Genomic DNA, 57,671 nt, shown 5'->3' on the forward strand with positions numbered 1-57,671 from the left:
CACGGTGGTTCGATTCCATCCCCGACCTCAATCATTTTTCTTTTTCTTGGTAAGAATAAATCCAAGCTTCTGAGAAAATAGTTTGTGGTGGATAATGTCCTAAAAAAAATAGCAGCAGTATCCAAAAAAGCAGATTAAAAGGTCGGGTGGCCGAGTGTCAGGCAAGGGTCCGCAAGATTCTATACGGTGGTTCGAATCCATCCCCGACCTCAGAAATTTCAAAGAAATTCTTATTTTTGTAAACCTTAGTCTCCAAGATTGGGTTAAATTATAAGTCGAAACTGAAAGCGGTACCTCATAAAATCCGGTTGTAAAACGAATCGAGATTGAAGAATTCAGCTATCAAGGTCGGGTGGCCGAGTGCGAGGCGAGGGTCCGCAAGACTCTTTACGGTGGTTCGAATCCATCCCCGACCTCATAGAGCCCTCATGAAATGGGGGCTTTTTCTTGTCACCCGTGTTGGCATGATTTTCAACTATTCTTTCTGGGTGCAAGGGAAATACCACCACAGGTTTTGCAATCAAGGACGAATTGCCTACATTTGCATTCCGAAAAACAAAGGGTCGCGTGGCCGAGTGGCTAGGCAGAGGTCTGCAAAACCTTGTACAGCGGTTCGAATCCGCTCGTGACCTCAAAAAAGCATCCGCGAAAGTGGGTGCTTTTTGCATTTTATAGTGATTAGTCTGGGTTTGGGGATCTAATTCTTTTCTGCGCAAAATCGAACCTTTTCTTTTTTCGATGACGTGGAAGAAATTCCAATGAGTAAGATTATTTGTAAAACTTATCAATAAAATATAAGTCAATCTTGTCCCTTCTCTTTGGAATCCGTTGGTATAGATTTTTCATCGTCAGGGTAGAGAAAATTCGTTTTTCGCCCAATTGAATGCCGTCTTTCGAGATATGCCGGTGGCTGATGAGTTCAAATTGCTTCAGCTTAGACTTGCCATCCACCTTGAAATAGTCAATCCTACCATTTAAACTACCATGGGTATACCTTTCCATGTCATTTTGGAAGTTTCTATCTGAATCAGAAATATTAAACCAAATGGTATGAATCGAATAATCTTTGATACTAATTAAAAAAGATGCCTTTGACCCTGTTTTTGAATAGGTCACTTTTGCATAGCTCTCATCTCCAATTTCCAAAATATCCTCAAAATACCATTGATCGCCGTCCTTCAGGTTAGGAATTAGAAAAGTCTGCCTTTCGATACTACTTTTATATTCTAGAAAGAATAAAGTCAAGTTGTTATCCTGATCGAATTTCGGAGGGTCATATTTGAATCGATAATCCAACATTTCCGCCACCTTCAACAAGGTGTAGTGCTGGGCCCCTTTAAAATAATTCATCTCAACAAAATAGGCATCATCATTGGATATATAGATGTTCTTGCCTTTTGCTGCGGAAAACCCATTTGAGACGAGGACGATATCCATGTTGTAGCTAAATGTTTCCCTCCCATCCTCCATAACCCGCTCCTCGTACTCACATAATCCACTATAGTTCTTTGAATAAAAAGTATCATTCACCAAATTGACCGCTCTTGAATAAAACTCGTAAGGACTCAAATCTAAATCAACAATTGAAAATTCAGCAATCTCCAAATCACTTACCTGCAAAAAAACCTCATTGACTTTGCTGGTCTCAAGGTGGCGCAAATCGATCGACACCTTCCCGTAACCAATATGTGACACATAAATGATCGAATCTTTTTGATTCCCAGGTAGGGTGAAGTTTGCGTAACCATTAATCTCGGTAACGGCACCAAAGTGGGAATTCCCAAGCTGGATATGGGCATACTCCAAAGCCTTTTTTTCATTCAAATTTTTGACTAAGAAAGAATAAGTCTGAGCAGAAATCTCATCGGCTATTAAATACATTGCGCAGAGGAAAATGAAAAAAGGTTTCACGGGAGTTTGAATCGATAAATAACAATCTTTTCGTTGTTCAGATTTCCTACCGAGCCGTCAGCGTAATAATCATCTCCGATTTTGCCAATAACTTTGAACGTGTTGGGAACCGCAACGTCTCCGATAAGCTTTCGATCTTGAAAAATCTGCATCCTTTGCGGGTTGTCTTCATACTCGAATTTCGTATGGTCCTGACTGCCAACGGTGTACGTTCTAAATAAAACCTTGTCCTTCGGAAAATACTTGATGTATCGATAAAACCCTTTATGCACCCTATTATTCCTCCAGTATGCCTCCCAATCATCAATTGTGTTTACCTCGATGTAATCAGTATCCATTTGGCTACCACCCGCTCCAAAAGCTTCCTTGATTTTGAAATCCAAATCGGCAACGTAGATAAGGGAGTCTGGCTCGAAGCTCAGATAAACCTCCTTTTCTTGGATATCGTGATAGAAATAATCAAAGTGTGGGATAAAGCGGTAGTTTAAGTAAACGTTGGGCCTGTTTCCCATTACTTTCAAGACTTTCCCCGTCTTCAAATCAATTTGTGCATACAAAGCAGCCTCTCGATAATAGGCCTCGTGCATCACAAAATTGAATTTGGGATTCGATGATTCCACCTTTGTATAAAGGTATCCATTAATCATCCCCAGTTCATTTGCCCAATATTTGATTTCATATACACCCGGATCCTTTGTATTTGGATCGTTTTCGACAGATTCCATAGAGCTGTTATGGTAAAAATCGATCAATCTTTTATTAATCAGATTATTAGTTGAATCGTAGGTAAAAATCGTATAACCGTCCAAGAAATACTTATTCCCACCAGCTTCCAAGTAAGATTGAAACCGTGGTACTTCGTTTGGCCCTTCTCCCGAAGAAATCAAAACACCTAAAAAATTTCCTTCTCTGTCAAACTCAATCAACTCCATTTTAAGCTGATTTAAAAAATGAATTTTTTCCCCCGAAATCACAGTGAATCCTTTCCCTACAAATCCGTCATAGTTGATTTCCAAAGTGTCCAATTCAAGTTGATGAATTCGAATTTCTGGTAAAACTTTATGAACCAAAAATTGTGACTCGCCTTGGTCACGTTTACTCTGGCAACTAATGAACAAACCCAAAAATAGGGTAAGCAAGTATGACGTGAACTTCTCCATAAAAAACCCCTAAATGAAAATCAAAACTGTCCGCCAATACTGAAACAGGCGGACAGCATCAGTTCAAATCCACAAATTTAAATTTAAAACTGTGGCTGCCAACTGCAATTTCTAAGTTCACAACCCAATGGGTGGCAAGACTGCCTGAATGAAATTTGGTTCCCCGGCAAGCAATACCCCTCGCCAACACTATGACAGCGTGGATGTTCACAGGATGCGCTATTTGATGGATTCGAGTAGAACATCACGCCCAAAATAACAATGGTAGTCATCACAAACTTTTTCATAGCATCAACTCATTGGGCTTGAACCACAGAAAGTAGCAATTAGGCATTCATCAAAGCCACATGAGCTTCTAAAGGATATCTGATGACCTGGAAGACAGTATCCCTCTCCAACGGAATGGCACCTCGGATGCATGCAACTTGCTCCGGCAAAAGACTGAATGCTATGCAGATTGCTGAATAGCATCAAACCGACGAAAATCAAAATTTTTTTTCCCATAATGTTTACACTTAAGGTTAGTTCATGAAAACTAAAAAAAAAAAAACAACTGCAAAGCAAGTTTCATTTCAAATATTTTTCACAGCCTTCTATAAAGTCAAAAAAAAATGCCGGCCTCTCAGCCGGCATTTTTAAATGTTGGTCAGAACCATAGATTATTTTAGTCCTTCCCGTTTATTTCTAGAAGTTACTTCTTGCCTTCCATTTTCTCCTTCAACTCTGCCAAAGCATCGATGTCTCCGAAAGTGGATTTCTCGGCAGGAGCAGGAGCCTCTACTTTGCCTTCCTCGCCTTTCTTCTTCACAACTTTCTTGGCACCGGCCGACTTGGCTTCTTCCTTAAACGTTGCAGTGTGGGAAAGCACGATTCTCTTATCGTCTTTTGAGAACTCGGTTACTTTGAAATCAAGAGATTCGCCAACTTCTACGGTTGAGCCATCTTCTTTCTCCAAGTTTTTGGAGGTTGCAAAACCTTCAAGACCATAAGGAAGCTCAAGAACTGCGCCTTTGTCATTCTTGGAATTCACAGTGCACTTGTGGACAGAACCAATCGGAAACACTGTTTCAAATGTATCCCAAGGGTTTTCCTCCAATTGCTTGTGGCCCAAGGCAAGTCTTCTGTTCTCAACGTCCAATTCCAATACAGCTACTTCGAGCTCATCGCCCACTTTCACGAATTCGGAAGGATGCTTGATTTTCTTGGTCCAGGAAAGATCAGATACGTGAACCAATCCGTCGATTCCTTCTTCCAATTCCAGGAACAGGCCGAAGTTGGTCAAGTTTCTAACGACACCTTTGTGCTTGGTACCAACAGCGTATTTGGTCACCATGTCGCCTTTGGTCCATGGATCTTCGGTCAATTGCTTAATGCCCAGAGACATTTTCCTTTCGTCTTTGTCCAAAGTCAAGACAACCGCTTCGATTTCGTCACCAACTTTCACAAAATCAGCTGGGTTTCTCAAGTGCTGAGACCAGCTCATTTCGGATACGTGGATCAAACCTTCTACTCCAGGCGCCAATTCGAGGAACGCACCATAATCGGCCACGTTCACGATTTTGCCTTTCACCCTAGAACCAATTTCGAGTTCAGCTGACAAGGCATCCCATGGATGAGCCGTCAATTGCTTCATGCCGAGAGAGATACGCTTCTTGTCATCATCGAAGTCAAGTACAACGACTTGAACTTTGTCATCCAAGCTAAGCACTTCCTCTGGGTGGTTGATTCTGCCCCAAGAGATATCGGTGATGTGCAAGAGACCGTCTACACCACCCAAATCGATGAACACACCGAAGTTGGTCATGTTTTTGATCACACCTTCCAATACCTGACCTTTTTCGAGGTTATTGAGGATTTCTGCTTTTTGTTTTTCGAGGTCTTTTTCTATCAACACTTTGTGCGATACGACCACGTTATCGTTGGTGTGGTTGATCTTCACCACTTTCACTTCCATTTTCTTACCGACGTAAATATCGAAATCCCTGATAGGTTTCACGTCGATCTGGGAACCTGGCAAGAAGGCTTCTACACCGTAGATATCCACGATCAAGCCACCTTTGGTTCTTCTCTTCACCAAGCCTTCGATTACGGAATCGTTGGCCAAGGCGTCTTCGATATCGGTCCAAGCCCTTACCATTCTGGCTTTCTTTCTGGAAAGCACCAATTGGCCCAAGGCATTTTCCTGCTCTTCGATAAACAGTTCGACTTCATCACCGATCTTGAGGTTAGGAAGGTCACGGAATTCGGACACTGGCACCAAACCATCAGACTTGAAGCCGATGTTGACGATGACGTCCTTGTCATTGATACCAACGACGGTACCTTTGATGACTTCATGCTCGGTGATTTCCTTCAAAGTACCGGAATAGAGTGCTTCCATTTCGGCTCTTTTTTCCTTGGAGTACCCTTCACCAAAGCCTTTGGTGCTGAAATCGTCCCAGTTAAAATCTTTCTGTTTAGACATAATGTGCAATGACCCTGAATGGCGACGGCCCTCGGGTCAGGGGACAGCCGTTTTTTTGTTGGACATAAAGCCCCTGAAAATCAATCCAAGAGCCCCGTTCACCCGAACGGACTGCAAATGTAGGATTTTTTAACAAAGACTTGAACCCTGACTAAGAAAAAACTCGATCATCCATTAAAATTGCGAAAAAACGAAAACCCCCGAAATGGCTTCCGGGGGTTGTTTGCAAGCGAAGAGTTAGTAAATTGTTAAACGATTGCCCAAAATTAACCAAAGGTTTGCTGTTATGAAAATTGTCTGGTGGATTTATACCATCTACGCGGCTATCTGCTTCGTGTTTTGGATGCTCGTATTCGGCTTGGGAATTGTGATTCCGCTATTGGTCAGTCCTCGGGGCGGAAAGGTATCCTTTGTCTTTATCCGACTTTGGGCCCGGATTTGGTCTGCCATGGTCGGCATCCGCTATGAAGTGCACGGAAGGGAACATATTGAGCCACACAAACCCTATATCTATATTTTCAACCACCGTTCCTTTATCGATGCACCCGTAATCCCCATGGCGATCCATCAGGAAGTGCGCGCGATTGGCAAAAAGGAGCTGTCGAAAATCCCCTTGTTCGGATTCATCGTGTCCCGCGTCGCGGTGTGGGTGGATAGGCAAAACTCCGAATCCAGAAAAGCCTCTGTCGAAAAACTCCTCCACATCCTCAACCAGGGCATTTCTATCGTAGTCGCTCCGGAAGGTACCCGAAACGACACCAATCAGACCTTGCTTCCCTTCCAAAAAGGGGCATTTCGCATCTCGGTCGAAACTGGAGTGCCGATCCTCGCCATGGCAGTAATCGGCGCAGACCATATCATGCGACGGGGTTCCATGATGATGCGGCCCGGAAAAGTACGGGTCTATCTTTCGGCGCCTATCGATCCGAAACCCTATCAAGCCAACAATGACTTTGAGAGCTTGGCGGAAAAATGCTACAACCGATTGGAGTCTATGATCATGGTGAATGAGTAAGCCTAGGCAAAGTCTTAGGACAATTGTTAGAAAAGGCGTATAGCACAAATTCAAAAATTGGAATTGGATTAAAAAAGTCCGAGGGCTTGACCCTCGGACTTTTGTTTTTATTTCTCCGCCATCACCTTCTTGATATAGGCGACGCTCTGTGGGATCTGCTGAACAGAGCGGGAAGACTCGTCCTCGATGATCAGGTATTCGGTGCCCATTTTTTGGGCTTGCTTGATAATGCCACGGATATCTATATCTCCTGTGCCCAAGATGACGTTTGTTTCTACATCGCCCCGACCATCAGAACTGCCGGGGGTTCCTTTGGCACGATCCTTCAAGTGAAGCAATGGGAATTCCTTTGGATACTTTTTCATGATCGCGAGGGGATCGCCACCACCCATCTGCACCCAATACACATCCATGTTGAAATCGTAATTCTTGGCGTTTTTGATCAATTCATCAAACAACACCCCTTTGCCATGCGGCTTGAACTCGTACCCGTGTGGGTGATAACAAAGCGTGATGCCGGCGTCTTTGAGGATTTTTCCGGCCTTATTAAAAACTTCAATGGCCTCTTGGGTTTCCTTGATGCTGAATTGACCTTGGGTATGCGGAATCCAAAAGCAGGTCGCATACTTGGCTCCGTACGCTTTGGCATTGTCGATAATCGCTTGGGGATTTTCCTGCAGCTGCTTGAAATCCGCGCCAACCGCAATCATACTTAATCCAAGACCGGAAAGAAACTGCTTGTACTCGTCCAGCGACATACCGTAAGTGCCTCCCCCTTCGAGGTAGTTGATGCCCATTTTTGGTATCAACGCATGCGTGCCTTTGACGTCCGTCTTCATTTCGTTTCGAAGACTGTACAATTGAAGGGCGATTTGTTGAGCCTGTGTATAGCCGGCAAATAGCAACAATGCCACCAACAATAGAATTGGGAATTTTTTCATAGGTTCTAATGGGTTTTATGGTTATAAGTTAAGCATAAGGCAGCGAGATACATCATTTATTTTGACCAATGGAAAAATCGCCATATGATATTGTTTGTAGAACTTGTTTTTTAACTTCGAAGAAATTAAAATCCATGAAAACCAGCCGCCGTCAATTTATCCAACAAACCGCCCTTACGGGATTCTTTATGAGCATTGCACCATCATTTTCCTTTTCTGAAAACAACGATTTGATATTGGGTCATGGCGACTTCAGGTACAAGCTTGATCCCAATTGGGGAAACCTCGACCCTGCCAAATATCCAGTCGTCAACTGCCACGAAATGGTAATGGACAAAAACAAAAGGATGCTGATGCTTACCGACGAACCCAAAAACAACATGCTGATCTACGATCAATCTGGAAAACTGCTGGATTCCTGGACGCTCAACCTGCCTGCGGCGCACGGTTTGAGTATTTGTGAAGAAGGTGGAGAGGAATTCCTTTGGATCGTAGACAATGGCGGCAGGGTCATCAAGACTGACCTCAAGGGAAAGATCATCACGGAGATTCCTTCCCCCGTCAGCGCAGGAATCTACACAGACAAAATGCGCTGGGTGCCCACAGAAACCTGCGTAGCGCCCAACGGCGACTTGTACATCACCGACGGTTACGGCTCCCAATTTGTATTGCAATATGATGCCAAGGGTAAATTCGTCCGGAAATTCGGCGGAGACGGGCATGGCGATGCCCAGTTCAAAACTGTTCATGGGATTGCCGTGGATACCAGGAAAGGAGGGAAACCAACGTTACTCTGCACCTCCCGAGGACACAATTCCTTCAAGCGTTTCAGCTTGGAGGGAGAATATATAGAGACGATTTTCCTGCCTGGGGCATTCGTCTGCAGGCCAGTCATCCACGGCAAAAACCTCTACGCCGGCGTCTGCTGGTCCAGGGCAAAATACCTCGAGCAAATGGACAATTCAGGTTTTGTGACGATTTTGGATGAAAACAACAAAGTAGTATCCAACCCAGGCGGCACTGCCCCAAAATATATCGACGGCGAATTGCAGCTGATGATCCAAAAGGAACCGGTTTTCAAGCATTGCCACGATGTCTGCATCGATCAGGACGAAAACATCTACGTCTGCCAATGGAATGCCAGCCGGAGTTATCCGATGAAGTTGGTGAGGGTGTAGTGAGAGGGCAGTGGGCAGTCGCAGTGGGCAGCATGTCTGTAACTGCCCACTGATCTCTGTGTACTACCTACCCAATCCCCTCCAATTCACTCAATTCGAGCCAACGCATTTCGAGGTTCTCAACCTCATGATCGATCGCTACAATGCGCTTTGACCAGTTGGTCATATCAGCGGGGCCACCGCTGCCAGCCTGAATTTTCTCTACCAGTTGATCTTTTTCGCGCTGAAGGGATTCTATTTTGCTGCTGGTTTCCTCAAATTCCTTTTTGTCTTTGAAAGTCGCCTTTGGTTTTGACACGGATGCAGCTTCAACCTTCTTAGGTTCAGGCGCCTTCACTTCCGGCTTTTCAAGCTTTGGGGCTAGTTTTTGTTCTTTTTCCCACTCCCTGAAATCGGTATAGTTCCCCGGAAAATCCTTGATCTTGCCCTCTCCTTCAAAAACAAACAAATGGTCCACCAAACGGTCCATAAAGTATCTGTCGTGGGAAACAATCAGCAAACATCCGGGAAAATCATCCAAAAACTCCTCCAAGGTATTGAGCGTCATGATGTCCAGGTCATTGGTAGGCTCATCGAGGATCAGGAAGTTGGGATTTTTGATCAAAACCATCAGTAGCTGTAAACGTCTGCGCTCTCCACCGCTCAGCTTCTCGATTGGGGTGAACTGCTGCTTGGGCGGAAAACCAAACTTCGTCAGGAACTGCGAAACAGAAATCGTGCTTCCTCCCGCGATGGTAACGACCTCGGCGACGTCTTTTACAATGTCGATCAGCCGCTTAGACTCGTCAAACCTGTCCTCTTCCTGTCGGTAATAGCCGATGGCCGTGGTCTGCCCGATGGTCACTTTGCCCCGGTCCGGCTCCAACAAGCCCGTAATCATATTCAGAAAAGTAGTCTTTCCGGCGCCATTTGGTCCGACAATCCCGATTTTGTCGCCTTTTTTAAAAATGTATGAAAAATCCTTGATGACAGGCTTGCCGTCGAATGACTTTCCCAATTCGTCGATTTCGATGATTTTATTACCCAACCGCTGGGTGGTCAGTTTCAGCTCAATCTCGCGCTCCTCGCGCTTTTGGAAGGCCTTCTCTTTGGTTTCCTCAAAAGCATCGACTCTGTATTTCGCCTTTGTCCCGCGGGCTTTTGGCTGCCGCCTTATCCATTCGAGTTCCTTTTTGTAGAGGCTCTTGGCTTTGTCGATTTCCGTAGCTTCAATCTCCCGGCGCTCGGCTTTTTTCTCCAAGAAATAGCCATAGTTGCCCATGTAGCGATAGATCTGACCGTTGTCTAGTTCGAGGATTTGGTTGGTGACCTTCTCCAAGAAGTACCGGTCGTGGGTGACCATCAGCAGGGAGAGATTCGCGCGGGAAAGGTAATCTTCCAGCCACTCAATCGTCTCCAAATCAAGGTGGTTGGTCGGCTCGTCAAGCAGTAGCAAATCGGGCTTTTCCAAAATAGCCTTTGCCAAAGCTACCCGCTTGCGCTGACCGCCTGAAAGGTTTCCGACAGGCTGTTCGGTGTCCTTCAGTCCCAATTTCCCCAAGACCTCCTTGACCTCGTATTCATAATCCCAAGCCTGCATGGCGTCCATTTTGATGAGGAACTGTTGCAGCAGATCGCCATTGTCTTTGCCCATTTCGGCATCGAGCATGACCTTATGGTAGGATTCGATCAGGCCCAAGATTTCATTGGTACTGCCTTCGAAAATGGTTTGGTAAATGCTCAAATCAGCAGCAAAAACCGGGTTTTGGTGGACGTAAGAGACTTTGATCTGTTGGTTGATGCTGAATGTGCCGGAGTCCGCGACTTCAAGGCCCATGATGATTTTCATCAGCGTAGACTTGCCGGCTCCGTTGATGCCGACGAGGGCGATTTTTTGGCCTTGATCGATGCCAAAGGATATATTCTGGAACAACTTCCGCTCCCCAAAAGACTTACTGAGATTTTCTACCGATAAATAATTCATGCCGCAAAGATAGACGGATAAGTATTGGAAGATCGAAAGATTGGAAAATTGATAATTGGAAGATTGGGGATGGGTGAAAGGGTTGGAAAGTTGAAAGGTTGAAATGTTAGAAGCCAAGTTTGCTTTCAGGTGATTTTACTCAAATCTCATTTCCCAAATCTCAGATCTAGCCCCTCACTTCTTCCGCAAGATATCCTTCACAATCTGCTCCGCATGGACGATAGAGTTTTCGATAAAAAATTCCCGGGTATTCAATCCCCCGCAGACAACACCCGCAAGGTATACGCCGGGCACATTTGATTCCTGATTAGCCTGGTCGTAGCAGGGTTGACGCCTTTCATCCAGACTCAGTTCGACACCCAATTGGTCCAAAAGCGCAAAATTGGGCACATACCCGGTCATAGCAAGCACAAAGTCATTTTCGATGGCAACCACACCCTCGGGCGTTTGGATCAAAACTTCCTTTTCCCGGATTTCAACTACCTTCGAATTGGTGAAGGCCTTGATGGAACCTTCCTTGATGCGGTTTTCGATATCGGGCCTGACCCAATATTTGACGTTGGTATCGACACTATCTCCCAACAGGACCATGGTCACTTCTGCGCCTTTTCGCCAAGTCTCCAATGCCACATCGACTGCGGAATTTGCCCCGCCGACGACCAACACTTTCTGACCGATATAGGGCCATGGTTCCTTATAGTAATGTGTGACCTTGGGCAAATCCTCGCCCGGCACATGCATCAGGTTGGGCAGGTCATAAAATCCCGTCGCAAGAATCAAGTTGCGGGAAAGGTAGCTGCCTTTGGAAGTGATGATTTCAAAGAGGTCGGCTTTTTTGGAAAGGGTTTTGACTTCCTCGTACAGGTTTACGCGCAGTTTCCAAGTCGTGTACACACGGCGGTAATACTCCAAGGCCTCGTTGCGGGTGGGTTTGTGGGAAATGGACATGAAAGGAATTCCGCCCATTTCGAGCTTGTCGGAGGTAGAGAAAAAAGTCATGTTCAGGGGATAGTTGAAAAGTGAATTGGTCAAGACACCCTTCTCAACGATCAGATAATCCAAGCCTGCCTTTTTACATTCGATCCCGCAGGCAAGCCCAATCGGTCCGCCCCCGACGATCAATACATCCAAAACCTTTTCCTGAACCTCTGTTTCCATAGACAGCAAACACTCCTAAACCTGTTTGTGTTCGAGCATTTGGAAGTGCAGCGCTTTCTCCTCAGATCTGTTTTCCGCTTGGAAATACCGGATTTCGTTCATTTCTACTGTCCCGTCATGGTGCCAAAGCAGCACAGTGGTATTGATGGTGCCGTAGTAGTTGCCGACGTTGATAAACTGTGCCGAAAGCAAGCGCTCCTGCTCCAAAGTGGCACCGGTGCTTGGCAATTTATCATCCGATTCGAAATCCCGAGACAGGACAACCTCACGCAATCCAATCGGGTCAAACTGCCGGTGTTCAATTTTCTGGGCCAATTTTTCTTTCGCTTCCAACAGTTTGCGCCAGGGAGTCTCCAAGAGTGCATTGCTGAGGCCATACAGGCCAAAGTCCAGGCGGTGGATTCCCTCCTGTTTGTTCGAAAAATAGAAAAGCTCATCCCCATCCGCTACGAGGAGGTTGAATCCATCGTACTCGCCTTTTTCGGACTGGATTTTTTCCAAGTAATCCTTTGGATGATCCTTGCCCTCGAGGAAGTTTTTCACCAAATCGCCACGTGATTTTTCGTATTTGTTCTTGTTGCGCAGGTCGCGGAAATTGGTCAAGGTAGCAAAACGTCCACCGGGATGGATACCTAGCCAAGTCCCGCCCGCGCGGATATCCTTGCCGGCGTAGAATCCAGCCTCCCATTTGTGCAGGGATTCGGTGGGTCTTTCGAAAAACTCGTCCCGGTTGGCGACCAAGATGAGTTTGTACTTTGGATGATTATTCCAGTTAAATGCTAATAGACACATGGGGCGCAAGATACGAAAAGAGGCTTTAGATTCGAGATACGAGACAGGAGATTTGAGACATGATACTTTAGGTTTGGGACCCGGAATTGGTGGGGACAAGAGCGCACTGTTTTTGTTCTTTGGGTTTCAAAGTCCGCATTTATCTTTAACTTTTGGATTGGAAACCCTTTTCTGCGAACATGGACACAAAACCAAAGCCGATTTTTGACAAACGTATTTTCTGGGATGTGGCATTTGACCTAATCGACTATGACGAGAAATCTGCTTTCGTTATCACCCGTGTATTTGAACGGGGAGATGTGGAAGATATCAGAAATTGCAGGCGATATTATGGCGATGACCGGATTAGGGAGGTACTTCTTAACGCAAAATTCCTACCTGAAACACGCATGTACCTCGCCGCGGCTGTAATCGATCGAGAGATAACTGAATTCCGATGCTACAAACTCAGACAGTCGAACCCGGAACTTTTTCCATACTAGTCGAACTAAATGAAATTCCTGCGCTGAAGGAATTTGCATTGGTTGGCGGTACTGCATTATCCCTTATTTTTGGCCATCGGATTTCCGTGGACCTAGACTTTTTCTCCACTTCAAGTTTTTCAAATGAGGATGTCATTATTGCCTTGGAAAAAAGATACGGACCTGCCTTTGCAATGGAAAAAAAGCCTCCGCATTTCGGAATATTTTGTTTTATCCAACATACAAAGGTAGATATCGTCAGGCATCCACACCCTTTGATCAGACCGATTCATACAATCGAGGGCCTCCGCTTCTTCTCCTTAGAAGATATTGTAGCGATGAAAGTGCAAGCAATATTGGGAAGGGGAAAAAAGAAGGATTTTTGGGATATCGCCGCGCTGTTGGAACGTTTTTCGGTACGGGATTTTGTGGAATTCCATCGCCAAAAATATCCCAACCAATATCTGTTGATTTCGGTACCCCAGGCTATGATCTATTTTGCGGAAGCCGAAGAAGACCAAGATCCCATCAGCCTCAAAGGGCAGACTTGGGAGTCGGTAAAGGATTTTATCCGGGGAAAAGTAAGAGAGTATCTTCTTTGAGCCAACTATTGCTTTATCATTATTTTAACATCTTTTTACGAAAAAAATCGTACCCAATATTTGCATTACGATGCACTTCGTATAACTTTGTACGAAACGAATCGTATTAACCACTATGCAAGCCAAACCAACAGAATCCGAACTGGAAATCCTCTCCATTCTTTGGGAGTTGAAAACTGCCACGGTGCGGGATATCCACGAACGCCTCGCCCTCACCAAGGACACAGGCTACACCACCACGCTCAAGATCATGCAGATCATGCATGCCAAGGGACTCCTCCTCCGCGACGAGCAAAACAGGACCCATGTGTACCGTCCGGCCGTGGACGAACAGGTTACCCGAAAAGGTCTCGTGAGCGATTTCGTGGCCACGGCTTTTGGCGGAAGCGCAAAAAACCTTGTGATGCAGGCCTTGGGACAAGCCAAACCTTCCCTGGAAGAACTCGATGAAATCCGCGCATTTCTCAACCAACTCGAAAAGGATCAATGATGGAAACGCTCCAAAATCTCGTCCCTGAGAGATATCTATTTGCCTTGGGTTGGATGATCGTCCATGCCATCTGGCAGGTCGCAGGTGTTGGCCTGCTGCTTTGGGTTACTTTGCTTGCTTCCCGACAAAAATCAGCGGCGTTCAAGTACCGACTGAGCATTTCAGCACTTGTGTTGATCTCTATGGTGGCTTTGGGAACTTTCTTCTATTCTATCCCCGAAGCCGCGCCTACCACTGCGGATATGAATGTGCCATCTGTCGCAATCGACAAATCGACTGAAACCAAGGCCGAATACCTCCTTGCAGCGCCATCCGACTGGATGATCGTTTCCAAACGAATCGAAAACTGGATCCCAACATTGGTGCAAGTCTGGTTTTTGGGGGCCATGCTGTTTTTGGTAAAGCTCGGCACCTCCCTTGCCGATATCAGAAATCTACGGCACAAAAGGCATGAACCTGCCGATCATATATGGCAGGAAATTCTCGAAAACCAATTGCGCTCCCTGCGTTTGGGAAGTACCGTAAAGCTGCTGAAAAGCATCCATATCGACATGCCTATGACTTACGGCGTATGGAAATCAGTCATCCTGATTCCTGCAGGGCTATTCTTCCAGCTTTCCCCCCAGCAACTCGAAGCGATCATTGCACACGAACTCGCCCATATCAAGCGGCATGACTACCTCGTCAACCTGTTGCAATCCTTTTTGGAAATCGTGTTCTTTTTCCACCCGATCTTCTGGTGGATCAACAAAATCGCGAAAGAACAAAGGGAAAATGCCTGCGACGACCTGGCCATCAAGATGGGCATAGCGCCCAAAGATCTGGCTTATGGCCTGGCCAACGTCCTGAACCATGCGAAAAAACAAAGTCCCGAAATGGCGATGGCCGCTGCAGGGAGACCCAAAAACCCGACGCTTAACAGGATCAAGAGGATCATGGGTATCAAACCAACTACTTCACAACCAACTACTTTAACCACGATGACGATGATGACAACGCTGATGCTTGGCGCCACCCTACTGGTGGGCGCAAGCGACAAGACATCCAAGGAATCTTTCGATGACCTGATGGCTACCGAATTGAACCTGACCACAATAGAGGGAGACTGGACCAGCCAATATGCATTGGCAAAAAGTGACACCATCCCGCCAAAAGACTCAGTGAGGGTCTATTTGGATTGGGACAAAATGAGCCCCGAACAGCAGGAGAAGTTCAAAAAGGAAATGGAAGCATTCAAGGACATGGGTATCTTTTTCAAAGATATGAAGCCTTTATTCGAAGGGATGGCTGATGTGGGAGGTTTCTTTAAGGAATTTCCAATTGCTCCATTTGGCATTGAAGGTGCCCCGATTCCCCCGTTTGAGTTTTCGATGCCTCAAATGGAATTTGAAGCGCCACCGGTTCCCCTATTCGATATGAGTGATATGCCGCAAATGGATTTTGCGCTTGCACCAGCAATTGAATTCCCCGCAGAAATCTACTTTTTCCCCGATACTGCCAATGGCTTCGGGTACTCTTTCCAGTACAAGTTTGACACGACCAAAATGTCCAAGGCCGAAATCGAAAAGAAACGGGCTGAAAGGCAGGCGAAATATGAGGAATATCAAGAAAAGGTAGCCGAAGCCATGGAAAAATGGAACGAGGCCAACAAGGAAAGGATCGAAGAATGGCAAAAAAAGAACGAAGCTTGGGAGAAAGAACTTGCTCCCAGGGTCGAGGAATTCCAAGCGAAAATGAAGGCATGGGAGCAAGAGAATCAGCCCCGCATCGAAGAGTTCCAAAAGAAAATGGAGGAATGGCAAAAAGCAAACCAACCCAAAATGGAGGAATTCCAGCGAAGAATGGAAGCTTGGCAGCAAGAAAACCAAGTCAAAATGGAGCAGTTTCAGCGCAAGATGGAAGCTTGGCAGCGTGAACACCAGCAGCAGTTGCAGGAACTCCAAAGGACACTACAGGAATCAACCAAAAAAGGGGGCAATTGAGCCCCCTTTTTTGTTCGCTTTAGTGTAGAATACCATCCGGTAATTTTTAGCGCTTTACCGATTCCTACATTTCCCAACCGCTTCTGACCGGCTCCTTGATATACTGGTCGGCATCCGGAATTCCTTTCGCTTTCATATTGTCATAATCCCATTCGATGAGCTTTCCTCCCAACCTGAGCGACAACACACCCAAGAGCGTAATCTCGGTCAATCTGGAACCATATTCGAAATTGGCAGAAGACTGTTCTTTGTTTCTAATCGCATCAATCCAATCCTGAAAATGACCCTTTGACCTTGTCAGGCTGGGTTTCGGAACTTTGATATTGTTGCGGAAAGACTCCGGAAACACTTGGGGCTTGCGATTGCTTCCGTCATTGATGATAATCCCTTTGGTACCCACAAACATAGACGCCCTTGCGGGATAAACATAGCCTTTTGGTAAAGCGGGATGCAGGTCTGGCCTCAATCCACCAGAATACCAGGTGATTTTCATTGCCTTCTGCTGGCCTTTCTGGGAAAAATTGAAATAGCCAATTTCTCCATAAGGGGCAATTTTCCGGTCAGAATAGCCAGCCGGAAAAACCTGAACAGTATCGGGGCTTTTCAGATCAAATGCCCAAGTCACAGCGTCGAGGTCATGACAACCAAAATCCCCCAAAGCACCGCAGCCATAATCCCAAAAATCCCTCCAGGTAACCGGTACATAATCCCGATGAAAAGGCACCATTTCCCTTGGACCTATCCATTGATCCCAATCAAAACCAATGGGCATGGTGCTTTGGCCCTGTGGCAAACCCCTCAATCCGGGTAACCAACGGCCTGCGGGTACCCAAGCATGACATTCTTTGACTTCCCCGATTACTCCCGCACGGAGGTACTCTACCGTTTCACGGATCCCATCAGCCGAGTGGCCCATATTTCCCATCTGAGTCATCAAACCCGTTTCCCGGGTGACCTTCGCAACTTCACGGGCTTCCCAAATATTGTGGGTCAGTGGTTTTTCGCAATAGACGTGCTTGCCCATTTTCAAAGCCATCAGAGCAATATAGGCATGGGTATGGTCAGGCGTAGAGATGACGACACCGTCAATGTCGGCGGCATTTTCCATCAACTTGCGGAAATCCGTGTATTGGGCGACCCTTTTGCTTTCTCCTTTGGCATCATTGTGCGCCTCAATCAGGGCGGTGACGGGGCCTCTGCCTGCCTCCGAGCGATAATAAAAATCAGCCAGGTTCCAATAGTAGGCTGGATCTGCCACAGCCGCAATGTTCACGTTTTCCAATTTCAAAAAATCTTGGGCATTCTGCTTGCCTTTTCCACCGGCGCCGATGATAGCCAAGTTGACTTTATCACTTGGCGCGGTGTAGCCCGGCCCACCGATCACATGTCGGGGCACAATCATCATTCCTGCGCCGCTGAGTGCAGCTGCTTTTACAAAATCTCGTCTGGAAACGGGTGGTTTTTCGTTTTTCATGGTCATTAGGGTTCAAAAGGGTTATTCTATCTCATTTTGGCAATCAGCTCCTTCATCAACTTAAACGCAACCATAGCGGTCATCAGATGATGGTCGCGAATGGGATTGTATTCTACCAAATCCGCTCCGATAACTGGCACTTTGACAGCCAGCAGCAAATCCAGCAATTGCCGGGTGCTCATTCCTCCTGGCTCATAATGCGAAACGCCAGGCGCAAAGGCAGGATCCAAGACATCAATATCCAAGGAAATATACAACGGCCCATCCAAAGCTGAAACGAACTCTAAACTGAAGTCCTTCATTTCGACGATCTTGACCTTGTACTTGGCCGCCTGTTCCCGCTGATGCTGGGTCAAGGTCCTTATGCCCACTTGGGTAAGGGACTGCAGCACACCTTTCTCCAACAATCTCGCAAAGGGCGAAGCATGGGAAAACGGATTGCTCTCGAAATCATGATATAGGTCTCCATGGGCATCCAACTGCAATACATGCATGGGGCCATGTTTCAAGGCATGGGCTTCTATTACGGGATAAGCGATCGAATGATCTCCTCCCAAACTCAGCAGGTTGCTTTCGTCCGCTATGGCTTCGCCGACATATCGTTTGATTTGCTCATAGGCCTTTTGGGAATCCTGGCTGGCAAAAGACAAGTCACCCAAATCCTCATAATCCCTTCCCGCAATGATTTCCTGCCCTTCCTCGGTATAGTTGTTTGCTGATCCTTCCGCAGCCATCAGACGGATTCTTGGTGGTGCCAAATAGGGGCCCCTCAGGAAAGAACTATTGCTATCAAAAGGAATTCCTAAGACCTTGATCATGGTTTGATTTTTACGGGTTTCAGTTCCTCAAAGAAAATGTCGTCGTTGGGCACCTCGAAATCCATCCCAATAACCTGCAGTTTACCATCCAAGTTGAACTTGACAATCCCGAAGCTGAACCAGGCATGTTTCTCGTCCCACAGGATTTCAAACGTATCATAGTGCCAATGTTTGAGTGTGGCATTCAATCGTGGTGAATCGGTAAACAGCAGCCTCAAGTTTCCGTCCTTTTCCTCGACGCTGATTTTGCCATAGATATCCGAATGGTAGGTTCCTGCATACACGTTTGAAGGATGTGTCTGCTTGGTGCCCGTAACCTTGGCCTTTTTCAAATCGGCAATTCGGGTATCATTTTTCTCATTATCATTGGTCCTTTTCAGCATATCGCCCGACCAATCCTTGTTGCCAGTGCCGAGAAACTGGTCCAAAGCATAATAGGTAGCTGCCATGATCGGACTCTTATGCCCGTTGGTCAGCACCACGACACCCAGTTTTTCCTCTGGGATAAGCGTCACCGCCGTGATCATGCCATCATACCCACCGGTATGCCCGACCATCAGTTTGCCGTGAAAATCACCCACTGTCCAGCCAAGCCCATAGCCATTGAAGTGACTCCCAAGGTCGTTTTTGGCAGTGTGGTCAACTGGAAACACATTATGCTGTGTCCAGACAAGGTTACGGGTAGACCTACTCAGCAAAGTATCTTGCCCGATTATACCATGGTCAAGATTGAAAACCATCCACTTGGCCATATCATGAACCGAAGAAATGATCCCGCCCGTAGCGCCGACATGCTCCCATCCTTCGAATTTTATTGGAAAATTTTTCCCTTCTTCCCTGCCATGCGGTGTAGTGAAGTTTCCTTTTTTCCCCAAATCCACGATCGTCGTGGTCGTCCTGTCCATACCCAAAGGGGCAAAAATCCGCTCCTGCACCTGTTCCGCCCAAGTCTTGCCACTGACCACACGGATCAACTCGCCCGCTGTGATGTACATGAGGTTGGAATAGCCGTAGCCCGCCCTGAAGTCATAGGCTTGGGGAAGTTGTCCAGCCATTTTGATAAAATGCTCCGGAGTCGCCTGTGACTTGTACCAAATCACATCCCCACTGAAGGTACCCAATCCTACCCGATGGCTCAACAAATCCCGCACCGTCACTTGGGACGAAATCCAAGGGTCGCCAAAAAGGCTGAAATACGGGAGGCAATCCTTTACGCGGTCATTCCACTTGAGTTTGCCTTCTTGCACCAGCATGCCGATAATGGCTGAGGTAAAAGCCTTGGAATTGGATGCGATGGCGTAAAGCGTATGTTCATCCGGCTTCTCGGACTTGCCAATTTCCTTGACCCCGTAATTTCCTACAAAAACCAATTTACCATCCTTCACGACACCAATACTCGCACCCGGCACATCCCAATCCTGGACCATTTTCGCGAAGTAGGCATCCAGCTTCTTGGGATCGGGAAGTTTTTGGGCGTACACATTTACCCAGAAAAAAAGAAATAGAAAAGAAATGATCAGGCGCTTGTTCATTAGGTGTGTGGAATCGGTGTTCTGCTAAATTGGCGAAAAAGCGTCGGAAACAAAAAGTGAAATAGAGATCAGCGGCGTGGGAAATGATAAAAAACAAAGGTTGGATGCCAAGCGGAAACCGCCGAAAGACATCCAACCGATTTTATTCCCAAAAACGAATTCCTGTTGAATCAGGGATTCAGCCTTGCCAGGATTTCCTTGGCTTCATGCCATTTCAATCGTGGCCCAAACTGGCTGACGATTTTGGAACTGGCCATGGAGGCAAGTTTGCCGCTGGAAGCATAGCTGTGCCCATTGGTAATGCCGTAAAGGAACGCCCCTGCAAACATGTCCCCTGCCCCGTTGCTGTCGATAGCGACGGTTTTGTAGGGTTCGATATCGATAAAGGTATCCCCATCAAAGATCATAGCCCCGTTTTTGCCTTGGGTAATCACGAAATGCTTGGCGGATTTCTTCATTTCTTCCCGTGCTTCCAGGATATTGTCTTTGCCGGTGAAGAGCATCGCTTCTTCCTCGTTGGCGAAAAGCAAATCGACGCTGTAGCCGATCACATCGTCAAATCCTTCCCGAAAGTACTTCACCATCGAAGGATCGGAAAAAGTCAGCGCCACCTTGGTACCTGCTGCCTCCGCAATCCGCTTCGCCTGCATCATCGCCTCTTTGCCATTGGGCGAGGTGATCAAATAGCCCTCGATGAACAAATACTTGGAGTCCCTGATCGCCCACTCGTTGAGGTCATTGACGGAGAACGTCTGAGTAATGCCCAAAAACGTGTTCATCGTCCTTTCAGAATCACCGGTGACCATGACAAGGCATTTGCCCGTGATGCCCTCCTCGGGCTCTTTTCCTTCGAGACTGTTGTCCACACCTGAATTCTTGAGGTCTTCCAAGTAAAAGTAGCCCAATTCGTCGTTTGCCACCTTGCAGCAATAATAGGATTGTCCACCAAACTGGCTCACCGCGATCACGGTATTGGCCGCGGAACCGCCACATTGCTTTTTCGCCTCGGCGGTGTTGATGACTTTCATGAGTTCGTTTTGGCGGGTTTCATCGACCAGGGTCATGAGGCCTTTTTCCACCCGATTTTCGAAAAGGAACTCGTTCGTTACCTTGAACTCAATATCTACCAAGGCATTTCCTATGCCTGTGACGTCGTATTTTTTCATTGGGAATTAGTTGAATTGTTGATTAGTTGATTTGTTATTGGAAAAAATGCTGACGAATAGAATTCAAGCCGATTTTTCCGCAGATTATGAGAAGATCTTATGGCGCTCAAAGGGTTTTGTCCTATCAAACAGGTACCTATAAGTATGGTGTGTTTTGTAGATCGTCGCGTTGAGTTGCTCGCAAACCCGCATCATTTTCGGGTTGAAATCCCCAATCCAGTTCATTTCCAAGGTTTCGTATTTGAAACTGCTTTTGAAGGCTATATCATCGCGATATGCCATAATCATCGCACTTTCGACTCCTTTTCCCTGAAAATCAGGAACTACACCAAAAACCAATCCGAGCATCTTTTTGGGCGGATTGAATGTCTTGTGCAAGATGAATTTGAGTTTGCCGATCAGGTCCATCTTGCCGTTGACATATTTGAAAAGCTGATTGATCTCTGGGATATTGATGAAAAACGACACAGGTTCGCCCTTGTAGAATCCAAAATAAATCAACCTCGGATCGATGATCGGCGCCATTTTGGCAAACATCAAGTTCGTCTCTTTCAAAGTCAGTGACTTGCCCATGTTCTTTGCCCATGCCTTGTTGTAAACCTGCATGAAATATTCCGGAGCCTTGTCCTTGATCTCGCTTTTCTTAATTTGACGAAAAACGAAATCTGGATCCTTTCTGATCGCCTTGGCGCGGTCCTCCATTTTCGGGTCAAAAACGGGGTCCTTCACGCCACGCATGTAGGTAAACTGTTTGAAATAAACCTGGAATCCATAGGATTCGAAGAAATGTTGGTAATAAGGAAAATTCCATGGCATGCCGTAGTTGGGTTCGGTATACCCATCTACCAACAAGCCCCACCATTTGTCCCTTTCACCAAAATTGACCGGGCCGTCCATGGCTTCCATTCCCTCTGATTCCAGCCATTCCTTGGCGGTATCAAACAACAGAAATGCTGCCTTGACGTCGTCAATACATTCAAAAAACCCCATCCCACCGGTTGGTTGGGACTCTTTCCATTTTGGGTGCAGAAATGCAGCCACCCTGCCGATGGTTTGCCCCGACTCGTTGTACAGCAGCCATCTTTTAGCTTTTGCTCCTTGTCTGTAAAGCTTGTTTGTCTCGGGATGGAACAGTCCCTCGATATCCTTGTCCAAAGGCCTGATCCAGTTCTTTTCACTTTTGTAAAGCCGGGCGGCCATTTCCAAAAATTCCTTCGCCTGTGCTGGAGTGGTGACTTCCAGAATCTTCATAAGCAGTTGTTTAAACCGTCAAAAATAAGGCAATATTTCAGAAGTCCGACAAGTTGGTTTGTCGGAGAAAAGCTAATAGACCTTTTCTCCCTTATCTACCCAAATGCCCCAAGCGGCATTGTAGGTATGGATTTTTGGTGTCTGCCGATTGCCGGCGTACACAGGCTTGCCCTCATTGACCCAATGGAAAATCCCGCCATACAGATTGTACACCTGCTTGAAGCCTGCTTTCCGCAGCTTTTTCCCAATATCCTGACTCCGCGCGCCGACCGAGCAATACACAATAATGGGTTGGTCTTTGGGGATGTTTTTGACAGATCCCAGCGAAAAAGTATCATAGCCTACCCATTTGGCACCCTTGATGTGACTGACTTCATACTCTTCCTTTTCCCGAGTATCCAACCACACAGCCTTCGAAAATAGCTCCGTTTGATTCAAATAGGCCAAAGGGAAATCGTCATCGTACAATCCGCTAAGCATGGTTTTGTAAGCCAAGCTTTGGGCCGATGCCGTTAAACTGACGAAAAACAAAAATGCCAAGACAGATAAACCCTTTCCCATTTTTACATCTCTTTAAATTCCACCCGACTGATGATATCCAAGGTCAGGTGCAGCATCAAGGTCGCTACCAATACCATTCCGATCGACAAGCCCAGCATTCCGTAGACAAACTTGTCCGTGATGAAATAACCGAAAAATCCTGCCGCCACCGAAGGCAGAATCCCAAACAAAATGACCCCTACGACGATGACCGGGCGAATAAGTTTCCGGTCCCAACCTTCATCAAACCCTACTTGGGTAGTAAGGGTAATGGCAAAACCCGTGAGGTAAAAAGCCAAGAGACAAATCGGAAAAAGCAAAATCAAGCCCCAACTCAGACCGGCAATCAACACAGCGGGAAGGATCAAACCTACGCCAAACAAACCAGTCTGGTACAGGTCAAGCTTGATCATGTTGATAAATTTGGAGGTCCAAGTGGCTGGAATCAGGATAAAAAACGGTTTTTTCAGATCGCCCACACTCGTCCTGCCCATCCCGGCAAAGAAATACATCATAATCATCACGCCCAGATATCCATATATAATCTTATGCGAAAACCAATCAAAATTGGACAGGACGGCCATGATGATCGCGATGCCAGCAAAGCCAAGGGCATATAAACCAAACAGCGGATGAAAGTCCTGCCGCGAGCTGTGGACATAATTTCTCCAGTACAAAGCCACCGCACCCGTTCCGAAATCAGGAAGATTGAGTTTCTTTTTCAAATTCAGACTTCCGGTTGACTCCGAGGCTTCTGCCTTTCCCATTGCCTTTTCTTTGACCTCTTCGTTGGATTTGGTGGATTCCAACACGTCTTCATAATAAGCTCCCGCATGTGCGATGACCAAAAACAGGATCAGAAAGAATGAAATGATGTAGGCCAAGGAAAAGCCTAGGGGTATCCACACGTTGCCATGGCTGACGTAGGACAAAATGCCCCTACTCCAACCTACGAGCGGGAAGAAATCAAACCAGGGTGAACCAATCCAAGCAAACATGCCCTGCCAAAATTTCTCCGCCATCAATCCCGGAATCATCACCATCAGGGCAAGGACAATTCCGAGGATGAAAATGCCGTTTCGGATGTAAGGCAGAATGCCATACTTGGTGTTGAGGGTGTAGATCAAAAAGCGAATCGGGGAAATAATAAAGAAGAAGAACGTAAATCCGAGCGACATGATGATGAGGTTCCATGCATTGAGGTCAAACACGTCGTTGAGCTGCGCGGTACTGTAAAGGACAAAAATCAAGCTCCCACCCAGGGCCGGAAAAATCGACCGGATCATGTAGTACACGAGCAGGTTGGATGGATTGACCGGTGCGGTAAATACGAAGTTGACATCAGCCATTGTAAAAAAGCTGATATTTTTTTTGGTCGCCCGATAAAGCTGGAACATCAGAAAAGCCAAAGCCAACAGGGTGAGACCTCCCACTACATTTTGCATAGCAAAATCAACCTCCGGTACCTCGCCCGCCGCATCCTGCAGGGTGTCCAGCTGACTGGCGTCCATGTCTTGGCTGCGCCCTCCCCTTCTAAAATAAAAGAAGCTGAAATACGCCAACACTGCTGCATAGGGCAGCAAGCGCAGCGGGTTTTTCAGAATCAAACGGATATTGTTGCGGACGATAAAGAAGTCCTTGCGCAACAGAAGCTTAAACTCATTCATCCTTTGTCAATTCTAAAAACAAATCTTCCAAACTTGAATCCCCTTCCGCCCCAAAGTTGCTCTTGAGGTTGGCAAGCGTGTCATTGCCGATGATGTTGCCGTCTTTCATGATCATTATCCTATCGGCAATGGTCTCCACGCTATCGATCAGGTGCGTACTGACGAGGATGGTTTTGCCTTGTTCTTTCAGGTCCCGGAATACCTTCTTGGTGTTTTTGATCGCCTTGGGATCAAGGCCAATCATCGGTTCATCAAAAAAGAGGATCTGAGGATCAGGAAGCAGCGCACAGCAGATCGATACTTTTTGGCGCATGCCTTTGGAAAGGTCCCGGCCCAACTTATCCTGTTTGTCCGACAATTCGTACAAGTCCATCAATGCTTCGGCCTTTTCCTGCCAGTTCTTTACGCCATAGGCCTGCGCAATAAATTGCAGATGCTCCCGCACCGTCAGTAGGTCATACACATGGGGAGTTTCGGGTATGTAGGAAAAGAGCTTCTTGGCTTCCACGGTCATATGGTCGTGACCGCCGAGAAAAATCTCCCCCGCATTTTTCCGCAGCAGCCCTACGATACATTTCATGGTGGTACTTTTCCCGGCACCGTTAGGGCCCAAGAGACCAACGACTTCCCCACCAGCAAGTGAAAAACTGATATTGTTGACGGCGTTTTGCTTTCCGTACTTTTTGACCAAACCTGTTACTTCGAGCATAAATCCACGATTTCGATTCAAACCTAATTATAATCGAAGAAATCGGATAAGAGTTTACATCAGCTCCTTTTTTCTTACATGACCTCCTGCAAAAAATGACAGAAAGAATAACAGAAAACCCCAAGAATTGGGATTAGGGATTTTTTTTGAAAAGATGATCTACGGGACTTCGGACAAAATTGACCCTAAGTACAGGTAACTGTCCAAGCAATAAAATGTGCTTTTCTCCTTTTTTAACCAAATCAATAGTAAAAACAAGGCATCGAAGACGCTCTTTGGAACCCATCGAGGTTAAAACTTACAAACAAGGTATGAGTCCCGCGGGTATATCTCCCAAGGCTGTTGGTCGGAAAATCATAGGCATATCCCCCCTTGAAATACTCGCCAAACCTCAAACCTCCCAGCAATCCGACACTGGATTTATGCTCCCAGTTGAACCCGAAAAATGCATTGTTCGAGAAATCAGCAATGACGGAAGTCAAATAACTGGTTGGGGCACCTGTCAGTTTTCTCGCCAGAATGTTTGGAGAGATTGTGACGATATCGCTTAAAGGTAAGCGCAAACCTGTCATCAGGAAATAACTCGCATCGCGCACACTGACGCCAAGCTCGAAAGGGTCATACCTGTCAGACAGAAACACACTCGGCGTAGAAAGCCCAAAATAGAAACTTTCCGAAAAGAGGTAGAATCCAAATCCCAAGTTGGGTTGGATCATGTTGAATTGCGTATCCTGAACGATATCTTCATCAGGATCTGAAATGTTCAAGTTTGTGTAATCCATCCGCACCGAATTCATTCCCGCCTTCATCCCAAAAGCCATCCGGAGGTTGGAACTGAGGCGCAGGTAATAGGAGATGTTGGCATTGAACCCTGTTTCCTTTGTAGCCCCAAACTGATCATTGATGAAATCCAATCCCAGGCCAAGGTTACTTTCTTCCCAAAGCCCGTGGGCCGAAAGGTATTGAGTCTTGGGGGCCCCGTCGAAACCCGTAAACTGCGAACTATGGATTCCTATGGCGCTCAGTCCACCACCTGCCCCTGCAAATGCCGGGTTATAAATCAAGGGATTGAAGGTGAAAACCGAAAGCTTGGGATCTATCTGTGCCCGTACTGCGAAAGCAATCGCCAAGTAAAATATTGCAGCAATCGTTATTTTTTTCATGATCATTTTCTTTGGGTGTTGAGAAGATAGAGGTATCCCGTCACGCGGACTGGCAGGGTTGCAGCAGGATTTTTATAAGTCAAGGCATACAGGTAATTGCCAGTTGGGAGCCCAAGTTCGGGCTGCGATATACCTGGCTGGTTGGATTCCCCAAAGAAGAACTTCCCGTCCTTGCCGTAACCGTCAGCTGCCCATACCAGTACTCCATGACGGTTATAGATTTCCAACCGATTTTCTGGGAAAGACTCAATGTTCTTGATCTTCAGGTATTCGTTTTTATTGTTCCCGTCGCGCGTGACCATATTGAACACTTCCACCTCGCATGGCTGAACAATGGCCCTTACTGCAACCCGGACTGAACTCTCGCATCCACGATTCCCCGAAAGGTTCGCCGCATAGTAGGTCTGACCGTCCTGAAGTCGTTCACTTTCCGAAAGTGGCTGACCACCAGATGGACTGCTGTACCAGCGAATGGTCTCACCCACTGCAAAGAGCTTGGCCACTGTGGGCTGGTCGGACTCACAGAATTGCTGTTCCGCGTCCGCCACTGCAGACTGTATTCTAATGATTGAAGCCCTGATTTGCTTTCTGGCACTTTCGCAGTTACCAATCCGCTGGCTCACGAAATAGACTCCTCCATCCTGTATTGGATCATTCGGATTCAGTGTCTCAGGGCCGGAGGCATTTCTGTACCAAACGAGATTAGTGCCGGTCGCCTGAAGTTCGGATACCCTTGCACCCTCGCAGAACTCCTGTTGGGAAGCTCCTCCTGGAATCTGAGGAATGTTGATTCTTACCCTTACCGCAAGTCTTGTTGCGCTTTTACAACTTCCAAGGGTTTGTTCTGCATAGTAGATGTTGCCATCCTGAAGCGGCAGGTTCCCAGCCAATGGGTTTCCACCAGTACCGCTACTAAACCACTGGACTGCAGTACCCGTGGCCTGGAGTTGATCTACAAAAGCTCCGTTGCAGAATTCTTGGTCAGAAAGCCCTGTAGGAGGCGCCACCTGGTTGACGGTCACCTGTACAGCGACAGGCGCACTCTCGCATCCCTCCTGGGTCTGGGTCGCAAAGTAAGTCCTGCCGTTTTCAAGCGGACTGTTGGGGCTGAGTGCCATTGTCAGGTTCTGGTCCGCATACCAACGGACATTTGTGCCGGTGGCTTGGAGATTGCTCACCGTGGCTGCGTTGCAGAAGGCCTGACTTTGCGCCGCAGTAACCTGCGGCACATTGATCACCCTCACCAAAACCTCCCTTCTCGAAGCACTCTCGCAGCCACCTACCGTCTGGGTGGCAAAATAGGTCCTGCCGTCCACCAATAGTGCTGTGTTTGACAACAAATCATTCCCAGTGGCAGAAGCATACCAACGGACATTCTGTCCGGTGATGGCTATATCCGAGATGGATGCGCCGGTACAGAAGGTCTGATTGGCGGAGGCGGTAGGCAAGTCAGCAGAGGATACCGATACTGTCACCGCCAACCGTACGGCACTATTGCAGCTGCCGATGGTCTGCTCGGCATAATAGGTGCTGCCATTTTGAAGCGGAAGATTATTTGGAATTGGGGTTCCTCCGGTAGCGGTGTTGTACCAACGGACATTTGTCCCGGTCGCAACAAGATCCGATACCAGTGCACCAGTACAGAAACCCTGTTCACTATCTCCTTGAGGGGCCGGTACCGCATTGATGGCAACCTGCACAGCAAGGGACGGTCCTTCACATCCTTCTATTGTCTGTGTGGCATAATAGGTAAGTCCATTTTCCAAAGGGCTCGTCGAGGCAAGCAAAGTCGTGAGGCTTTGGTCAGCATACCAACGAATGGCTGTTCCCGTTGCCTGTAGGTTACTTACCGTAGCCGTATTACAGAAGGCCTGACTTTGCGGCGCACTCACCTGAGACACCATCACCACCCTGACCCGAACTGCTCTTCGGGAGACGCTTTCACAGCCGCCGACTGTCTGACTGGCATAATAGATCCTACCGTCCTGTAATGATTCATTGCTTGCAAGGGGGTCATTTTCTGTGGCGGAGGCATACCAACGGATATTCTGGCCCGTGACTGCGATATCTGATACCAAAGCACCCGCGCAAAAAGTCTGTGTCGCTGCTGCGACGGGAATATCTACTGAAGAGACTGTAACCCTCACTGCGAGTCTCGCCGCGCTTTGGCAGTCTCCAATCCGTTGTTCTGCATAATATGTCAAGCCATTCTGCAGCGGCTGTGCACTGGAAAGTGCCGTACCGCCTGTGGCCGAGGCAAACCATTGGATCCCTGCTCCCGAGGCAACCAGGTCCGAGACTTGAGCACCTAGACAGAACGTCTGTTCGCTTTCACCCTGTGGAATACTGACAGCATTGACTGCAACCTGTACTGCGAGGGCTGGACCCTCGCAACCGTTGATTGTCTGGGTAACATAATAGGTCCTGCCGTTTTCCAAAGGACTGTTCGAAGTAAGTACGGCCGTCAGACTTTGGTCGCTATACCAGCGGATATTGGTACCTGTCGCCTGAAGATTGGCTACCGTTGATGCATTGCAAAATTCCTGCAGCTGTGGAGCGGTGACTGGAGGGACGGCCAAAAGCGATACCCTGACCTCTTTCCTACTCCCACTTTCACAACCGTCCACAGTCTGGGTGGCAAAGTAGCTTTTCCCATCTTCCAGCTGTATTTCAGCATCCAAAGGACTTCCTCCATTGGCAGCAGCATACCAAAGGATATTCTGGCCCGTCGCAACCAACTCAGCAACCTTGGATCCGGGACATAGCTCTTGGTTTTCCGTGGCGGTAGGTAAAGGGGGGCCGCTGAGAACGGTCCTAACAGCAGTCCTGTTGCTTTCGCAATCAGCTACTTTGCTCGCCACAAAATAGGTGACATTGTCTGCTACCAAAGTTTCAGCAGAAAGCTCCTCACCTGCTTCCGAGTACCAGATTAGGTCCGTTCCTTGGACCGCAAGGCCAGAAAGGCGTGTGCCTGCACAGATTTCCTGGGTGGCTTCCGCAGTAGGCTGGGTGGGACTAACGAGTTCGACCTGAATCCGAAGGCGGGTGGGGTTCACGCAGGTACCGGCCCGGTTTTCCGCATAGTAAAACCTCGAATTCTGCAACAGCGTGCCAGGGGCAATGGGTGTTGTGGAGTTGAGCGTGGGGTACCAGCGGATTTCATCGCCTTCTGCTACCAAATCCTCTACCGTCGCCCCGGCGCAGAATACTTGGCTCTGCTCGCCAGTAGGCGGTTGGGGCTCAAGAATACGGACTGTGACTTCGAGGATTTCTTCAGAGCAAACTATCGTACCACCAAACTGTTCATTGAAAATAAATTCCGCCTTTCCGTAGAGAATATCCCCATCCTTTAAAACACCGTAATAAGGTGCTGGAATAGTAAAGTCAATATCCTTGAACCATGAAATTTGACGGTAGCAGTCAATTTCGCGGGTGTATGTACAACGGAAGCTATCCTCCCTTTGAACAGAAAAAACAAGATCACTAACATAAGAGACACCACAAAAAGACTGCTCTTCCTTTCTAAAAACTGTTCTCTCCTTTGGCTCACCTACGATTACTCTGATGGATATCCCCTCATTAGCTTGAGCATAATAATTCAGCCATTCTTTGTATGCACCAGCAACCCAACTCTTATAAAAACTCTTAATCCCATTTTCGTCGCTACTTAAATCAGTAGTCCAATGATAGGCGATATTGTTATCAAAAAATGTTCCATCGTAACCACGTAACCCACTTCGAACGAACGAAAGTCCAGAGGAATTATTCGGATTAGATCCTGAATTAATATCGAAGAAAGATGGAACCTTAATCTTATCTCCTATAGAATTACCGTTAAGCGGATAATCAACGAATTTTCTTCCTTCCAATTCAATGGCTAATTCCCCCCAGTCACAAAGAGATGTAACATAGGTGCCCTCCGGTGCCAATCCCCGAGGGTCCAAAAATGCATAGGCATTGTACAGAAGGCCAAGTTCCTCATTAGCAGGGTCATTGTTAAGGTAGCACCATGCCCCTGACCTTGTATTTGCCCAGGCACCAGGGTCTTTAATCTCTGGAATGGGGTCGCCGTTGCGGTAATGCTTCACCCGGAGGTTGCTTTTTATCCAGCGCTGATCGCCGATCACCACGGTTTCATACACATTGCCGTCGATGTCGGTGATGGTTTCCTGGGCAAAGGAATTCGATATGCCAGAGAGAAATAGGGTGAAAAGAATCAGCAGAACAGGAATCGACTGATTGAGCTGTCGACAAAAGGATACACGCATATTATGTTTTTGATTGTTTAAACAATCCTTTAAGTGAGGCAAATGGGCGAAAGGCTTTTAAATATATTAAAACTGCATTTCAAATATTGTTTTTTTGACTTGATGAAACAATACCTACAAAATGGTATTTTTTTACTCAAAAATTTTGTTAAGTCAATCAATAAAAAAGTGTTTTTTGTTATTGATTGGATGACTTCACCTGGCATTTAGAATTAGTAAGAAATCGGCGTAATTGCGGGCGTGATTGGGCAGAAAAAACCTTCAATGGGTAGGCATTCCTGATGATAATGAATATAGTGTCAAAAAACGGACGGCTATCTACCTTGGTCTTGTGGTAGGAAGGATGAAAAATCGCCCCGATTTACTGTTCGCTTTTTAAAAATAGGATACTTACCTGCAACGCACTTTAGCTTGGCCAAAACTTGAAATCCGGAACTCTGTTAGAATCTTGATAAATCGGCCCGCAAATCAGTTCTCGGGCCTTTGGATTTTTAACCAAAAACCCTCAAAACATCAACCCCCATTTTACAAAAAAGCTATTGAAGGCATATTTCTCCGTACGTACGGAGGAAAAGCCGGCCGGTATATTCGAATTGAAAAAAGGTTGAACCCCAGAAAAATCGTAAAAGCCTTCGAAAAAGGAAGCCTCCTGACGCTTGTAGCCGATCGACCAGACAAAAGAATGATTTCCATCCTTGGGTTTCTTCCGAACGCCAATCGAGGGACTGACGAAAATGCCCCCATCAAACCAACTCTCGGACCATTCGGTGCGTGTAGTTTTCTGCAAAATCGTAGAACCGCCTCCCAGGTCCATCCCCGCAAACCAGGTGTATTTTTTGCCTTTTTCCCGAAATCCCCTCCAGCCCAATGCCAAAGGCATGATTTTCAAGCCAGGGTAAGTGTCTATCCCGACAGAAAATCCGACAGCATGGGCCGGGAGAATCTTGACCCCGTGGAAGGTGGTGAAAGTGAAATTCAGTCTCGTGTCAAAATTGTCTTCCCAAGCCTCCACCCTGCCGATCAGCACGCCAAAATCCGTCTGGTTGAAGTACTTTTGTGCTCCTGCATTGGCTACAGAGCTCATGTAAAACAGCAAAAAAAGGATTACTTTCAATTTCATAGCTTCGCCGATCGCCGAAAGAACCTAAACTACGACAGGATTTTTGACTTGGATACAACTGAGCGGTCTCAGGACCGATGGCGTGCTGTAGTCAAACTGACAAACCCCATCCGGACCGATGACGATGAGTGATTTGGGACCTGCGATAATGTCAACGGACTTCATGGATTGCAGGAATTCGAGCTGATGCTTGTCGATTGCCATCACATCTTTGACGTCAAAACTCTTCAGCCCATGCTTGCCTTCTGCCACATAAAGGAAGTCCCCCGTCAAGGAAAGGCCGTGGGGATGTAGCATCGAATACGCCTTCAAAAGCGTCGGATTACGAGGGTTTTGGATATCGACGACATGGAGCTCGTTGACGCCATTGTTGCAGTTGACCCCTTTTCGCAAGGTCACAAATGCATGCTTCTCATTGACTACGACAGGATCACAGGCGAGAATATGTTGGTAAACAGCCAATTCCCTTGGATCGCTGGGGATTTTGGCATCATAGATATGCATACCGGTGTTGGAGCCGATGAAGAGTTTTTCCTGGAAAGGGAAAATCGTCTCAATCCCCCAGCCAAGGTCGATATTTTTAAGGTGTTTCGGCAACTTGGCGTCCGCCACGTCAAACACACGCAAGCTGTATTCATCCACGGCATACAAGTGCCCACTCATCAGCGTAAACCGCGCCATCGATCCCCCCTGTCCATAGCTTTGGGATCCGGGCGAGGCACTCTGGGCACTTAAGTTTACCCTATCCATCATTACCCAAGGCCTTCCCCAATGCCACATCTGGTTGGAATCGGCAGTCATGACTGTATCCTTATAAGTAATGATCACACCGGTGTCGTGGTGATGGTACATGTGCTTGAAGACATCTTGGACCCTATTCTCCAGTTTCACGTTGCGGATGTCATTGATGTCAAATGCCAGAAGATCCACATAACTGTCCGCATAGAGAATCCCCGAATTGATAGCCAAATCCACGTTTCCGTCAATCTTGATGAAGTTTACATTGATCGGGGCGGCAGGATTGGAATTGTCCAAGATATGAATCCCTTTTTGGGGCTCGTTGACAAAAAGATAGTCGCCGTAGATGTAGATTTTACCGGGATTTTCCAATTCCTGCGGCGGTGCCACCACTATGTCCTTTGCCCGGATTGTACTCATTTCAAGATACACGGGGATTACCGTCTTGAAAGTATAGGTACTTGTCACTTCGTCATGACAAGAAGGAAGCACCAAGACCATCATGCCCGCCAGCAGCAGGGACATGAAGCGAAAGAAGGGGGAAGGAAAATAGGTCTTCATGGCAAAATGTTTTGAGGTAAGAAAAACTTCTGAACCCTAGACGCAGCTGTTTTTTGAAGTGCGACAGAAAGGATCGAAAAAAATCCTTCTACCGCGATCTTTTTTTGGAAAAGCGAAGGAAGGAGAAATTTCATCGCTGCAACAAGATCTCACGCAAAAGAAAAGAGGGCTCATCTAGCCCTCCAATTTCCTGATTATTTTCCTTTGGAAATTCTCCAATAGGTGAATGTATTTGTGGACAATTTTATCCGCCAACTCTCCTTGGTCAAGGCCCTGATAAATAGGATTGTACTGAATCCGGTCGATGACCATGTCCAGCCAGCCCTTGCCGTCATCGATCAGTTCCTCGTTGAAAGCCTCCACGGTTGCATCCCTCGAGCCGGAAAAGTACCCTCTCCCCTGCTTTCGGAAATATTCACCGATGGTCCTCAAGGCCATCTCATGTGCGAGTTCGAAGAGGCGGATGACTTTCCGCTGCGACTTATCATCCTTATGATTGTGGGAATATTGCCACAGCGCATCTTTTAATTCCTGCAAGGCCTCGGAGAAGTCTGCCAAACACTGTTCGCAATTTGGGGCGGTTGTTTTCATCTTCAAGGTCGATTTTTATACAGTCTTCAAGTTAAGAATTTTAGCGCACATTGTATGACTGCATGAAAGGTTGCCCGCCCGGTGTGAATCCCTCCAAGCGCAGCCTTCCGCTGAATTTTTCCAAAAACTTGCCGACATCCTCGGGATTTTTGGCAGGCTCGCCGTTGATGAGTGTAATGACGAAACCATTATTCAAGCCCAAATCCCTCAGGTAGCCCCGACTCATGCCGGTGATTTTGATTCCATAGGAAATGTTGAACCTATCCTTTTCGATCGTGTTTACAGATTCAAGCCTTGCACCCAACAGATCGGATGCGTAAAACTCCCGCTTCAGCACGCCTGTCCCGCCTTCGAGGTTTTGAAGCGTCAGGGTTGCGTTGCGTTCGGTTCCACCACGCTTGAAAACGACGCGTACCTTGTCGCCGGGGTAGTAGTAGGATAGTACTTCCTCGAAACTTCCGTTGCCGGTGATGTTGATGTTTTCGATTTTGGTAATCACGTCATTGCGCTCAATCCCAGCCTTCTCGGCAGCACCTTCCCGAACCACATGGGTCACAATCACACCATCCAAAGAACCCAATTTCATTTCTTCTGCCAACTCCGGCGTAATCTCCACTACTTCGATACCGGGTATTGCCTTTTGGACTTCCCCAAACTTGATCAGGTCATTGGCAATTTTCATCGCAATGTCCACGGGCACCGCAAATCCATATCCCGTATAGGAACCCGTGCGGGAAAGGATGGCCGTATTGATGCCCACCAGTTCTCCCCTGACATTGACCAAGGCTCCGCCTGAGTTGCCGGGATTGATAGGTGCATCGGTTTGGATAAAGGACTCCAACGGAAACTCACCACCAAGAATATTGATCTGTCGCTCTTTTGCCGAAACGATCCCCGCAGTCACGGTCGAAGTCAGGTTGAAAGGGTTGCCCACTGCGATTACCCATTCGCCGATTTTGAGCTCTCGGCTGTTGCCCAAGGTGATGGCGGGAAGGCCCTTTCCTTCAATCTTCAAAACTGCAATGTCGGTATTCTTGTCCGTCCCAACGAGCTTGGCTGGATAGGTGCGCTTTTGGTGGACCACTTCAATAACCTCCGCGCGATCGATCACGTGGTTGTTGGTAATGATATAACCATCCGCACTGATGATCACCCCCGAGCCTGTACTCACCCGCTGCGTCGGGCCGGTACCAAAGAAAAAGTCAAACATGCTGTAGCGCCTTTGGTCGGTACCCGAGAAGTTTTTGATGAACACTACCGAGGGAGTGCTCTTTTCGGAAGCTTCCACAAAGGAAATCGGTGGATTGTTAGCGGCACTTGGCCCGCTGTCATAGCGCACGTACTGTTGCCGGGCATTTTCGGGGATGTTTATTTCGCTCCCAAATACCGGCTCTTCTTTGCTCTTCAAAGAATCATAGGCCCACGCGCCTACAAGACCCGCCACAAAGGCTACAAAAACAATTTTCAGATTATTTGCCATATTGTATCTGAACGATCCGTGAATTTTTGAGTTTAACAATTGCAGTGATGAAAATACCGATTTTCATGCCAATTGCCACCGCAATCAAAAAGACTGGAAAAGTTGAGGGAAAACCCAATGAAGCTTGTAATTTTGTCAGTTGCGGAGGACGTGACACCAACACTGTCAGCTTGCAATTTTGTCAATCGTACCCATATTGATGTCAGGAAAAAAGCATGTAGCCATTCTCGGCTCCACAGGAAGTATTGGAAAACAAACCTTGGAAGTCATCCAAGCCCATCCGGGAAAGTTTGAAGTAGAGGTCCTGACCGCACAAAACAACGCCGAACTTCTCATCGAGCAAGCCCTGCAGTTCCAGCCCAACTGTGTTGTCATCGGCAATGAAGCCCTGTATGCTACCGTAAAAGATGCATTGTCGGCGCAGGACATCAAGGTGTACGCGGGTGAAAAAGCCTTGTCAGACGTGGTGACCATGGACACGGTTGATATCGTCCTGACCGCTTTGGTGGGATATTCGGGCCTGATTCCGACGCTGAAGGCGGTAGACGCAGGCAAACCCATCGCCCTTGCCAACAAGGAAACCTTGGTGGTAGCAGGCGAGTTGGTGACGCAATTGGCCAGCGAAAAAGGTGTCAACATCTATCCGGTAGATTCGGAGCATTCGGCGATATTCCAGTGTCTTGTTGGAGAATTCCACAACCCGATCGAAAAAATCATCCTGACAGCTTCAGGAGGACCGTTCAGGGGAAAAGACCGGGAGTATCTCAAGACTGTCACCAAAGCACAGGCACTGAAACATCCCAATTGGGATATGGGTGCGAAAATCACGATAGATTCCGCTTCCCTGATGAACAAGGGCTTGGAAGTCATAGAAGCCAAGTGGCTTTTCGGATTAGATGCCAATCAAATAGAGGTGGTGGTTCATCCCCAGTCGATTATCCATTCTTTGATACAATTTGAAGATGGGAGTATAAAAGCACAACTTGGGCTGCCCGATATGCGTATCCCCATTCAGTTTGCCCTGAGCTATCCGGAAAGGCTCAAGGCGGATTTCCCCAGGTTTGATTTCACCAATTATCCAAACCTGACATTTGAAAAGCCCGACATGACAACCTTCCGAAACCTAGGCCTTGCCTTTGCTGCTTTGGAAAAAGGGGGAAATGCTCCCTGTGTACTCAATGCAGCCAATGAGATAGCCGTGGCCTCGTTTTTGAGGGATGAGATCGGATTTTTGGAAATGTCGGATTTGATAGAGCAGACGCTCGAAAAAGTGGATTTTGTCGCGCACCCCAGTTTGGAGGATTATGTGCAGACGGACCGAATAGCTAGAAAATTAACAGAAGAATCAATCAAGAGTAAAGTATAATGGAAACATTGATCATGGTGGCCCAGCTGATTCTGGGATTGTCGATACTGGTAGGATTGCACGAATTGGGGCACCTCTTGACGGCCAAAATGTTTGGGATGCGGGTGGAGAAGTTTTCCATAGGTTTCCCCCCAAAAATCTTCGGCTTCAAATGGGGCGAAACGGAATACTCCATCGGCGCAGTTCCCTTGGGGGGATTTGTGAAAATCTCCGGCATGGTGGACGAATCCATGGATACGGAGCAGCTATCTTCCGAGCCTCAGCCTTGGGAATTTCGCTCCAAGCCAGCCTGGCAGCGCCTCATCGTCATGCTTGGCGGTATCATCGTCAATGTCATCACGGGCGTTTTGATCTTTGTGGTTTTGGTGTACCAAAGGGGTGAAACCTATTTCTCCAGAGACCAAGTCGTGGAAAACGGCATCGTTGCCTATGACATTGCCAAGGGAATCGGCTTCCAAACCGGCGACAAAGTACTCGACATCAACGGACAGCCCTATGTGAGCCTTTCCGACCTCAGCAGTGGGGAAGCGTTGTTGAGTTCCGGGGGATTCTACACCGTGGAGCGCAACGGGGAAACCATCCAAATTGAAATCCCAAGAGGTTTTATCAACTCTTTCTCCAACGAGGAGAGCATGGGCAATTTCCTCAGCATCCGCTTTCCATTCACAGTTGGTGAAGTGAGCAAAGATGGCGCAGCTGCAAAAGTAGGACTGCAGGCCGGGGACAAAATCGTCGCAGTCAACGGACAACCGATCCAATATTTCGATGAGCTTCAGGGCGCATTGGCAGCGACCAAGGGCAAAGAAGCGGCCATCCTGATCGAAAGGGAAGGGCAAAAACTCGAGAAAATGACACCTGTCTCCGCAGAAGGCACCATTGGCATCCAGGCCAATTCACTATTAGAGCCAGTCGTCAGAAAATACTCCATCGGAGAATCCATCAGCAAGGGGACGGCAAAAGCCTTTGGCGTCGTCATAGTCAACGCCAAGGCACTCGGCAAGATGTTTACCGGAGAAGTTTCCGCCAAAAATGTAAGCGGACCGATCGGCATGGCAAAAATCTATGGCTCCAAATGGGATTGGGTGAAGTTCTGGAGTATCACAGGCTTGATTTCCATGATTTTGGCCTTTATGAACCTGTTGCCGATCCCGGCATTGGACGGTGGACACGTGATGTTCCTCCTGTATGAGATGATTTCCGGACAGGCACCTTCCGACAAGTTCCTCGAGAATGCCCAGAAAGTAGGCATGGTCTTGTTGCTGGCCTTGATGGTATTTGCCATCGGAAATGATATCCTTAAGCTCTTTACAGGGGCATAATTCCTACATTACAATAGATATTCAGCAAAGGGGTGGGATTCGTTCCACCCCTTTTGCTTTGTTGGCTAAAAAGGGTTGGCTGTAATTCCGAAACACAAACAAATAGCTACCCCGAAAAGGCTAGCTTATTAGGCCTTTTTTCTCTTTTAAACAACCGAGTAATAAGCCCAAGGAACTACCAGAAATACGGAGTTAACACGGAGTTGAGACGGAATTGGTACGGACTAAGTACGGAGTTGGTACGGGTAGTGATAGGGACACGGTGGGAACACTGTGCCGACACGGTGCCGACATGGTAGGGAGGCGGTGGGACTGATCTCGGGCGGTGGTTGGGTGGGAATCGGAATCAATATCTTTTCTATAGATTTCGATCCCGCATCTTTTCTAATTGTTGTACCTCTCATGGTACACCCCTAGTACCTGCCTCGTACACCATTCGTACACTTTCCGACAAAAACCAAGAAATCAGATAATTCCCCCAACTCATCTTTTCATCTCGATTTTGATTGCCGAGAACCTATTATGGTGTCCGCACTTCGAATAAACAATTATTTCACACCCCTTATTTTTTAATATTGCAAATTTCGGTATCATTGGGGAAGGTTTTAGTATTCGTATCACCCATGGTCTTAAATCGATATTTCGCAAGTTTGCTCCTGCTGATACTTTTATCCATATCCTCATATGGACAGGATGGCGACTTTGTTGTTTTGCCTTCGCAGGAAAAGGTATATGGTTCAATGGTGAATACCTTCGATTTTACCAATGCGAAATCGGTCAATTTCAGGAATTCTTCAGACCAGGCTGTGAACCAGTACATGCCGTCTGATCTCATAGCCTTTGGGCTTGACAATGGGAGATACTTTAAATCTATCCACTTGCCTGAGGAGAATGAAAAGGTTTTTGTTCAAGTCATCCTTTCGGGGGAAAAAAGCCTATACAAATACAAGAAAGTATTCTACATTGATGACGACGGCAAGCTTGTTAAACTTAACAGTAGTTACAGTCAGTCGTTGGGCGCCGAAAGCAATACACAAAGGAGCAATTTTAAACCTTTTGTCAATACGCTTAACCTTATTTTGGCGGGTGATTGCGGCAATTCGCTTGTTGTAACGGTGATGGGTGCCAAGTATACAGAAAACTCTTTGGCCGAAATACTCTCAAAGTATCATGAATGCGAAGGCCTGGAATTCATCAATCATATTCAGGAAATCCCTCTGGTTAGGATTTCACCAATGGCTACGGCAGGATTGGCTTTCCTAAACCAGGATTATTATCCGATCAATGCGAGTAAAGTGATGGTTTTTGATAGGAACTCATTCCCGGTATTTCAGGCTGGAGTAAGGTTTCACCAAATCCGGAAGCTTCCTCGACTTGCATTTGATTTGTCCGTTGCGTACATGAATAGGGACAACACGCTGAACTATCAATTCGAGAACTCTGAAGGATTGACAACCGGAACACAGGTCTATAGAAGCTCTAGCATACTCGTGCCGATGTTTGTTGACTACCAACTGTTCAAATTTGGATCCGTTGGCACCTATATTGGCTTAGGTGGAATTGTCAGAAACACGAGCTTTGAGGTTGATTATGCGATCGTAGATTACACGCTGTTCTTCAACTCGGTCACCACAGTTACCGAAGAACAGTTTTTTTTCAATGAAGACCGGGATTTCGCCCCCGCGATAAAACTTGGTGCCCATATCAATCAAGGGAAAAAGGTTGGACTGTTATCCGAACTTCAATTCGACTATCAGTCCAAAAATACGGTGAGGGTATGGCCCTATTCGGACAGTACCTACAAGCAATTTACAGTAGCGTTTTTGTTTAGCATAATCTTCTGAAATCAAATGGCGGCCATCAAATACACTTCAATTATTTTATTTGTCCTTTTCCTTTCTGCTTGTGCTGAGGTAGAGCTTGCACCGAGGAAAAATCCAAGGCTAAGTGCCGCGACTGTACAAAAAATTGATCCGGTAAGTGTGCGTTTCGCCGCAAAAGTGTATGATTATGGTACACAGGAAGTTGTTGAATATGGATTTGTTTACAATGATAAGCCTACGCCTCGGGTCGGCGATGGCATAACGATCAGTCGCGCGGGAAAGCCCGATGATTTTTTCGAGCTGGAAACAGCGCATACAATGGTCCCCGGAAGAAAATACTTGCTGGTTGCCTTCATGCGAACCACCAATGGAATCACCTACTCCGGTATTGTTGAGTTTGTTAATCAGCGATAACCCTGACCGGTGCCGCTAGGTTTCATTTGATTTGGGCGAACTACCTAGCAGCAACCAGCCAGGTTCCTGCTTGTTGATCTTCTAAAGAACATTTACCAAAGTGGAGGTCAATACAGGTCTCTCCGTTCCCTTGATCGCTTCATAAAAACAGGTGAATTTCACGGAAAAAATATTCCATCCCCTTATTTTTTAATATTGCAAATTTCGGTATCATTGAGAATACTTATGAAACCCGTTCTCAAATGATAAGACTCCCACTCTTTAGAGGATTGTGCTGCAGCTTGTTGCTGCTGATCTGCCATCCAAATTTCGCCCAAAAACAGGCCGATGACTACATCCTCAAGGCCAATGGACAAAAGGAAACGGGTGTCATTTTGGGCAGCTTTGAAAATGACCAGTACAATACCGTCCGATTCAGGTCTGCCGGTGGAGGTACGGGCACTTTTGGGCCAGGGGACATCCAAGGTTTCGGGTTCCAAAACGGACGCAAGTTTATGGCCATAAGGCTACCTGGATCAGAGAATTTGGAATTTGTACAAGTCTTATTGACAGGAAAGCTTAGCCTATACAAGGCCAATGACAAGTTTTACGTGAACGACGGTCGAGAAATCCACGAACTGAAGGCTTTCTACGACAAGGCGACCGTCGCAGGCAGGGAGACGCGGGAACTGAAGAAACCCTATTTGGGCACGATCAACATGCTAATGGCCGGGGAATGCAGTGCAGAAATCTACGATGTACTGGCTGATACCAAATACGATGATTATTCTTTGGTCAAATTACTTTCCAAATATCACTACTGCGAAGGAATCACCTATGAACAGCACCTTCCCGAGTTGCCATTTGTGAGGATATCCCCGGTGATCTACGGCGGTGTCACTTACATGAGCATGAGCCCTGCCAGTCGTCCGGAAAACAGAAAAGATGCTTTCGAAAATCACCAGACACCAATCATGCAAATAGGCATCAAGGCCCACCAATTCCGTCGCTGGAAGCGGCTTTCCATCGACGTTTCGGTCGGCTACTCCAAGTTGGACAACACGATCATATCCGAATACACTTCAGAAAGCCAATACATGACCGCGAAGGAGGTCTTCAGCGCATCGACAATCACCATCCCCGCTTTTGTGAACTACACCTGGACGCGAGCGGGGAGCTTTGATTCCTATATCGGCATTGGTTTCAATAGCCGCTTCAGCAGTCTGGAAAGCGAGTTTGCCATGGTAGACCAAACGCTCACGCACAATGGAGTCACCACGATTTACGAGACGGAGTTTACCAGCATCAATGAAAAAATGACCTCGGCTGCCGGCAAAATCGGCGTAGTCTGGAATTTTTCGAAGAAGATCGGCCTTCTTGCTGAATTGCAACTTGACTACCTGCCTGCATTCTACCAAGTCAACCTTCCCTTCAACGAAGCATCCTACAACCAAACCAACACCAGTCTATTGATCGGCCTACGTTTTTAACCATTGAAGCATATGAATACCCAAAAAATATCGATTTTACTCTTGGCAGCGATTATGCTTTTCTCTTGCCAAAAAGACGAAGACGTCAAGCCTGCGACCAATCCGAGGTTCAGTGTGGCCTATGTGCAAAACATCGACGCTTCCGGTGTGGAGTTCGCGGCCAATGTGTTTGAATTTGGTTCAGAGGAGATTTTGGAATATGGGTTTGTGTTTAGCAAAACTCCAAATCCTTCAATTGAAACAAGTGACGTCGTAAAACAATCAGGTAAACCAGAAACGATTTTCAAACTTATCGCTGATTATGGAATGCGTCAAGGATCAGAATATTTCGTTGCAGCATTTGTAAGGACGAACAGGAGTCTGGTGTATTCTGAACAAATCAAATTTACCAGCAAGGGCTCGCTCGGATTCATTTTCGATGCTATTTCAGCCCCGGAAGAGGTGTATTTTGGGGATACTATCACTGTGTCGGGTAGGAACTTCAGCAGGATATCCAGTAATTACAGAGTGCAGGTAATGGGTGCCAATGCCCAGATTCTTGACCTTAGTCCAACGAGCTTTAAAATCGTCCTCCCTCCCGTTTTTGGATTCACTGAAAAACAGGCAGAACAAGGGCTTTTTGACTTCAAAATTGATATTTCCGGAAAGGAACTCTTGGTCGAATGGCCCCTGAATTTCAGAACAGCCAAATTCACTACCAACACAAGCAAAGAATTTACATGGGGAGAATCTATCAGCATCAGCGGCAGCGACCTCATGAGTGAAACGGTAAAAGTCAGATACAAGAATCCCGAGGGCAATTTTTTTGAAATACCTATTGACTTCTTCTCAAGCAATGAAATCAGATTCAAGCCAAAAGCGCCGATCGAAGAACAATCCCCGACTTTGGAGATTACGGTTAGGGGAAAAAAATACCTCTTGGAAAATGCCTTTAAATTGAAAGGCAGTGAAATCAATCCTGGACAAGGCTTCAATATCTTCAGTTCCGACCCGTTCACCATTTTCGGCCAAAACTTCAATCCGGATTTCACCAGATTGAATAAGATAACCTCGGATACGCCCGGTTTGAATTTCGAAATATTAGAATCGACCAGCGAAAAGATTACACTGAGGGTTTATCAAACAGACGATTTTTTCCTTCCAAGGACTCTCGCATTGTTTTCAAACACTTTTGGAGTGAAATCTAAAAATTCTGTTACTGTCACATTCAAGGATTTAAGCCTTCCGTTTCTCAGTTTATCAGATCATATAGAGGATTCTGAATATGTCTTGGGCTCTGCTACAGACGGGAAAAAGGGATATATAGTCACGACAAAAAAAATCGTAGAGTTCGATCCCTCTACCAAAACCTCTTCTTTGGTTTACACTTTTCCCGAACAATTTCAACTATACTGGTACTCATTTGTTGTAAGTTCTCCCAACGGAAAAATATACATTGGAGGCGATGGAAATCCTCTACAATCGCCAAGTAATGTTCCATACATCTTTGAACTGGATCCGATTTCTAAACAAGTGACGCTTTTACCATCCCATCCCTCCAATCTGGTTTACATAACTTCCGCCTACTCAACAGAACAATACCTTTATTGCGACGGGGGATGGCTCATCGAGTCTGTTAATGGTTATACCGAGAAACCAGAACGCTGGAGGTACAGCATGCTAGAGAGAAAGTGGGAGAAACTAATATCTCCTTCGATCACATACCAAGGTCAAATTTCAAAACTCTTGGGTTTCAGGTATAAAAATCAACTTTACAGATTCGGCTATTCGCCCGAAAACTTCATACCATCCCTTTTCCGTTTTGATCCTCAAACAGAAGATTGGGAGAAATTGGCCGAATTTGAAAATCTAGAAAATCTCCAAGCAAGCCATGTTCCAGTCATTGGCAATAAGGCTTACTTTCAATCTAACTCAGTTTTGGCTGAACTAAACTTGGATGATTACTCGGTGAAGATGCTAAACTCGGAAAATGGCAGACAAGCCCTCGTTAACTTTCCAATTGTTATCGGAAACACGATTTTCTCGACTTCATTTAACAGGGTGTACGAAGCCGACCCTGCCTATTTCAAATTCGAGTAACCTGCCAATTTGTACCACCCATTCTCCTTGGCATATTCATTGAAATTATTGGAAGAACCTTCATAAATTGGGGGTTCTTCGCTGTTTTATTATTTCATGACAGCTTATCTGTCATATTGTCCTTATGATGCAATTCAAAAACCAGTTATATCAAACCATGATGGGAGGCGACTATGCGGGAGAGGGTGACCTCATCCAGCTGATTACCGATGACGAAGAGGAAACCCAGCAGCAGCCGGACCATTTCGCCACGGACATCCCGATTCTTTCGGTCCGCAACACCGTGCTCTTCCCGGGTGTGGTGATCCCGATTACCGTGGGCAGGCAGCGCTCCATCAAATTGGTCAAAAAAGCCCAAAAAGGCGATAAGATGATCGGCGTCTGCGCCCAAATCAATCCCCAAAACGACGACCCGGCTTGGGAGGATATCTACCATGTGGGCACTTTGGCCAAGATTATCAAGATGATTGTCTTGCCCGACGGGAATACGACGATCATTATCCAAGGAAAAAAACGGTTCAAGATCACCGAAACCCTGACCGAGGATCCCTACTTTACTGCGCGGGTGGAATACTTGGATGAAAACTTCCCCAAAAACAGCCGAAAGATCAAGGCGCTAGAGGAATCCCTTAAGGAGTCCGCCGCCAAAATCCTCCACCTCAATCCCGAAATTCCCCGCGAGGCACAAGTCGCACTTGACAATATCGACAATACGGCCTTTCTGACACATTTCCTTTCCTCCAACATCAATGCACCGGTGGAAGCGAAGCAGCGCTTGCTGGAGATCAACGACGGTTTGGAGCGGGCCACCTTGCTTTTGGAATTCATGATGAAGGATATCCAAATGCTGGAAATCAAGAGCGAGATCCAAAAGAAAGTCCATACCGATATCGATCAGCAGCAGCGGGATTACTTCCTCCGCCAGCAGATGAAAGTGCTACAGACCGAGCTTGGGGAAGAAGGACCGGAAAAAGAGGTCGAAGAACTGCGCGCCAAAGGAGCCCTAAAAAAATGGCCCAAGGAAGTGGCATTGCATTTTGAAAAAGAACTCAATAAAATCCTCCGCATCAATCCATCCGCGGCGGAATATCCCATTGCACTCAACTATGCCGAGACACTTGTTGAGTTGCCGTGGAATGAATACACAGAGGACAATTTTGACCTCAAGCGGGCGAAGGCCATCCTGGACCGCGACCATTCCGGCCTTGTGAAAGTGAAGGAAAGGATCATCGAATACCTCGCCGTTCTCAAACTCAAAAAAGACCTTAAAGGTCCAATCCTTTGTCTATATGGACCTCCGGGAGTCGGCAAGACCTCTTTGGGAAAATCCATTGCTACCGCTTTGGGCAGGAAATATGTACGTATGTCCCTAGGCGGCGTGCACGATGAGGCCGAAATCCGCGGCCACCGCAAGACCTATGTCGGCGCCATGCCCGGCAAGATTATCCAAAACATGAAGAAGGTGAAGTCTTCAAATCCCGTGTATGTATTGGATGAAATCGACAAGCTGAGTTCCGATTTCCGTGGTGACCCTTCCTCTGCTTTCTTGGAAGTACTCGACCCGGAGCAAAACAGCAGCTTCGTGGACAATTACCTGGAGGTGGAGTATGACCTTTCCAAGGTGCTGTTTATCGCCACTGCCAATTCGCTCGATACGATCCAACCCGCCTTGCGGGACAGGATGGAAATCATCGAAGTGACCGGCTATACGATGGAAGAGAAATTGGAGATTGCCAAAAAGCACCTCGTCCCCAAACAACGGAAAGAACACGGCCTCAAAGCCACGGACATAAGCTTCGACAAAGCCGCATTGGTCAAGATCATAGAAGACTATACCCGCGAATCAGGTGTCAGGACCCTTGAAAGAGCCATCGGAAAAGTAATTCGAAACATCGCCAAGTCGATTGCCATGGAGGAAGAATACTCCAAGAAAGTGACCGTGCAAATGGTCCGGAAAATCCTTGGTGGAGAAATATTCGACAAGGAAATCTACCAGGACAATTCGATTCCCGGTGTCGTGACTGGATTGGCATGGACTTCCGTGGGCGGGGAAATCCTCTTCGTGGAAGCTTCACTCAGCAAAGGCAAAGGAAAACTAACGCTCTCTGGACAATTGGGAGATGTGATGAAGGAATCCGCCATGACGGCACTCTCTTACCTCAAGACCAAGTCAGATAAATTGGGTATCGACTACCGGGTGTTTGACCACTATGACTTACATATCCACGTCCCCGCCGGAGCGGTACCTAAAGACGGCCCCTCTGCGGGGATTACCATGCTGACGGCAATGGCCTCGGCATTTACCCAGCGAAAGGTGAAGGCAAAACTGGCGATGACTGGGGAGATTACACTCCGCGGAAAGGTCATGCCGGTCGGAGGAATCAAGGAAAAAATCCTCGCAGCCAAACGTGCAGGCATCAAGGAAATCATCCTTTGCAAAAACAACCAACGGGATATCGAGGAAATCGACACCGAATACATTAAAGGACTCAACTTCCACTTTGTCGACAAGGTAGAGGAAGTGTTGGCACTCGCCCTACTCAAAACAAAAGTAGACGAACCGATGCAGTTTACCTTTCCGAAGGAGCATGGAAAGGAAGCTTAACAGGACTTACCAGAGCTATACCAACCATTAAAAAAGGGAACTCCGAAAAGGATATCCCGACACTACAAGATGAGAAACGAATTTCATGACTTGACTCCCAGACAAATCGTCGCAGAGCTTGACAAATACATCATCGGCCAGCACGACGCCAAACGCAACGTGGCCATTGCCCTGCGCAACAGAATCCGGCGGATGAATGTAAAAGGCGATATCCAGAAAGACATCGTCCCCAACAACATCCTGATGATCGGGTCTACGGGTGTCGGTAAGACGGAGATTGCGAGGAGGCTGGCGAAGATTGCCAATGCCCCCTTCACCAAAGTGGAAGCGTCCAAATTTACCGAAGTCGGCTATGTGGGCCGGGATGTCGAGAGCATGGTCCGCGACCTCGTCGAACAATCCGTCCATTTGGTAAGGGAAAAGAAGAATGAGGCAGTAAAAGAGAAGGCTGCTGAAGCGGTAGAAGAAGTTATTTTGGACATCCTTATCCCGCCTGTGAAAAGTCCGAGTTTTGCCAGACCAATTTCCGGAAACACGATTGAAATCGGCACAGAACCTAGTTCCGATGATGAATTGAATGAGCGAACAAGGGATCTTTTTAGGGAGAAACTGAAAAGGGGTGAACTCGACGACCGCAAGATTGAAATCAGCGTGAAGCAAAGTCCGCCTGTCGGTATCGGCATGATCGGAAACGGCATGATGGACGACGCAAGCATAGCTGGTCTTCAGGACATGATCAGCGGCATGATGCCCAAAAAGACCAAAAAGCGCAAAGTCAGCATCTCTGAGGCCAGGAAAATCCTCATGGAGGAAGAAGCCTCCAAGCTGATTGATTTTGACGAAGTCAAGGAAGAAGCCTTAAAGCTCGCCGAAAATAATGGCATCATCTTTATAGACGAGATTGACAAAATCGCCTCCAAAAGCGGCAAATCCGGCGGGGGTCCTGATGTCAGCCGGGAAGGTGTGCAACGAGACCTGCTTCCCATCGTAGAAGGCAGCGCCGTCAATACAAAATACGGAGTTGTCAATACCGATCACGTACTGTTCATCGCGGCAGGAGCTTTCCATGTAAGCAAGCCTTCTGACCTGATACCTGAGTTGCAGGGAAGATTCCCGATCAGAGTGGAGCTCAACAGCCTCACGGAGGAGGATTTTTACCGCATTCTGAAAGAACCAAAAAACGCACTGACCAAGCAATACCAAGCCCTTTTCGAATCTGAGGAAGTGTATTTGGACTTCAACGACGAGGCCATTCGGGAGATCGCCAAACTGGCATTCCAGATCAACGAACAGGTGGAAAACATTGGGGCCAGGCGTTTGCACACGGTGATGAGCCATTTGCTGAACGACTTTCTATTTGATGTCCCTGACACGATCGAGTCCAACTCGCGGATCATGATCACAAGGGAAATGGTCCAAGAAAGGCTGAGTTCCCTGGTCAAAAACCGGGATCTTTCGCAGTACATCCTTTAATCAAAATATCCATCCTGGGCCAAAAGTTCAGGATGGATTTTTTCTACCTATTTGAACAAAAATCAAATGCGGAGCGAACAACTCTATATCATTACCGGCAGCAGCAAAGGAATCGGTTTGGGTTTGGTCAACCATTTGATCCAAAATCCTTGCATTCGGGTGATCGGGATTTCGAGAACGAAGACCGCGATCGAGCACCCTAACTTCACAGAGATCGCATGTGACTTGTCAGATTTAAATTCAATCCCAGCAATCTTAGATCGGATATTCCCCACCGGGACTTTTTCGAGGATTGTCCTAGTCAACAATGCTGGGACGCTTGGCAAAATCGAATATGTTGGCGCGCTTTCACCCAAAAACATTGCAGAGGTTTTTTCGATTAATACCATAGCTCCCGCAATTTTGATAAATGCCTTTGTGTCGAAATATGCCTCTTATCAACAGACAGAGAGGGTGGTCATCAACATCAGTTCAGGTGCAGCGACCAAGGCCATCGACGGTTGGGCGATGTATTCCGCTTCAAAGGCCGCCATCAATGCCATGAGCCAAACTGCCAAGAAGGAAGCAGAATTGAAGGGAACAGGTATCCGGGTTTTTGCCTTGGCACCCGGAGTCGTCGATACGGACATGCAGGCAACAATCCGGAAGTCCGAGGAGGAATCATTTTCCCAATTGAAAAGGTTTCGGGAAATGAAGGCTGGAAATCTGTTGAGCAATCCTGCTTCGGTGGCAGAGAAAATACAGTATCTCGTCGAACATTTAGCGGATTTCCCGGAAGTAATCCAGGATGTACGCAATTTCTAAGTTCCAGGGCAAAATCCAATCAGCTCTTTTTGGGATAGTCAAAAAACCAGACTTTCGCATTTTTGCTTGCAACATCCTCCCATTTTTTGACATCAAACTTGAAGGCGAACTGACCTGAGGTCGGCAGGTTGTCAATATCCCCACCCAACTTGGATATTAGATCATTTAGTCCCGGGTTGTGACCAAAAATGAACAAGGTCTTTACCTCATCATCGGTCTTCTTGATCTCTGCAAAAAGGCTTGCAGCGGATGCGAGGTAAAGCCCATGTTTAAAAACAATATCTTGTTTGGGAAAATCCAACACTTCTGCAGTGATCAATGCGGTCGCTTTTGCCCGTTCGGCATCAGAGGACAAAATCGCATCCGGGTAGATCTTTTCCTTCCTGAGGCGTTGCGCCATCTTAGGTGCATCCTTCAATCCACGCTCAGCAAGTGGCCTAGCGTGGTCGTTTAGAAAAGGATCGTCCCAAGAGGATTTTGCGTGTCTGACTATCACAAGCTTTTTCATATCTCCAATTTAGCAAAATATATTTTTGTTTTTCCAACCAGTATATTTACATTTAAAGTACATTTAACCACATAATTCTAATATTTATCATGCTTACCGGAACAGTAAAATTCTACAACGACGCCAAAGGATTCGGCTTTATCGTTGATGACGAGTCTCAAAACGACGTATTTGTGCACGCAACAGGTTTGGTGGACAAAGTGGCCCAGAATGACAAAGTAACTTATGACGTAAAGGATGGAAAGAAAGGTCTCAATGCCATCAATGTGAAAAAAGTGAAATAAAATAGTCTATTCTTAGCGCAAAAAAAAAGCCTTATCCCGACGGATAAGGCTTTTTGATTTTATGCACTGCTAGGAGATATCTTCTGGATCCGGGCTTTTTCGTATACGGAAATCGCCTCGAACTTCTCGTCTATATCGCTGCCTATCAGGTATTCGTTGATCAATTCCCTGAGCTCTTGGAAGGAGAGGTTGTGCAGGATTTTGCCATTTTTTGCCAAAGAAACCTGTCCCGTTTCCTCTGAAATGATCAAAACCAAGGCATCGGTCGCCTCTGACATACCGATACCTGCGCGGTGGCGCAGCCCAAACTGCGCGGGGACTTCCCTTTCCGTCACCGGCAGAATACATCTTGCCGCCTTGACTTTGCCATTGTAAATGATCACCGCGCCATCATGGAGGGGGCTATACTTATTGAAAATGGAAACCAACAACCTTTTTGAGATTTGTGCTTCCAAGATATCGCCACTTTCTGCATAAAACTTCAGCTCGGTATTTCTAGAAATAACCATCAATGCGCCGGTATTTGTACCGGAAAGGCTCTTGGATGCCTCGATGATGGGATTGATGTTAAAAGCATTGCTGTCACGCTTTTTCCAGAAAAGCAATTCTTGCAGGATGTTTTCATTGGACAGGAAAGATGACCTACCGATCAGGAGTAGGAATTTCCTAATTTCCGGCGCAAAGATTATCAGTGCCGCAATCACACCTACGCCCATAAACTGTCCCAATATAATGGAAAGCAATTCCATCCTTAGGGCACTGACCATGAGGTACATCAGATATATCGACAGGAACCCTAGAAAAATCTTGATCGCCACGCTACCTCGGAGAAGTTTGTACACTTGGTACAATAGGATACTCACCAGCGTGATATCGATGATATTCACGACGGATACTTCCAAAAATCCGATCTTAAAAAGAAGCGTCAAGGATAAAGTTGTTTATATAATTCGATTGTTTCTTTAGCTGCTTTCACGTCATGGACCCTCAAAATGTTGGCCCCGTGGAGGAGAGAAAACATGTGAAGGGCGGTGGTCCCATTGAGGGCCTCTTCGGGTTTGATCTCCAATTTCTTGTAAATCATGGACTTCCTTGACAATCCAACCAGCAAAATGTGCTCAATTGTTTTAAAATACGCCAAATTTCTGAGTATCTCATAATTTTGCTCCAAAGTTTTGGCAAAACCAAACCCTGGATCGATTATTACATCTTTGATGCCAAATTTCCGACATTCTTCCAGCTTTCTCGAAAAAAAATAACAAATCTCCTTCGTAACCTCAGTGTAGTTTGCCATGGCCTGCATCGTCTGCGGTGAACCTTTCATGTGCATGGCAATGTAGGGGGTACCAAGCATCCCGACCGTTTCAAGCATGTTTGGATCCAAATCGCCGGCTGAAATATCATTGACAATATCCGCCCCAGCTTCAACTGCGGGTCTAGCGACAGAAGCGCGGAAAGTATCAATGGAAATCAAGGTCTCTGGAAACCGTTTTTTGATTGCCTCAATGTAGGGTACCGTCCTCGAGATCTCTTCTTCCGGCGACACTTCTGCAGCACCGGGACGACTCGAATAGCCGCCGATATCCAAGATCTCTGCCCCTTCCTCGACCATCCGTTCGGCAATCCTGAGAACTCCATCCATGGTCAACTCAACCCGACTATCGACAAAGAAAGAATCTGGTGTCATGTTCATGATTCCCATGACCCATGGCCTGTCAACTAGGTACAGCTTTCCTTTGATTTGGAGTGTTATATTTGTGGGAAAAAACATATCTTCGGAGGGCCTTGACGGTCTATTTCAAAACCCATCAAAACGATTGAAGCATTGAAAACGCAAACAGCGAGCGAATATAGTCAAGTTATCTCCCATTGTAAAGAACTCTTTAAGAAGAAAACCCTCGACTACGGTACGGCTTGGCGAATATTCAGACTTCCCTCCATTACCGACCAGATTTTTATCAAGGCACAGCGGATTCGCTCTATTCAGGAAAAAGGTGCCCAGAAAGTCGATGACCCAATCGAAGATGATTTTGTAGGCATCATCAATTACTGCCTGATGGCCTTGATGCAGATCAGTCTAAAGGATGATCCTAGAATGGAACTGCCCTACTCCGAACTGGAACCGCTTTATGACCATTGGGCAAATGCCACCAAGAGCCTTTTGGAAAACAAAAATCATGACTATGGAGAGGCTTGGCGCGATATGCGCGTATCTTCGATGACTGATATCATCCTCATGAAGCTCTATCGGGTCAAACAAATAGAGGACAACCAAGGTCGGACCTTGGTATCCGAAGGCATAGAGGCCAATTACCAGGACATGATCAACTACGCCGTCTTCTGTCTCATCAAATTAGGTTACCATGCTTAAGCAAACCATACTCTTTATTATCCGTCTGTTAGTAGGTGGATTGTTTATCTTTTCGGGATTGATCAAAGTCAATGACCCAGTCGGTACCGCGATCAAGTTAGAGGAATACTTTGATGTTTTTTCCAATGACATTGCCTCATTCTTCGTCCATTTCAAGGAAATCGCGCTGCCACTTGCTGTATTCTTGGTTGTGACTGAAGTTGTATTGGGTGTGATGTTGATATTGGGAGTAAGGTTGCGACTCACCGTATGGGCTTTGGGTTTGATGATTGTATTCTTCACCTTTCTCACGTTTTATTCTGCCTATTTCAACAAAGTCACCGACTGCGGTTGCTTTGGAGATGCTATCAAATTGACGCCTTGGGAGTCCTTTACCAAAGATGTGATCCTACTCGTGTTGATTGGCATCCTTTTTCTTTTTCGCAAAGACTTGCCCAACCAACACCGTCCTTGGGCACATCGGATTGCTTTTGGGTCATTAGCCGTCTCTTTTATCATCGCCATTACCGCGATCAGAAACCTCCCTTTTATTGATTTTCGCGCCTACAAAGAAGGGGTGAATATTAACACTGCCATGCAGCCATCGGCTCCTTTGAAATATTCCTATATCATGAAAAAAGGCGAGGAGCTTCTGGAATTTGATCAATACCCTACTGATGAGAGTTTGGAGTTTGTAGAAATGAAGCTTCTCAACGAAGAGGCTTTGCCAAAGATCTCGGATTTCGCCGTTTGGAATGACGAAGGAACCTTTACGGAGCAAATTCTCCAAGGAAAAAAACTCGTGATTTTGGTCACGAATATGTCCAAAATCAATACCGACCACTTGGGAAAAATCGACGAACTTCTTGCCGGGATTGTGGGGACAAGCATTGAACCTGTTTTGGTCGCTGCCTCATCGATGGAGGAAATCGAGCAATTGGTCAAAAGCAGGAAATGGCAAGTGACATCCTATCAGGGCGACGCAACCGTCATCAAGACCATCATGAGATCCAATCCTGGGACAATGCTTTTGTCGGAGGGTGTCGTGATCAAGAAATACCACTATCTGAATACACCCACCGCGGCAGAAGTGAAGGAATTACTCCCATCATGAGGACGCCTCTCAAAATAATTTTGCTGGGATTACCAGGTTCGGGTAAGTCCACGTTTGGGAGACTGATCGCGCGCAAGCTCAATTTCGCTTTTGTCGATCTCGATCAGGTCATTGAGACCGAAACTGGGAAAAAAATCCGCGAGATATTTCAAGAAGAGGGTGAAGGAAAATTCAGGGAACTCGAAAGCCAATATTTGGAAAAGGTACTGAACGGTGTTGAGGGATTTGTCTTGGCAACAGGCGGTGGCACACCCTGTTTCAATGATAACATGGATTTAATCAATCAAAAAGGAATCTCGGTCTACCTTGACGTCTCTTTGGAGGAGATTTTCAGGAGATTGCATAAAGATGACGGTGGAAAGCGCCCACTTTTTGCCGGACTGGATGAGGGCGAGATGATATTGAAGCTCAAAAACCTCCTAGCGGAGCGAGAGTATTTTTATAACCAGGCAAAAATAAAGCTCAGTGGAGATGACGTATCCACTGAGCATCTGATTTCGGAGCTACTCGGGCTTTTTTAGAAATTAAATCCGAGGGTCAAAATTCCTGAAGTAATCTGGTTTCGGGTCTCGGTGAATGGTCCGATATTGAAGCCGTCGTTATCGATAAATGGATAGGAATTGTACAAACCATCGAACAAAGCGTAGGTCATCGCAAAATCGGTATAGAAAGTTTTGAACCTCAGTCCGAGGCCTCCTGTCACCTGTTGCATTGTCCTGTCAAATGAACTGTCTTTGAATGGATCTCCATACAACGCATACCCTCCCCTAATCCTCAGGATATCAAACCTGAACTCTGCGCCTGCACGATAGTTGAACGTCTGCCCATACAAGGACCTGATCGTTTGGTTGTCAGCACTGGTATTGAAATCCCTGGAACTGAGCGTGCTCCTGCTATAATCCAAATAGTCAATGTCGGCAGTTATAAACCCTATTTTCCCCAAAAATAAGGTAGCTCCACCGCTCATTCTCAGAGGCGTATTGAGATTATACCTTCCCAAAACTATTGGCGTCACCGCTTCTTCCCTACCCAAAATCAAATCTTCCTCTTCAAACTCAAAGTTGTCATACACACTCACCATCCTCGCCTCGTACTGCTCATCCATCGCATACCAGGTTGGAGATTGGAAATTGAAGCCAAGGTTAAGGATGCTTATAGGTTTTACAATAAGTCCGAGATTGATATTGGCACCAAAACCATTGATACTGAGGTTTTCCTGCAGATTGGTAGTAAGTAGCGGCTCATTGAAAAACTCCTCTCCATAAATCCTCCTCGATCTGAAAATGATCGAACTTAATCCAAGTCCGCCACCAATGAATATTTTGTTGTAGAAATTGGCCCCATAGGAGAAAGATGTCTGACTGGTACGCCCCTCGGTGGTAATCGTTTCATCCTGAAAAGGCAACCCACCCACAAAAGAGAAATATTCATTTGGATTGTTGATTGGGTTTCCGTTTTGATCGACCGTGATCGGATTGATGAGAAAAGTATTGTATGCCAAGCCCAATAGACCTTGGTTTTCGATCTGGGATTCAGGAATGCCCTGTGCCTGTTGGAGGAAGTAATCGATAATAGAAGTTTCCCCCTCCAGATCAGAGAAATACCCAAACTGGGTATTGTAATGGTTCATGCGATTGAAGCTTATGCCAAAGGATCCACCTCTAAATGCATCGGTGTTCAGTGGCCCTTTCGTCTTGCTGAGGACAACGGCGATATTTGGCAAGGCAAAATTATTCGTTTTGTCTGTCTGCAACTGTCCCAAGTAGTCGGATTCGGTGTTCCATACGCCGAATGAGGGACTCACGCTGAATTCTGATCTTCTGAAAAATCCGAGCCCGGCAGGATTTGCATGGATATTGGATACATCACCCCCGAGAGACATCTGTGTTCCTCCCAGGCCCATAATCCTCGCTGACCCGGATGACCTAAACTCACTGAATCGTAAGGCGTCTTGGTAATATCCAAATTGGCCAAAAGATTCAAATATGGCTGCCAAACTCAGGCACAAGCCCAAAACGGCCTTGATTTGTACTCGCATATCGTAGGAATATTTTGCTCGTTATCGTGTTATTGTTTCGGCTTCGGAAAAATATTAATCCCTATAAAAAAAGGGGAATTACATTCCCCTTCCTCCTCTCGTGCCTCCGGAACTCATGCCTCCGCCGCCCCTACTTCCGCCCATACTACCTCCTCCCATCGATCCGCCTCTACTAGGCGCACTGAAAGAGGGTGAAGTGCTTCTGCTTGGTGCGGACATTGATCCACCCCTTGAAGGTGAACCCATGCTTCCACCCCTTGAAGGAGAACTCATGGTACCACCTCTTGATGGTGAGGACATTGTTCCTCTGTTGTTGTATGAAGGACTTGTCCCTCTGTTGTTGTATGACGGGCTCATTCCTCTGTTGGTTGGAACCGTACCTCTGTTGTTAAAGCTTGGTGCTGTGCCAGAACCACCTCTTGTGGCTCCGCTATTGTATGTAGAACCACCTCTAGTATTGTAAGTGGGTCTGGAGTTTTCAATGCCAGTTCTATTGGACGGCCTTGTGGCTGCTGCAGATCCTACATTTCTGCTACCGGTGGCAGCAGAGTTGGCTACCCTATTTCTTGTGCCTGTGTTGTAATAGTCGTTTTGGGATCTGCTGAAATCTCTTGTGGCTGCTCGGTTAGACGAACCTACGGTACGGTCTGAACCTGCGACTGCATCTCTCCTCGCGGCCCTGTTTGTAGAGGCAGAAGGATAATATGAACTGCCTCCTCTATTTCCACCGGGTGATGCAATTGACGAACCTGTTCCAGGTCTGCCACCCCTTACGACTTGGCGGCTTCCTTCACCGCCCCAGCCAGGTGTACCCCAGCCCCATCCGGGAGCGCCCCAACCCCAGCCAGGTGCTCCCCAGCCCCAGCCTGGAGCACCCCAACCCCAGCCGGGCATGCCCCACATTCCACCCATTCCCCAGCCCATGCCGACATTCCAGCCCCACATGGAGTTCCAACCGATACCCCAGCCAAAACCAGGTCTCATCATCCAAGGATTACCCCAACCCCAGAAAGGATCCCACATGCCCATGGGCATTCCCCACATTGGCATGCCCCAACCCATTCCAAATCCGAGGGAAACATTGAAGTTTGACCCGCCGTTCCAACCATTTGGGTTGACACTAGATCCATAAAAATTGTTATAAACGTTTACATTTGGTGTAGTCTCCTGCGCCTGAGTATCGTCAAAATACACAGTACCACTATCTTGGGTTTGGGACTGGGCCTGATATTTTGCGATATACTCTGGATTCACATTTCTTGCCGAAAAATTCTCTTGTTCGAACGTCGAAGGAGCGGCTTGGTTCAAAGACTGGAAGTTCTGAGGATTGTTATTTGCCACGGCAAACTCTGTTGCGACTTTGGCATCCGATGCCATGAAGTACATGTCATCCAACTCCCCACCATTCATCGCAGTTTTTGATGCGCTGCAAGAGGAAAGGATGAGCGCAGTACCCAAGCTGAGCGTTAATATTCCGTTGACTTTGTTCATTTGTTTGGTTTTTACTAATTCACCTTATATACGCTACTCTAACAAGAGGGTTATACTTTTTTGGATTATATTTGCCCCCCACAGTATCGAGCGAAGATAAATAGATTTTTGAATTCAAAAAAACACCATGAGCAAAGGATTGCCCAAACGAAGTGAAGATTATTCATTATGGTACAATGAGTTGGTGAAAAGAGCTGACCTTGCGGAGAACTCTCCTGTACGTGGCTGTATGGTCATCAAGCCATATGGTTATTCCATTTGGGAAAAGATGCAGGCGGAGTTGGATAGAATGTTTAAGGAAACCGGCCATACGAATGCCTATTTCCCCCTGTTCATTCCCAAATCCTACCTCTCCAAGGAAGCCAGTCACGTTGAAGGTTTTGCCAAGGAATGTGCAGTTGTAACCCACTACCGGCTGAAAAATTCAGACGATGGTCGAGGCGTAATCGTCGACCCTGAAGCCAAGTTGGAGGAAGAATTGATCGTACGTCCGACTTCCGAAACGGTTATCTGGAGTACATACAAAAACTGGATCCAATCCTACCGTGACCTCCCATTGCTTGTCAATCAATGGGCAAACGTCGTACGCTGGGAAATGAGGACCCGGTTGTTTCTCAGAACAGCTGAATTTCTCTGGCAGGAAGGACATACTGCTCATGCGAGCAAAGAGGAGGCGATTGAAGAAACCGTACAGATGATGAACGTCTACGCGACTTTCGCAGAAAACTTCATGGCGCTGCCCGTTGTAAGGGGCATAAAGTCAGCGAATGAGCGATTCGCCGGGGCAGAGGACACATATTGTATCGAAGCCTTGATGCAGGATGGAAAAGCCTTGCAGGCTGGCACTTCCCATTTCTTGGGGCAGAATTTCGCGAAAGCGTTTGACGTCAAGTTTGCTACCAAGGAAGGTGGATTGGAATATGTATGGGGCACATCTTGGGGAGCGAGTACCCGTCTGATGGGAGCGCTTATCATGGCCCATTCTGACGACAATGGGCTTGTACTGCCACCTAAATTGGCTCCAATCCAAGTTGTGATTGTACCGATTTACAAGGGAGATGAAGAACTCGAAAGAATTTCTGTCAAGGCTAAAGAGATCATGGCTAGCTTGCGTGCCAAAGGCATATCTGTCCAATTCGACAATCGTGACACACACAAGCCTGGATGGAAATTTGCCGAGTATGAGCTAAAGGGAGTGCCTTTGAGGATTGCGATGGGTCCGAGGGACTTGGAAAACAACACCGTAGAAATAGCAAGAAGGGATACCTTGACCAAGGAATCGGTCAATTTGTCGGAAATATCGATCGATAAGTATGTGAGCGATCTGTTGGAGGAAATT

General features: G+C 46.8%; 46 protein-coding genes and 3 tRNA genes (1 of these 49 running past the window's edge). 23 read left to right on the forward strand and 26 right to left on the reverse strand.

Features of this window, described 5'->3' with window-relative positions:
- Window positions 1–140: 140 nt before the first annotated feature.
- The 3 genes from C943_RS21905 to C943_RS01010 all read left to right on the forward strand — a co-directional run bounded on the left by C943_RS21905 (window position 141) and on the right by C943_RS01010 (window position 632).
- Window positions 141–210 (forward strand) — tRNA-Cys (locus C943_RS21905).
- Window positions 211–346: 136 nt separating this feature from the next.
- Window positions 347–416: transfer RNA gene (locus C943_RS21910), tRNA-Cys, on the forward strand.
- A 145-nt stretch (window positions 417–561) separates the two neighbouring features.
- Window positions 562–632 (forward strand) — tRNA-Cys (locus tag C943_RS01010).
- Window positions 633–768: 136 nt separating this feature from the next.
- Here C943_RS01010 and C943_RS01015 read toward each other — a convergent pair.
- From C943_RS01015 to rpsA, 3 genes are all read right to left on the reverse strand, one after another.
- A complete protein-coding gene (locus tag C943_RS01015) occupies window positions 769–1,824 on the reverse strand; it encodes a peptidase associated/transthyretin-like domain-containing protein (RefSeq protein ID WP_157198380.1) in 1,056 nt (351 codons plus the stop codon).
- A gap of 83 nt (window positions 1,825–1,907) precedes the next feature.
- Complete coding sequence (locus C943_RS01020; RefSeq protein WP_157198381.1) at window positions 1,908–2,843, reverse strand: hypothetical protein; 936 nt, start codon at window positions 2,841–2,843, stop codon at window positions 1,908–1,910.
- Window positions 2,844–3,762: 919 nt separating this feature from the next.
- Entirely contained in the window at window positions 3,763–5,535 is a 1,773-nt protein-coding gene (gene rpsA, locus C943_RS01025; protein WP_008623456.1) for a 30S ribosomal protein S1, read from the reverse strand.
- Window positions 5,536–5,821: 286 nt separating this feature from the next.
- Between rpsA and C943_RS01030 the strand changes: the two genes are divergently transcribed.
- Window positions 5,822–6,550, forward strand: coding sequence for a lysophospholipid acyltransferase family protein (locus C943_RS01030; protein WP_008623457.1), 729 nt, complete (start codon window positions 5,822–5,824; stop codon window positions 6,548–6,550).
- A gap of 107 nt (window positions 6,551–6,657) precedes the next feature.
- Here C943_RS01030 and C943_RS01035 read toward each other — a convergent pair whose 3' ends face one another.
- A complete protein-coding gene (locus C943_RS01035) occupies window positions 6,658–7,491 on the reverse strand; it encodes a sugar phosphate isomerase/epimerase family protein (protein WP_008623458.1) in 834 nt (277 codons plus the stop codon).
- Between the two features lie 134 nt (window positions 7,492–7,625).
- On the opposite strand from C943_RS01035, the gene C943_RS01040 reads away from it, so the two are divergent.
- Window positions 7,626–8,669, forward strand: coding sequence for a 6-bladed beta-propeller (locus C943_RS01040; RefSeq protein ID WP_008623459.1), 1,044 nt, complete (start codon window positions 7,626–7,628; stop codon window positions 8,667–8,669).
- A gap of 67 nt (window positions 8,670–8,736) precedes the next feature.
- On the opposite strand, the gene C943_RS01045 is transcribed toward C943_RS01040, so the two are convergent.
- The 3 genes from C943_RS01045 to C943_RS01055 form a co-directional block, all read right to left on the reverse strand.
- Window positions 8,737–10,632, reverse strand: a complete 1,896-nt coding sequence (locus C943_RS01045; RefSeq protein WP_040478567.1) for an ABC-F family ATP-binding cassette domain-containing protein — start codon at window positions 10,630–10,632, stop codon at window positions 8,737–8,739.
- 174 nt (window positions 10,633–10,806) lie between these two features.
- Window positions 10,807–11,790, reverse strand: coding sequence for a YpdA family putative bacillithiol disulfide reductase (locus tag C943_RS01050; protein WP_008623463.1), 984 nt, complete (start codon window positions 11,788–11,790; stop codon window positions 10,807–10,809).
- A gap of 15 nt (window positions 11,791–11,805) precedes the next feature.
- On the reverse strand, window positions 11,806–12,582 hold the full coding sequence (locus C943_RS01055) for an NRDE family protein (protein ID WP_040478540.1): 777 nt from the start codon (window positions 12,580–12,582) through the stop codon (window positions 11,806–11,808).
- Window positions 12,583–12,761: 179 nt separating this feature from the next.
- Here C943_RS01055 and C943_RS21915 point away from each other — a divergent pair, with 179 nt between their 5' ends.
- The 4 genes from C943_RS21915 (at window position 12,762) to C943_RS01080 (ending at window position 16,117) form a co-directional block, all read left to right on the forward strand.
- Window positions 12,762–13,064 carry a DUF6922 domain-containing protein gene (locus C943_RS21915; RefSeq protein WP_040478546.1) on the forward strand — a complete coding sequence of 101 codons (303 nt, stop codon included), beginning with the start codon at window positions 12,762–12,764 and terminating at the stop codon, window positions 13,062–13,064.
- On the forward strand, window positions 13,019–13,645 hold the full coding sequence (locus C943_RS01070) for a nucleotidyl transferase AbiEii/AbiGii toxin family protein (protein WP_008623466.1): 627 nt from the start codon (window positions 13,019–13,021) through the stop codon (window positions 13,643–13,645). The genes C943_RS21915 and C943_RS01070 overlap by 46 nt, the downstream gene beginning before the upstream one ends.
- A gap of 115 nt (window positions 13,646–13,760) precedes the next feature.
- A complete protein-coding gene (locus C943_RS01075) occupies window positions 13,761–14,135 on the forward strand; it encodes a BlaI/MecI/CopY family transcriptional regulator (protein WP_008623467.1) in 375 nt (124 codons plus the stop codon).
- Window positions 14,135–16,117, forward strand: coding sequence for a M56 family metallopeptidase (locus tag C943_RS01080; RefSeq protein ID WP_040478571.1), 1,983 nt, complete (start codon window positions 14,135–14,137; stop codon window positions 16,115–16,117). Before C943_RS01075 ends, C943_RS01080 begins: the two co-directional genes overlap by 1 nt.
- 64 nt (window positions 16,118–16,181) lie before the next feature.
- Here C943_RS01080 and C943_RS01085 read toward each other — a convergent pair whose 3' ends face one another.
- The 14 genes from C943_RS01085 to C943_RS01150 form a co-directional block, all read right to left on the reverse strand.
- The gene (locus C943_RS01085) at window positions 16,182–17,591 is read right to left on the reverse strand and encodes a Gfo/Idh/MocA family protein (RefSeq protein ID WP_040478574.1); all 1,410 of its coding nucleotides are present in this window, start codon (window positions 17,589–17,591) and stop codon (window positions 16,182–16,184) included.
- A gap of 26 nt (window positions 17,592–17,617) precedes the next feature.
- Window positions 17,618–18,409, reverse strand: coding sequence for an agmatinase (speB, locus tag C943_RS01090; RefSeq protein WP_008623476.1), 792 nt, complete (start codon window positions 18,407–18,409; stop codon window positions 17,618–17,620).
- A complete protein-coding gene (locus C943_RS01095) occupies window positions 18,406–19,941 on the reverse strand; it encodes a serine hydrolase (RefSeq protein WP_008623477.1) in 1,536 nt (511 codons plus the stop codon). The genes speB and C943_RS01095 overlap by 4 nt, the downstream gene beginning before the upstream one ends.
- 170 nt (window positions 19,942–20,111) lie before the next feature.
- The gene (locus tag C943_RS01100; protein WP_008623478.1) at window positions 20,112–21,107 is read right to left on the reverse strand and encodes an adenosine kinase; all 996 of its coding nucleotides are present in this window, start codon (window positions 21,105–21,107) and stop codon (window positions 20,112–20,114) included.
- Between the two features lie 84 nt (window positions 21,108–21,191).
- Window positions 21,192–22,358 carry a hypothetical protein gene (locus C943_RS01105; protein WP_008623479.1) on the reverse strand — a complete coding sequence of 389 codons (1,167 nt, stop codon included), beginning with the start codon at window positions 22,356–22,358 and terminating at the stop codon, window positions 21,192–21,194.
- Window positions 22,359–22,430: 72 nt separating this feature from the next.
- Window positions 22,431–22,919 (reverse strand): rhodanese-like domain-containing protein, encoded by a 489-nt coding sequence (locus C943_RS01110; RefSeq protein WP_008623480.1) that lies wholly within the window; start codon window positions 22,917–22,919, stop codon window positions 22,431–22,433.
- A gap of 2 nt (window positions 22,920–22,921) precedes the next feature.
- Window positions 22,922–24,565 carry a putative ABC exporter domain-containing protein gene (locus C943_RS01115; protein ID WP_008623481.1) on the reverse strand — a complete coding sequence of 548 codons (1,644 nt, stop codon included), beginning with the start codon at window positions 24,563–24,565 and terminating at the stop codon, window positions 22,922–22,924.
- Complete coding sequence (locus tag C943_RS01120; RefSeq protein WP_008623482.1) at window positions 24,558–25,274, reverse strand: ABC transporter ATP-binding protein; 717 nt, start codon at window positions 25,272–25,274, stop codon at window positions 24,558–24,560. Before C943_RS01120 ends, C943_RS01115 begins: the two co-directional genes overlap by 8 nt.
- A 242-nt stretch (window positions 25,275–25,516) precedes the next feature.
- A complete protein-coding gene (locus C943_RS01125; RefSeq protein WP_008623484.1) occupies window positions 25,517–26,437 on the reverse strand; it encodes a PorP/SprF family type IX secretion system membrane protein in 921 nt (306 codons plus the stop codon).
- A 2-nt stretch (window positions 26,438–26,439) separates the two neighbouring features.
- Window positions 26,440–30,705, reverse strand: a complete 4,266-nt coding sequence (locus C943_RS01130) for an Ig-like domain-containing protein (protein WP_008623485.1) — start codon at window positions 30,703–30,705, stop codon at window positions 26,440–26,442.
- Window positions 30,706–31,210: 505 nt separating this feature from the next.
- Complete coding sequence (locus C943_RS01135) at window positions 31,211–31,825, reverse strand: hypothetical protein (protein ID WP_008623489.1); 615 nt, start codon at window positions 31,823–31,825, stop codon at window positions 31,211–31,213.
- 24 nt (window positions 31,826–31,849) lie between these two features.
- Window positions 31,850–33,124 carry an LVIVD repeat-containing protein gene (locus tag C943_RS01140; protein WP_008623491.1) on the reverse strand — a complete coding sequence of 425 codons (1,275 nt, stop codon included), beginning with the start codon at window positions 33,122–33,124 and terminating at the stop codon, window positions 31,850–31,852.
- A gap of 174 nt (window positions 33,125–33,298) precedes the next feature.
- Window positions 33,299–33,715, reverse strand: a complete 417-nt coding sequence (locus C943_RS01145; protein WP_040478549.1) for a nucleotidyltransferase substrate binding protein — start codon at window positions 33,713–33,715, stop codon at window positions 33,299–33,301.
- A gap of 40 nt (window positions 33,716–33,755) precedes the next feature.
- The gene (locus tag C943_RS01150) at window positions 33,756–35,195 is read right to left on the reverse strand and encodes a S1C family serine protease (protein WP_008623494.1); all 1,440 of its coding nucleotides are present in this window, start codon (window positions 35,193–35,195) and stop codon (window positions 33,756–33,758) included.
- A gap of 199 nt (window positions 35,196–35,394) precedes the next feature.
- Here C943_RS01150 and C943_RS01155 point away from each other — a divergent pair, with 199 nt between their 5' ends.
- The 9 genes from C943_RS01155 (at window position 35,395) to C943_RS01195 (ending at window position 48,547) form a co-directional block, all read left to right on the forward strand.
- Window positions 35,395–36,561 carry a 1-deoxy-D-xylulose-5-phosphate reductoisomerase gene (locus C943_RS01155; RefSeq protein WP_008623496.1) on the forward strand — a complete coding sequence of 389 codons (1,167 nt, stop codon included), beginning with the start codon at window positions 35,395–35,397 and terminating at the stop codon, window positions 36,559–36,561.
- The gene (gene rseP / locus C943_RS01160; protein WP_008623497.1) at window positions 36,561–37,880 is read left to right on the forward strand and encodes an RIP metalloprotease RseP; all 1,320 of its coding nucleotides are present in this window, start codon (window positions 36,561–36,563) and stop codon (window positions 37,878–37,880) included. The genes C943_RS01155 and rseP overlap by 1 nt, the downstream gene beginning before the upstream one ends.
- A 650-nt stretch (window positions 37,881–38,530) precedes the next feature.
- The gene (locus C943_RS01165) at window positions 38,531–39,724 is read left to right on the forward strand and encodes a hypothetical protein (protein ID WP_040478552.1); all 1,194 of its coding nucleotides are present in this window, start codon (window positions 38,531–38,533) and stop codon (window positions 39,722–39,724) included.
- Window positions 39,725–39,730: 6 nt separating this feature from the next.
- Entirely contained in the window at window positions 39,731–40,117 is a 387-nt protein-coding gene (locus tag C943_RS01170; protein ID WP_008623499.1) for a hypothetical protein, read from the forward strand.
- Between the two features lie 242 nt (window positions 40,118–40,359).
- Window positions 40,360–41,586: a hypothetical protein gene (locus C943_RS01175; RefSeq protein WP_157198383.1), complete on the forward strand. Its 1,227-nt coding sequence runs from the start codon at window positions 40,360–40,362 to the stop codon at window positions 41,584–41,586.
- A gap of 12 nt (window positions 41,587–41,598) precedes the next feature.
- Window positions 41,599–43,665, forward strand: a complete 2,067-nt coding sequence (locus tag C943_RS01180) for an IPT/TIG domain-containing protein (RefSeq protein ID WP_008623501.1) — start codon at window positions 41,599–41,601, stop codon at window positions 43,663–43,665.
- 124 nt (window positions 43,666–43,789) lie between these two features.
- On the forward strand, window positions 43,790–46,270 hold the full coding sequence (gene lon / locus C943_RS01185; RefSeq protein WP_040478555.1) for an endopeptidase La: 2,481 nt from the start codon (window positions 43,790–43,792) through the stop codon (window positions 46,268–46,270).
- Window positions 46,271–46,339: 69 nt separating this feature from the next.
- Window positions 46,340–47,743: an ATP-dependent protease ATPase subunit HslU gene (hslU, locus tag C943_RS01190; RefSeq protein WP_008623503.1), complete on the forward strand. Its 1,404-nt coding sequence runs from the start codon at window positions 46,340–46,342 to the stop codon at window positions 47,741–47,743.
- Between the two features lie 66 nt (window positions 47,744–47,809).
- Window positions 47,810–48,547, forward strand: coding sequence for an SDR family NAD(P)-dependent oxidoreductase (locus C943_RS01195; RefSeq protein ID WP_008623504.1), 738 nt, complete (start codon window positions 47,810–47,812; stop codon window positions 48,545–48,547).
- A 19-nt stretch (window positions 48,548–48,566) separates the two neighbouring features.
- On the opposite strand, the gene C943_RS01200 is transcribed toward C943_RS01195, so the two are convergent.
- Entirely contained in the window at window positions 48,567–49,055 is a 489-nt protein-coding gene (locus C943_RS01200; RefSeq protein WP_008623505.1) for a SixA phosphatase family protein, read from the reverse strand.
- 89 nt (window positions 49,056–49,144) lie between these two features.
- On the opposite strand from C943_RS01200, the gene C943_RS01205 reads away from it, so the two are divergent.
- Window positions 49,145–49,339 carry a cold-shock protein gene (locus C943_RS01205; protein ID WP_008623506.1) on the forward strand — a complete coding sequence of 65 codons (195 nt, stop codon included), beginning with the start codon at window positions 49,145–49,147 and terminating at the stop codon, window positions 49,337–49,339.
- A 59-nt stretch (window positions 49,340–49,398) separates the two neighbouring features.
- Here the strand turns inward: C943_RS01205 and cdaA are convergent, their stop codons facing one another.
- Together cdaA and folP are read right to left on the reverse strand one after the other, a co-directional pair.
- Window positions 49,399–50,268, reverse strand: a complete 870-nt coding sequence (cdaA, locus tag C943_RS01210) for a diadenylate cyclase CdaA (protein WP_008623507.1) — start codon at window positions 50,266–50,268, stop codon at window positions 49,399–49,401.
- The gene (gene folP, locus C943_RS01215) at window positions 50,265–51,110 is read right to left on the reverse strand and encodes a dihydropteroate synthase (protein WP_008623508.1); all 846 of its coding nucleotides are present in this window, start codon (window positions 51,108–51,110) and stop codon (window positions 50,265–50,267) included. The genes cdaA and folP overlap by 4 nt, the downstream gene beginning before the upstream one ends.
- A gap of 54 nt (window positions 51,111–51,164) precedes the next feature.
- Between folP and C943_RS01220 the strand changes: the two genes are divergently transcribed.
- Genes C943_RS01220 through C943_RS01230 form a run of 3 tightly spaced genes read left to right on the forward strand, consistent with a single transcriptional unit; the run spans window position 51,165 to window position 53,324 of the window.
- Window positions 51,165–51,710, forward strand: a complete 546-nt coding sequence (locus C943_RS01220; protein WP_008623509.1) for a DUF1599 domain-containing protein — start codon at window positions 51,165–51,167, stop codon at window positions 51,708–51,710.
- Window positions 51,703–52,803, forward strand: coding sequence for a BT_3928 family protein (locus C943_RS01225; protein ID WP_008623510.1), 1,101 nt, complete (start codon window positions 51,703–51,705; stop codon window positions 52,801–52,803). The genes C943_RS01220 and C943_RS01225 overlap by 8 nt, the downstream gene beginning before the upstream one ends.
- Entirely contained in the window at window positions 52,800–53,324 is a 525-nt protein-coding gene (locus tag C943_RS01230) for a shikimate kinase (protein ID WP_040478559.1), read from the forward strand. The genes C943_RS01225 and C943_RS01230 overlap by 4 nt, the downstream gene beginning before the upstream one ends.
- Here C943_RS01230 and C943_RS01235 read toward each other — a convergent pair.
- Window positions 53,321–54,841: an OmpP1/FadL family transporter gene (locus tag C943_RS01235; protein ID WP_008623512.1), complete on the reverse strand. Its 1,521-nt coding sequence runs from the start codon at window positions 54,839–54,841 to the stop codon at window positions 53,321–53,323. The two genes, C943_RS01230 and C943_RS01235, sit on opposite strands and share 4 nt — an antisense overlap.
- A gap of 78 nt (window positions 54,842–54,919) precedes the next feature.
- Window positions 54,920–56,332: a hypothetical protein gene (locus C943_RS01240; RefSeq protein ID WP_040478561.1), complete on the reverse strand. Its 1,413-nt coding sequence runs from the start codon at window positions 56,330–56,332 to the stop codon at window positions 54,920–54,922.
- A gap of 127 nt (window positions 56,333–56,459) precedes the next feature.
- Between C943_RS01240 and proS the strand changes: the two genes are divergently transcribed.
- A protein-coding gene (gene proS / locus C943_RS01245) for a proline--tRNA ligase (protein WP_008623514.1) crosses the window boundary here: on the forward strand, window positions 56,460–57,671 show its 5' portion. 270 nt of this gene lie beyond the right edge of the window; 1,212 of the gene's 1,482 nt are visible here — the first part of the coding sequence; the start codon lies at window positions 56,460–56,462; its stop codon lies off the right edge, out of view.

This window comes from Mariniradius saccharolyticus AK6 (genome assembly GCF_000330725.2).
In the GTDB taxonomy this organism is placed as follows: domain Bacteria; phylum Bacteroidota; class Bacteroidia; order Cytophagales; family Cyclobacteriaceae; genus Mariniradius; species Mariniradius saccharolyticus.

Coding starts and splice junctions, on each gene's coding strand:
- C943_RS01020 (WP_157198381.1), bottom strand. CDS start 2,843: ATGGAGTTGATTGAGTTTGACAGAGAAGGAAATTTTTTAGGTGTTTTG.
- rpsA (WP_008623456.1), bottom strand. CDS start 5,535: ATGTCTAAACAGAAAGATTTTAACTGGGACGATTTCAGCACCAAAGGC.
- C943_RS01030 (WP_008623457.1), top strand. CDS start 5,822: ATGAAAATTGTCTGGTGGATTTATACCATCTACGCGGCTATCTGCTTC.
- C943_RS01035 (WP_008623458.1), bottom strand. CDS start 7,491: ATGAAAAAATTCCCAATTCTATTGTTGGTGGCATTGTTGCTATTTGCC.
- C943_RS01040 (WP_008623459.1), top strand. CDS start 7,626: ATGAAAACCAGCCGCCGTCAATTTATCCAACAAACCGCCCTTACGGGA.
- C943_RS01045 (WP_040478567.1), bottom strand. CDS start 10,632: ATGAATTATTTATCGGTAGAAAATCTCAGTAAGTCTTTTGGGGAGCGG.
- C943_RS01050 (WP_008623463.1), bottom strand. CDS start 11,790: ATGGAAACAGAGGTTCAGGAAAAGGTTTTGGATGTATTGATCGTCGGG.
- C943_RS01055 (WP_040478540.1), bottom strand. CDS start 12,582: ATGTGTCTATTAGCATTTAACTGGAATAATCATCCAAAGTACAAACTC.
- C943_RS21915 (WP_040478546.1), top strand. CDS start 12,762: ATGGACACAAAACCAAAGCCGATTTTTGACAAACGTATTTTCTGGGAT.
- C943_RS01070 (WP_008623466.1), top strand. CDS start 13,019: ATGCTACAAACTCAGACAGTCGAACCCGGAACTTTTTCCATACTAGTC.
- C943_RS01075 (WP_008623467.1), top strand. CDS start 13,761: ATGCAAGCCAAACCAACAGAATCCGAACTGGAAATCCTCTCCATTCTT.
- C943_RS01080 (WP_040478571.1), top strand. CDS start 14,135: ATGGAAACGCTCCAAAATCTCGTCCCTGAGAGATATCTATTTGCCTTG.
- C943_RS01085 (WP_040478574.1), bottom strand. CDS start 17,591: ATGAAAAACGAAAAACCACCCGTTTCCAGACGAGATTTTGTAAAAGCA.
- speB (WP_008623476.1), bottom strand. CDS start 18,409: ATGATCAAGGTCTTAGGAATTCCTTTTGATAGCAATAGTTCTTTCCTG.
- C943_RS01095 (WP_008623477.1), bottom strand. CDS start 19,941: ATGAACAAGCGCCTGATCATTTCTTTTCTATTTCTTTTTTTCTGGGTA.
- C943_RS01100 (WP_008623478.1), bottom strand. CDS start 21,107: ATGAAAAAATACGACGTCACAGGCATAGGAAATGCCTTGGTAGATATT.
- C943_RS01105 (WP_008623479.1), bottom strand. CDS start 22,358: ATGAAGATTCTGGAAGTCACCACTCCAGCACAGGCGAAGGAATTTTTG.
- C943_RS01110 (WP_008623480.1), bottom strand. CDS start 22,919: ATGGGAAAGGGTTTATCTGTCTTGGCATTTTTGTTTTTCGTCAGTTTA.
- C943_RS01115 (WP_008623481.1), bottom strand. CDS start 24,565: ATGAATGAGTTTAAGCTTCTGTTGCGCAAGGACTTCTTTATCGTCCGC.
- C943_RS01120 (WP_008623482.1), bottom strand. CDS start 25,274: ATGCTCGAAGTAACAGGTTTGGTCAAAAAGTACGGAAAGCAAAACGCC.
- C943_RS01125 (WP_008623484.1), bottom strand. CDS start 26,437: ATGAAAAAAATAACGATTGCTGCAATATTTTACTTGGCGATTGCTTTC.
- C943_RS01130 (WP_008623485.1), bottom strand. CDS start 30,705: ATGCGTGTATCCTTTTGTCGACAGCTCAATCAGTCGATTCCTGTTCTG.
- C943_RS01135 (WP_008623489.1), bottom strand. CDS start 31,825: ATGAAATTGAAAGTAATCCTTTTTTTGCTGTTTTACATGAGCTCTGTA.
- C943_RS01140 (WP_008623491.1), bottom strand. CDS start 33,124: ATGAAGACCTATTTTCCTTCCCCCTTCTTTCGCTTCATGTCCCTGCTG.
- C943_RS01145 (WP_040478549.1), bottom strand. CDS start 33,715: ATGAAAACAACCGCCCCAAATTGCGAACAGTGTTTGGCAGACTTCTCC.
- C943_RS01150 (WP_008623494.1), bottom strand. CDS start 35,195: ATGGCAAATAATCTGAAAATTGTTTTTGTAGCCTTTGTGGCGGGTCTT.
- C943_RS01155 (WP_008623496.1), top strand. CDS start 35,395: ATGTCAGGAAAAAAGCATGTAGCCATTCTCGGCTCCACAGGAAGTATT.
- rseP (WP_008623497.1), top strand. CDS start 36,561: ATGGAAACATTGATCATGGTGGCCCAGCTGATTCTGGGATTGTCGATA.
- C943_RS01170 (WP_008623499.1), top strand. CDS start 39,731: ATGGCGGCCATCAAATACACTTCAATTATTTTATTTGTCCTTTTCCTT.
- C943_RS01175 (WP_157198383.1), top strand. CDS start 40,360: ATGATAAGACTCCCACTCTTTAGAGGATTGTGCTGCAGCTTGTTGCTG.
- C943_RS01180 (WP_008623501.1), top strand. CDS start 41,599: ATGAATACCCAAAAAATATCGATTTTACTCTTGGCAGCGATTATGCTT.
- lon (WP_040478555.1), top strand. CDS start 43,790: ATGATGCAATTCAAAAACCAGTTATATCAAACCATGATGGGAGGCGAC.
- hslU (WP_008623503.1), top strand. CDS start 46,340: ATGAGAAACGAATTTCATGACTTGACTCCCAGACAAATCGTCGCAGAG.
- C943_RS01195 (WP_008623504.1), top strand. CDS start 47,810: ATGCGGAGCGAACAACTCTATATCATTACCGGCAGCAGCAAAGGAATC.
- C943_RS01200 (WP_008623505.1), bottom strand. CDS start 49,055: ATGAAAAAGCTTGTGATAGTCAGACACGCAAAATCCTCTTGGGACGAT.
- C943_RS01205 (WP_008623506.1), top strand. CDS start 49,145: ATGCTTACCGGAACAGTAAAATTCTACAACGACGCCAAAGGATTCGGC.
- folP (WP_008623508.1), bottom strand. CDS start 51,110: ATGTTTTTTCCCACAAATATAACACTCCAAATCAAAGGAAAGCTGTAC.
- C943_RS01225 (WP_008623510.1), top strand. CDS start 51,703: ATGCTTAAGCAAACCATACTCTTTATTATCCGTCTGTTAGTAGGTGGA.
- C943_RS01230 (WP_040478559.1), top strand. CDS start 52,800: ATGAGGACGCCTCTCAAAATAATTTTGCTGGGATTACCAGGTTCGGGT.
- C943_RS01235 (WP_008623512.1), bottom strand. CDS start 54,841: ATGCGAGTACAAATCAAGGCCGTTTTGGGCTTGTGCCTGAGTTTGGCA.
- C943_RS01240 (WP_040478561.1), bottom strand. CDS start 56,332: ATGAACAAAGTCAACGGAATATTAACGCTCAGCTTGGGTACTGCGCTC.